57 protein-coding genes and 1 tRNA gene (2 of these 58 running past the window's edge) are annotated in these 55,490 nt (G+C 67.3%); 23 read left to right on the forward strand and 35 right to left on the reverse strand.

The annotated features are described in order from the left end of the window. From fliI to fliR, 10 genes are all read left to right on the forward strand, one after another. Positions 1-344, forward strand: partial view of a flagellar protein export ATPase FliI gene (gene fliI / locus BMY35_RS10445; protein WP_093197862.1) — the 3' end only. 1,141 nt of this gene lie to the left of the window's left edge; 344 of the gene's 1,485 nt are visible here — the last part of the coding sequence; its start codon lies off the left edge, out of view; it ends in the stop codon at positions 342-344. Then, entirely contained in the window at positions 341-796 is a 456-nt protein-coding gene (gene fliJ / locus BMY35_RS10450) for a flagellar export protein FliJ (RefSeq protein WP_093197864.1), read from the forward strand. The genes fliI and fliJ overlap by 4 nt, the downstream gene beginning before the upstream one ends. Positions 797-830: 34 nt before the next feature. Then, complete coding sequence (locus BMY35_RS10455) at positions 831-2,258, forward strand: flagellar hook-length control protein FliK (RefSeq protein WP_093197867.1); 1,428 nt, start codon at positions 831-833, stop codon at positions 2,256-2,258. Positions 2,259-2,417: 159 nt separating this feature from the next. Then, positions 2,418-2,921 (forward strand): flagellar basal body-associated protein FliL, encoded by a 504-nt coding sequence (gene fliL / locus BMY35_RS10460; protein WP_093197869.1) that lies wholly within the window; start codon positions 2,418-2,420, stop codon positions 2,919-2,921. 36 nt (positions 2,922-2,957) lie between these two features. Then, the gene (fliM, locus tag BMY35_RS10465; protein WP_093197872.1) at positions 2,958-3,956 is read left to right on the forward strand and encodes a flagellar motor switch protein FliM; all 999 of its coding nucleotides are present in this window, start codon (positions 2,958-2,960) and stop codon (positions 3,954-3,956) included. Further along, positions 3,949-4,401: a flagellar motor switch protein FliN gene (gene fliN, locus BMY35_RS10470; protein WP_093197875.1), complete on the forward strand. Its 453-nt coding sequence runs from the start codon at positions 3,949-3,951 to the stop codon at positions 4,399-4,401. The genes fliM and fliN overlap by 8 nt, the downstream gene beginning before the upstream one ends. Positions 4,402-4,456: 55 nt before the next feature. Further along, entirely contained in the window at positions 4,457-4,882 is a 426-nt protein-coding gene (gene fliO, locus BMY35_RS10475; protein WP_093197877.1) for a flagellar biosynthetic protein FliO, read from the forward strand. Then, a complete protein-coding gene (fliP, locus tag BMY35_RS10480; protein ID WP_093197880.1) occupies positions 4,879-5,637 on the forward strand; it encodes a flagellar type III secretion system pore protein FliP in 759 nt (252 codons plus the stop codon). The genes fliO and fliP overlap by 4 nt, the downstream gene beginning before the upstream one ends. Before the next feature lie 44 nt (positions 5,638-5,681). Further along, positions 5,682-5,951, forward strand: coding sequence for a flagellar biosynthesis protein FliQ (fliQ, locus tag BMY35_RS10485; protein WP_093197882.1), 270 nt, complete (start codon positions 5,682-5,684; stop codon positions 5,949-5,951). Between the two features lie 13 nt (positions 5,952-5,964). Next, positions 5,965-6,750: a flagellar biosynthetic protein FliR gene (gene fliR / locus BMY35_RS10490; RefSeq protein WP_177213617.1), complete on the forward strand. Its 786-nt coding sequence runs from the start codon at positions 5,965-5,967 to the stop codon at positions 6,748-6,750. Positions 6,751-6,773: 23 nt separating this feature from the next. On the opposite strand, the gene BMY35_RS10495 is transcribed toward fliR, so the two are convergent. Then, positions 6,774-7,685, reverse strand: a complete 912-nt coding sequence (locus BMY35_RS10495) for a DUF7832 domain-containing protein (RefSeq protein WP_093197884.1) — start codon at positions 7,683-7,685, stop codon at positions 6,774-6,776. A 357-nt stretch (positions 7,686-8,042) separates the two neighbouring features. Here BMY35_RS10495 and BMY35_RS38735 point away from each other — a divergent pair, with 357 nt between their 5' ends. Then, positions 8,043-8,357, forward strand: a complete 315-nt coding sequence (locus tag BMY35_RS38735; protein ID WP_256228296.1) for a hypothetical protein — start codon at positions 8,043-8,045, stop codon at positions 8,355-8,357. 122 nt (positions 8,358-8,479) lie between these two features. On the opposite strand, the gene BMY35_RS10505 is transcribed toward BMY35_RS38735, so the two are convergent. The 25 genes from BMY35_RS10505 to flgB form a co-directional block, all read right to left on the reverse strand. Continuing rightward, positions 8,480-9,517, reverse strand: a complete 1,038-nt coding sequence (locus BMY35_RS10505) for a GGDEF domain-containing protein (RefSeq protein WP_177213604.1) — start codon at positions 9,515-9,517, stop codon at positions 8,480-8,482. Between the two features lie 75 nt (positions 9,518-9,592). Beyond that, positions 9,593-11,581: an EAL domain-containing protein gene (locus BMY35_RS10510; RefSeq protein ID WP_093197887.1), complete on the reverse strand. Its 1,989-nt coding sequence runs from the start codon at positions 11,579-11,581 to the stop codon at positions 9,593-9,595. A gap of 319 nt (positions 11,582-11,900) precedes the next feature. After that, positions 11,901-13,112 carry a flagellar hook-associated protein FlgL gene (flgL, locus tag BMY35_RS10515; protein ID WP_093197890.1) on the reverse strand — a complete coding sequence of 404 codons (1,212 nt, stop codon included), beginning with the start codon at positions 13,110-13,112 and terminating at the stop codon, positions 11,901-11,903. Positions 13,113-13,155: 43 nt separating this feature from the next. After that, a complete protein-coding gene (gene flgK, locus BMY35_RS10520) occupies positions 13,156-15,120 on the reverse strand; it encodes a flagellar hook-associated protein FlgK (protein ID WP_093197893.1) in 1,965 nt (654 codons plus the stop codon). 119 nt (positions 15,121-15,239) lie between these two features. Beyond that, on the reverse strand, positions 15,240-16,955 hold the full coding sequence (locus BMY35_RS10525) for a methyl-accepting chemotaxis protein (RefSeq protein WP_093197895.1): 1,716 nt from the start codon (positions 16,953-16,955) through the stop codon (positions 15,240-15,242). A 20-nt stretch (positions 16,956-16,975) separates the two neighbouring features. Next, complete coding sequence (locus tag BMY35_RS10530; RefSeq protein WP_093197898.1) at positions 16,976-18,694, reverse strand: methyl-accepting chemotaxis protein; 1,719 nt, start codon at positions 18,692-18,694, stop codon at positions 16,976-16,978. 59 nt (positions 18,695-18,753) lie between these two features. Beyond that, positions 18,754-20,808 carry a methyl-accepting chemotaxis protein gene (locus BMY35_RS10535; RefSeq protein WP_093197899.1) on the reverse strand — a complete coding sequence of 685 codons (2,055 nt, stop codon included), beginning with the start codon at positions 20,806-20,808 and terminating at the stop codon, positions 18,754-18,756. A gap of 16 nt (positions 20,809-20,824) precedes the next feature. Further along, positions 20,825-22,525, reverse strand: a complete 1,701-nt coding sequence (locus BMY35_RS10540; protein ID WP_093197902.1) for a methyl-accepting chemotaxis protein — start codon at positions 22,523-22,525, stop codon at positions 20,825-20,827. A gap of 23 nt (positions 22,526-22,548) precedes the next feature. Continuing rightward, positions 22,549-24,150: a methyl-accepting chemotaxis protein gene (locus BMY35_RS10545; RefSeq protein WP_093197905.1), complete on the reverse strand. Its 1,602-nt coding sequence runs from the start codon at positions 24,148-24,150 to the stop codon at positions 22,549-22,551. Positions 24,151-24,214: 64 nt separating this feature from the next. Beyond that, on the reverse strand, positions 24,215-24,736 hold the full coding sequence (locus BMY35_RS10550) for a chemotaxis protein CheW (RefSeq protein ID WP_093197907.1): 522 nt from the start codon (positions 24,734-24,736) through the stop codon (positions 24,215-24,217). 54 nt (positions 24,737-24,790) lie between these two features. Then, entirely contained in the window at positions 24,791-26,407 is a 1,617-nt protein-coding gene (locus tag BMY35_RS10555; protein ID WP_093197909.1) for a methyl-accepting chemotaxis protein, read from the reverse strand. A 16-nt stretch (positions 26,408-26,423) separates the two neighbouring features. Beyond that, positions 26,424-27,989 carry a methyl-accepting chemotaxis protein gene (locus BMY35_RS10560; protein ID WP_093197911.1) on the reverse strand — a complete coding sequence of 522 codons (1,566 nt, stop codon included), beginning with the start codon at positions 27,987-27,989 and terminating at the stop codon, positions 26,424-26,426. Between the two features lie 77 nt (positions 27,990-28,066). Further along, positions 28,067-29,785, reverse strand: a complete 1,719-nt coding sequence (locus tag BMY35_RS10565; protein WP_093197913.1) for a methyl-accepting chemotaxis protein — start codon at positions 29,783-29,785, stop codon at positions 28,067-28,069. After that, the gene (locus BMY35_RS10570) at positions 29,782-30,087 is read right to left on the reverse strand and encodes a hypothetical protein (protein WP_093197916.1); all 306 of its coding nucleotides are present in this window, start codon (positions 30,085-30,087) and stop codon (positions 29,782-29,784) included. The genes BMY35_RS10565 and BMY35_RS10570 overlap by 4 nt, the downstream gene beginning before the upstream one ends. A 7-nt stretch (positions 30,088-30,094) precedes the next feature. Beyond that, positions 30,095-31,663 carry a methyl-accepting chemotaxis protein gene (locus BMY35_RS10575; protein WP_093197918.1) on the reverse strand — a complete coding sequence of 523 codons (1,569 nt, stop codon included), beginning with the start codon at positions 31,661-31,663 and terminating at the stop codon, positions 30,095-30,097. A 42-nt stretch (positions 31,664-31,705) separates the two neighbouring features. Continuing rightward, a complete protein-coding gene (locus BMY35_RS10580; RefSeq protein ID WP_093197921.1) occupies positions 31,706-32,218 on the reverse strand; it encodes a chemotaxis protein CheW in 513 nt (170 codons plus the stop codon). A gap of 34 nt (positions 32,219-32,252) precedes the next feature. Further along, complete coding sequence (gene flgJ, locus BMY35_RS10585; RefSeq protein ID WP_093197924.1) at positions 32,253-33,227, reverse strand: flagellar assembly peptidoglycan hydrolase FlgJ; 975 nt, start codon at positions 33,225-33,227, stop codon at positions 32,253-32,255. Positions 33,228-33,237: 10 nt separating this feature from the next. Beyond that, a complete protein-coding gene (locus tag BMY35_RS10590) occupies positions 33,238-34,308 on the reverse strand; it encodes a flagellar basal body P-ring protein FlgI (RefSeq protein WP_177213605.1) in 1,071 nt (356 codons plus the stop codon). Between the two features lie 138 nt (positions 34,309-34,446). Continuing rightward, the gene (locus tag BMY35_RS10595; RefSeq protein ID WP_371287156.1) at positions 34,447-35,166 is read right to left on the reverse strand and encodes a flagellar basal body L-ring protein FlgH; all 720 of its coding nucleotides are present in this window, start codon (positions 35,164-35,166) and stop codon (positions 34,447-34,449) included. Positions 35,167-35,186: 20 nt separating this feature from the next. Next, positions 35,187-35,969, reverse strand: coding sequence for a flagellar basal-body rod protein FlgG (gene flgG, locus BMY35_RS10600; RefSeq protein WP_093197930.1), 783 nt, complete (start codon positions 35,967-35,969; stop codon positions 35,187-35,189). A gap of 37 nt (positions 35,970-36,006) precedes the next feature. Further along, positions 36,007-36,753: a flagellar basal-body rod protein FlgF gene (gene flgF / locus BMY35_RS10605; protein ID WP_093197932.1), complete on the reverse strand. Its 747-nt coding sequence runs from the start codon at positions 36,751-36,753 to the stop codon at positions 36,007-36,009. A 40-nt stretch (positions 36,754-36,793) separates the two neighbouring features. Next, positions 36,794-38,014 carry a flagellar hook protein FlgE gene (gene flgE, locus BMY35_RS10610; RefSeq protein WP_093197935.1) on the reverse strand — a complete coding sequence of 407 codons (1,221 nt, stop codon included), beginning with the start codon at positions 38,012-38,014 and terminating at the stop codon, positions 36,794-36,796. Between the two features lie 74 nt (positions 38,015-38,088). Next, positions 38,089-38,775, reverse strand: coding sequence for a flagellar hook assembly protein FlgD (locus BMY35_RS10615; protein ID WP_093197936.1), 687 nt, complete (start codon positions 38,773-38,775; stop codon positions 38,089-38,091). A gap of 41 nt (positions 38,776-38,816) precedes the next feature. Next, complete coding sequence (gene flgC / locus BMY35_RS10620) at positions 38,817-39,239, reverse strand: flagellar basal body rod protein FlgC (protein ID WP_093197939.1); 423 nt, start codon at positions 39,237-39,239, stop codon at positions 38,817-38,819. A gap of 24 nt (positions 39,240-39,263) precedes the next feature. Beyond that, a complete protein-coding gene (gene flgB / locus BMY35_RS10625; protein WP_093197942.1) occupies positions 39,264-39,680 on the reverse strand; it encodes a flagellar basal body rod protein FlgB in 417 nt (138 codons plus the stop codon). A gap of 231 nt (positions 39,681-39,911) precedes the next feature. Between flgB and flgA the strand changes: the two genes are divergently transcribed. The 6 genes from flgA (at position 39,912) to BMY35_RS10655 (ending at position 43,771) form a co-directional block, all read left to right on the forward strand. Beyond that, positions 39,912-40,643, forward strand: a complete 732-nt coding sequence (gene flgA, locus BMY35_RS10630; protein ID WP_177213606.1) for a flagellar basal body P-ring formation chaperone FlgA — start codon at positions 39,912-39,914, stop codon at positions 40,641-40,643. 86 nt (positions 40,644-40,729) lie between these two features. Next, complete coding sequence (gene flgM, locus BMY35_RS10635; RefSeq protein ID WP_093197944.1) at positions 40,730-41,038, forward strand: flagellar biosynthesis anti-sigma factor FlgM; 309 nt, start codon at positions 40,730-40,732, stop codon at positions 41,036-41,038. After that, positions 41,035-41,493: a flagella synthesis protein FlgN gene (locus BMY35_RS10640; protein ID WP_176947472.1), complete on the forward strand. Its 459-nt coding sequence runs from the start codon at positions 41,035-41,037 to the stop codon at positions 41,491-41,493. Before flgM ends, BMY35_RS10640 begins: the two co-directional genes overlap by 4 nt. A gap of 4 nt (positions 41,494-41,497) precedes the next feature. Then, a complete protein-coding gene (locus BMY35_RS10645) occupies positions 41,498-41,923 on the forward strand; it encodes a YadA-like family protein (RefSeq protein ID WP_093197947.1) in 426 nt (141 codons plus the stop codon). A gap of 58 nt (positions 41,924-41,981) precedes the next feature. Then, positions 41,982-42,800, forward strand: a complete 819-nt coding sequence (locus tag BMY35_RS10650; protein WP_218152984.1) for a winged helix-turn-helix transcriptional regulator — start codon at positions 41,982-41,984, stop codon at positions 42,798-42,800. Between the two features lie 182 nt (positions 42,801-42,982). Then, positions 42,983-43,771, forward strand: coding sequence for a 4'-phosphopantetheinyl transferase family protein (locus tag BMY35_RS10655; RefSeq protein WP_093197951.1), 789 nt, complete (start codon positions 42,983-42,985; stop codon positions 43,769-43,771). Positions 43,772-43,785: 14 nt separating this feature from the next. On the opposite strand, the gene BMY35_RS10660 is transcribed toward BMY35_RS10655, so the two are convergent. The 3 genes from BMY35_RS10660 to serS form a co-directional block, all read right to left on the reverse strand. Further along, positions 43,786-44,577: a DUF7822 domain-containing protein gene (locus BMY35_RS10660; protein ID WP_093197955.1), complete on the reverse strand. Its 792-nt coding sequence runs from the start codon at positions 44,575-44,577 to the stop codon at positions 43,786-43,788. Positions 44,578-44,713: 136 nt separating this feature from the next. Then, positions 44,714-44,803 (reverse strand) — tRNA-Ser (locus tag BMY35_RS10665). Positions 44,804-44,862: 59 nt separating this feature from the next. Then, positions 44,863-46,194 (reverse strand): serine--tRNA ligase, encoded by a 1,332-nt coding sequence (gene serS / locus BMY35_RS10670; RefSeq protein ID WP_093197958.1) that lies wholly within the window; start codon positions 46,192-46,194, stop codon positions 44,863-44,865. Between the two features lie 60 nt (positions 46,195-46,254). Here serS and BMY35_RS10675 point away from each other — a divergent pair, with 60 nt between their 5' ends. Then, positions 46,255-46,656: a VOC family protein gene (locus tag BMY35_RS10675; protein WP_093197961.1), complete on the forward strand. Its 402-nt coding sequence runs from the start codon at positions 46,255-46,257 to the stop codon at positions 46,654-46,656. Between the two features lie 7 nt (positions 46,657-46,663). Here the strand turns inward: BMY35_RS10675 and BMY35_RS10680 are convergent, their stop codons facing one another. Genes BMY35_RS10680 through BMY35_RS10690 form a run of 3 tightly spaced genes read right to left on the reverse strand, consistent with a single transcriptional unit; the run spans position 46,664 to position 49,043 of the window. Further along, positions 46,664-47,638: a threonine/serine dehydratase gene (locus tag BMY35_RS10680; RefSeq protein ID WP_093197963.1), complete on the reverse strand. Its 975-nt coding sequence runs from the start codon at positions 47,636-47,638 to the stop codon at positions 46,664-46,666. Continuing rightward, positions 47,635-48,603, reverse strand: a complete 969-nt coding sequence (gene ispH / locus BMY35_RS10685) for a 4-hydroxy-3-methylbut-2-enyl diphosphate reductase (protein WP_093197966.1) — start codon at positions 48,601-48,603, stop codon at positions 47,635-47,637. The genes BMY35_RS10680 and ispH overlap by 4 nt, the downstream gene beginning before the upstream one ends. Next, on the reverse strand, positions 48,600-49,043 hold the full coding sequence (locus BMY35_RS10690) for an FKBP-type peptidyl-prolyl cis-trans isomerase (protein ID WP_019656687.1): 444 nt from the start codon (positions 49,041-49,043) through the stop codon (positions 48,600-48,602). The genes ispH and BMY35_RS10690 overlap by 4 nt, the downstream gene beginning before the upstream one ends. Before the next feature lie 107 nt (positions 49,044-49,150). On the opposite strand from BMY35_RS10690, the gene radC reads away from it, so the two are divergent. Both radC and BMY35_RS10700 read left to right on the forward strand, forming a co-directional pair. Further along, a complete protein-coding gene (radC, locus tag BMY35_RS10695; RefSeq protein ID WP_093197968.1) occupies positions 49,151-49,828 on the forward strand; it encodes a RadC family protein in 678 nt (225 codons plus the stop codon). Further along, positions 49,828-50,484, forward strand: a complete 657-nt coding sequence (locus BMY35_RS10700; RefSeq protein WP_093197971.1) for a Smr/MutS family protein — start codon at positions 49,828-49,830, stop codon at positions 50,482-50,484. Before radC ends, BMY35_RS10700 begins: the two co-directional genes overlap by 1 nt. Positions 50,485-50,498: 14 nt before the next feature. Here the strand turns inward: BMY35_RS10700 and BMY35_RS10705 are convergent, their stop codons facing one another. The 3 genes from BMY35_RS10705 to fabV all read right to left on the reverse strand — a co-directional run bounded on the left by BMY35_RS10705 (position 50,499) and on the right by fabV (position 53,520). Next, positions 50,499-51,722, reverse strand: coding sequence for an NAD(P)/FAD-dependent oxidoreductase (locus tag BMY35_RS10705; protein ID WP_093197973.1), 1,224 nt, complete (start codon positions 51,720-51,722; stop codon positions 50,499-50,501). 154 nt (positions 51,723-51,876) lie between these two features. Then, positions 51,877-52,296: a group II truncated hemoglobin gene (locus tag BMY35_RS10710; RefSeq protein WP_007839268.1), complete on the reverse strand. Its 420-nt coding sequence runs from the start codon at positions 52,294-52,296 to the stop codon at positions 51,877-51,879. Between the two features lie 27 nt (positions 52,297-52,323). Beyond that, positions 52,324-53,520, reverse strand: a complete 1,197-nt coding sequence (gene fabV / locus BMY35_RS10715; RefSeq protein ID WP_093197976.1) for an enoyl-ACP reductase FabV — start codon at positions 53,518-53,520, stop codon at positions 52,324-52,326. A 205-nt stretch (positions 53,521-53,725) separates the two neighbouring features. Between fabV and BMY35_RS10720 the strand changes: the two genes are divergently transcribed. The 3 genes from BMY35_RS10720 to BMY35_RS10730 form a co-directional block, all read left to right on the forward strand. Then, entirely contained in the window at positions 53,726-54,556 is an 831-nt protein-coding gene (locus BMY35_RS10720) for an ABC transporter substrate-binding protein (RefSeq protein WP_093197978.1), read from the forward strand. 169 nt (positions 54,557-54,725) lie between these two features. Beyond that, positions 54,726-55,421: an amino acid ABC transporter permease gene (locus BMY35_RS10725; protein WP_093197981.1), complete on the forward strand. Its 696-nt coding sequence runs from the start codon at positions 54,726-54,728 to the stop codon at positions 55,419-55,421. Positions 55,422-55,437: 16 nt separating this feature from the next. Then, positions 55,438-55,490, forward strand: partial view of an amino acid ABC transporter permease gene (locus BMY35_RS10730; RefSeq protein WP_093197983.1) — the start only. It continues 658 nt past the right edge of the window; 53 of the gene's 711 nt are visible here — the first part of the coding sequence; it begins with the start codon at positions 55,438-55,440; the stop codon falls past the right edge of the window.

Raw genomic sequence — 55,490 nt, forward strand, 5'->3', positions numbered from 1 at the left:
GCACGCTGGCCGAGGCCGGGCACTACCCCGCCATCGACATCGAGGCCTCCATCAGCCGCGCCATGACCGCGCTGATCCCGTCCTCGCAGTTCGACACCGTGCGCCGCTTCAAGCAGATGCTCTCGCGCTACCAGCGCAACCGCGACCTCATCAGCGTGGGCGCCTACGCGCCCGGCCACGACCTGCAGCTCGACCAGGCGATCGCGATGTACCCGCGCATCGAGGGGCTGCTGCAGCAGTCGATGGACGAGCGCGCGGGCTACGAGGAGTCGATCGCGCACCTCGAGAGCCTGTTCGCGCCCGACGCACGTGCATCCACACCACAAAAACTCCAGAAGACATGACACGCAAGCTCCCCCTCGGCATGCTGATCGACCTGGCGCACACGCAGACCGACGACGCCGCCCGGCGCCTGGGCGCGCTGCAGAACGCGCACCTCGACGCCCGCCAGAAGCTCGAACTGCTGCTGCAGTACCGGCAGGACTACCACGACCAGCTCGACGCGCTGATGCGCGACGGCCTGGCCTCCTCGCAGTGGCGCAACTACCGCAACTTCCTCGGCACGCTGGACGGCGCCATCGAGCAGCAGCGCGCCATCGCCACCCAGACCGAGAACCGGCTGGACCACGGCCGCACCGACTGGCAGCAGCAGAAGCGCCGGCTGAGCTCCTTCGACACGCTGGCCGAGCGCGTGCGCATGCAGGAAATGATGGCCGAGGCCAAGCGCGAGCAGCGCGACAGCGACGAGCGCGCCGCGCGCAAGTTCTTCGACCGCGCCTCGCATCCGACGCTTTGAGCCACGCCGACCGAATCTCCACGCAGGAACCGACATGACTTCCATGATCACGCCCCCCGTCATGACGAACGCCGCCGCCCAGTCGGCGGCGCAGGCCGGCGCGCGCAACCGCGCCGCCGACGACGACCAGGGCCGCAGCTTCGGCGCGGCGCTGGAGCGCTCGCGCGCGAACACCGGCGAGGCCGCGCAAGGCGGCACCCAGGATGCCGCCGCCCTCGACCGCAAGCCGGTGCGCAAGCCCGGCGCGGACGAGGAGACGAAGGACGAAGGCACGCTGCCCGCCGACCCGAACCTCGCCTTTCTCGCGCCGGCGAACACGGCGCTGCATGCGCTGACCCTCGCGGGACGCGCCGCCCGGAAACAGGGCGGCGACGGCGCAGCAGATGCCGCAGCGGCTGCGACCACGCCCGCCAAGACGGCAACGGACATTCCGCTGGACCCGGCCCTGCAGGCTCCCGCCGCGAAGACGCTCGCCGGCGACGCGGCCTCTACGGCCGCAGATGCCAAGGCCGTGCCCGAAGCCGCGGCGGCCGCGAAGGACTCCGCCGCTAAGCCCGCGACGCCGACGCTGCCCGGCACCGAGGCAGCCGCCGCGCAGCCCGACGCCGCCCAGGCCACTTCGCTGCACGAACTCGCCCGCGCAGCCATCGCCGCTCAGACCATGAGCACCGGCTTCGCGAAACCCGCATCCGCGCCCGCCGGCGCCCCCGTGGGCACCGCCGCGACCGGCCGCGGCGCCGGCTCGCGCGCGCCCATGAGCGCCACCACCGCCGAACAGCTCGCGAGCGCCGCGCAACCCGCGGCAGCCGGCGACGCACAGGCCGACAAGGCTGCCCCTGCCGTGGTGACGGCCGCGGCAGCCGGCAGCACCGACAGCCAGCCTGACCTGTCGCCCACCGCGCTCCAGCAGCCGGCCCCGGTGACGACGGCTCCTTCGGAACATGCGAACGAGGCGACCGCCGCTGCACGCGCTCCCGCGCACACCATCGCCCCCGAAGTCGGCAGCGACAAGTGGGCGCCAGCCCTTGGCCAGCACCTGGCGCGCATGAGCGCCAGCGGCAGCCACACGGCGGAACTCAACCTGAACCCCGCGGGCCTCGGTCCGCTCAAGGTCACGCTGTCGATGGGAGACAACCAGGCGCAGGCCATGTTCGTCTCGGCCCACGAGAGCGTGCGCAAGGCGGTCGAAGCCGCGCTGCCGCAGCTGCGCAACTCGCTGTCTGAGCAAGGCATCACGCTGGGCCAGACATCGGTCGGCACGGAGACGCGCCAGCCCTTCGGCAACGGCGCCGCGTTCGCGCAGCAGCAGGGCCAGCAACAACAGCAGAACGCCGCGCGGCAGCAGGCCGCATCGTCCTACCCCGGTGCGAGCCGCCCGGTCGGCAGTGCATCGGCGGCAACGGCAGCCGTGCGCCCCGCCGCGCCCGACCACGCACGCTCCGGCGTCGACACCTTCGCCTGAGGCCCAGCTCACGCCACACCTTCGCCCCGCGCGCACCAAGGCTCCGGCCCGCCCGGCGCCTCGCAATGAACGGATATGAAACGCCTTTGTGCGCTTGTTCGGCCGTTCGTCCGCGCGGGACTTCGCAAAGAATAGACCGGACAAGAAAACCGCTTCACCATGGCTCCCCCAACAACTGTCGCAACCGCCTCCCTGCCGGCCCCCGGCCGCTCATCGAAGCTGCTGATCTGGATCGTGGTCGCCGTCGGCCTCGCCGCCGCAGCCGGTGCCGCCGCGTATTTCCTTCTTCCCCGCTTCACGGGCGGCGCAGCTTCCGCCGCCGAGGCCCCCAAGCCGGCGGCGCCCGAGAAGCCCATCTTCGTGATGCTGGACCCGCTCACCGTCAACCTGCAGGCCGAGGGCCGCAGCCGCTTCCTGCAGATCGGCATGGCGCTGCGCGTGCGCGACGAGCACGCCAAGGCGCAGATCGTCGAGTTCATGCCCGAGCTGCGCAGCCGCCTGCTCGTGCTGCTTTCGAACCGCCCGCCCGAGTCGCTGGTCACGCCCGAAGACAAGGCCAAGCTGGCCGGCGAGATCCGCACCGCGCTGAACGCGCCGCTCACGCCCGAGACGCCCGAGCTGGGCATCTCCAGCGTCTCGTTCAACATCTTCGTCGTGCAGTGAGCACCACGTCATCTTTCTCCGGACGACAAGCGATCCATGGCGTATGAACAGGTGCTCTCGCAGGACGAGGTCGATGCGCTTCTGCAGGGCGTCACCGGCGACGTCGACCAGGCGGCCCCCCCTCCCCCGCCGAAGGACGGCCTGCCCGCCTACGACCTCGGCGCCCCCGACCGCGTGGTGCGCAACCGCATGCACACGCTGGAGGTCATCAACGACCGCTTCGCGCGCGGCCTGCGCAGCGCGCTGCTGAACTTCATGCGGCGCAGCCCCGACATCTCGGTGGGGCCGGTGCAGATCCAGCAGTTCGGCGAGTTCGTGCGGCACCTGCCGGTGCCCGCGAACATCAACATGATCCACATGAAGCCGCTGCGCGGCACCGCCCTCTTCGTGTTCGACCCGAAGCTGGTGTTCCTCGTGGTGGACAACCTCTTCGGCAGCGACGGGCGCTACCACGTGCGCGTGGAAGGCCGCGACTTCACGCGTACCGAGCAGCGAATCATCAAGCGCCTGCTCGACCTGTCGCTGCAGTGCTACGGCGAGGCCTGGCAGCCGGTGTTCCCGCTCGACTTCGACTACGTGCGCGCCGAGATGCACGGCAAGCTCGCCAACATCGTCGCGCCCAACGAGGTGGTGATCAACACCACGCTGCAGATCGAGTTCGGCCCCGTGGGCGGCTTCCTGCACGTGTGCCTGCCCTACTCGATGATCGAGCCGATCCGCGACCTGCTCTCGAACCCGATCCAGGACGAGGTCGAGGTCGACAAGCGCTGGGTGACGCAGATGTCGCGCCAGATGCAGTCGGCCGACGTCGAGCTGGTGGCCGACTTCGTCTCCATGCCTTCGACCATCGGCGAGGTGATGAAGCTGCAGGTCGGCGACGTGATTCCCATCGAGCTGCCCGAGACCGTCGTCGCCAAGGTCGGCGGCGTGCCGGTGATGGAGTGCGGCTACGGCACCTCCAACGAGCGCTATGCGCTGCGCGTGCAACACATGATCTCCCATCAAGACAGCGACCTGAAGAACGAACATGACTGACAACACCTCTTCCGCAGGCAGCGACGCGGACGACTGGGCCGCGGCCCTGGCCGAACAGACCGCCGCGTCGGCAGCCCCGGCCCCGGCACCCGCGGTGGCACCGGCCACGGCGCAGGTCTTCCAGCAGATCCAGGACACGTCGGCTGCTGCCGCAGCAGCCGCGGCGGCGGCAACCACGCCGGTGGACATCGCGCGCGTGCTCGACGTGCCGGTGCAGCTCACCGCGGAGATCGGCCGCACGCGCATCACCATCAAGAACCTGCTTCAGCTGTCGCAGGGCTCGGTGGTGGAGCTCGACGGCCTGGCCGGCCAGCCGCTGGACGTGCTCATCAACGGCTACCTCATCGCCCAGGGCGAAGTGGTGGTGGTGAACGAGAAGTACGGCATTCGCCTGACCGACATCGTCACGCCCTCCGAGCGCATGCAGAAGCTCGCGCGCGCATGAGCCGCCGGGCCGCTCCCAAGGCGAATGCCGCAGCGCGCAGCGCGGAGACCATGCAATGAGTCTCCCGACTGTGCCCACGCCCGTCCACGAGGTGGCCCCGGCCGCCGTCGGCGCCTCGGGCCTGCTGCAGGCCGGCCTCGGCATGGCGGTGGTGGTCGGCCTGATCTTCCTGTGCGCGTGGGCCGCGCGGCGCTTCGGCCTGCAACGCCTCGGCGGCGGGCAACTCGTGAAGGTGGTGTCGAGCGCCGCCGTCGGCCAGCGCGAGCGCGTGGTCGTGGTGGAAGTGGCCGACACCTGGCTGGTGCTGGGCGTCACGCCGAGCCAGGTCAACACGCTGCACACGCTGCCGGCGCAGGTACAGCCCCACGCCGCGCCGACGGCATTCGCCTCGACTGCAACCTCCGCCGCGCCCCGCGCGGTGGAGCTCTTCGCGCGCAAGCTGCGCGAATCCATCTCCGGCAAGGCCAGTCCCGCTCCATGAAGCATCCCGCATTGCGCCGCGGCCTGCGCGCCGCGCTGCTGCTGCTCGCCGCCACGCTGCCGGCGGCGGCCTGGACGCAGGGCCTGCCCGGCATCACCAGCACGCCCGGCCCCGGCGGCAGCCAGACCTGGTCGCTGAGCGTGCAGACCATGGTGCTGCTGACCTCGCTCACCTTCCTGCCCGCGCTGCTGCTGTCGATGACCAGCTTCACGCGCATCCTCATCGTGCTGGGCCTGCTGCGCACCGCCATCGGCACGCAGACCTCGCCGCCCAACCAGATCCTGGTGGGGCTGTCGCTCTTCCTCACCTTCTTCGTGATGGCCCCGGTGCTCGACAAGGCCTACAACGACGCCTACAAGCCCTTCTCGGAGAACAAGATCAGCGCCGAGGCGGCGATGGAGCGCGGCATCGCGCCCTTCAAGACCTTCATGCTCAAGCAGACCCGCGAGAGCGACCTGGCGCTGTTCGCGCGGCTGGCCAGGGTGCCCGAGATGCAGGGCCCCGAGGACGTGCCGCTGCGCATACTGCTGCCCTCCTTCGTCATCAGCGAGCTGAAGACGGCGTTCCAGATCGGCTTCACCATCTTCATACCCTTTCTCATCATCGACCTGGTGGTGGCCAGCGTGCTGATGTCCATGGGCATGATGATGGTGCCGCCGGCTTCCATCGCGCTGCCCTTCAAGCTCATGCTGTTCGTGCTGGCCGACGGCTGGCAACTGCTCATCGGCGCGCTGGCGCAGAGCTTCTATCTCTAGGTTCCATCCCCAGGGCACAGGCACAGGTACAGGTACAGGCAGAGATGACCCCCGAATCCGTCATGACCATGGGCCACCGGGCCATGGAAATATCGCTGCTCATCGGCGCACCGCTGCTGCTGGTGGCGCTCGTCATCGGCCTGATTGTGAGCATCTTCCAGGCGGCCACGCAGATCAACGAGGCCACGCTGTCCTTCATTCCCAAGCTGCTCGCGGTGTTCGCCACGCTCGTGATCGCGGGGCCGTGGATGCTCGACCGCATGCTCGACTACATGCGCGCGCTGTTCTCCGGCATTCCGCTGCTGCTGAACTGATGTGACACCGTCGATCATCTCGGTCACCTCGGCGCAGCTCGAGGGCTGGATGGTGGCCTTTCTCTGGCCTTTCGTGCGCATGCTCGCGCTGGTGAGCACCGCGCCCATCTTCGGCGAGGCATGGGTGCCGCGGCCCGTGAAGGTGCTCATCGCCGCCATGCTGGCCTTCGTGGTCTCGCCCACCATCGGGCCGCTGCCGGCCGTGCCGGTGGTGTCGGCGGGCGGCGTGTGGATCATCGTGCAGCAGGTGCTGATCGGCGTGGCCATGGGCTTCACCGTGCGGCTCGTGTTCACCGCCGTGCTGGCCGCGGGGGAATACATCGGCCTGCAGATGGGCTTGTCTTTTGCATCGTTCTTCGACCCGATGAGCCACGGCAGCACCATGGTCGTGTCGCGCCTGCTGAACATGCTGGCGATGCTGATCTTCCTGGCGCTCGACGGGCACCTGCTGATGGTGAACGCGCTGGCCCAGAGCTTTCACACGCTGCCGATCGCCGATGCACCGCTGGCGGCCGGCGGGTGGATGTTCCTGGTGCTGGCCGGCGCCGAGATCTTCGCGAGCGGGCTGTTGCTGTCGCTGCCGCTCGTCACCGCGCTGCTCACGCTGAACCTGGCGATGGGCATCCTGAACCGCGCATCGCCGCAGTTCAGCATCTTCGCCGTGGGGTTCCCGCTGACGCTGCTGGCGGGCATCTTCATGCTGCAGCTGCTGATGCCGAACCTCGGGGCGTTCCTGGAGCCGAGGTTCGCGGAAGGCATCGCCAGCATGCTGCGCTTCACGCAGGGCCTGCGGCCCTGACTCCGGAAGGGCCCCGGCGCGAACTAGGGCTGCTCGGGCCAGTCGACCATGGAATGGATCTCTCGCCTGTTCCATTGCTCCAGGCGTTGCGCATAGCGCGGCGCGATCCGGTCGAAGTTCTCCCAGCCGTCCTGCGTCATCGCGTCGCCCGGCTTGCGCCAGTTGTTGCTGTCGCCGAACGTTTCCTGCGTGTCGAAGAGCGCCGATGCCTTTTCCGGTTCCATCAGGCGGTTCATGTAGGCGTGGCAGAACGCCGCATGCTCGGGGCGCACGTCGTTCTGCCACAGCAGTCCGCCCAGGCTGGAAGACAGGAAAGCCAGCGGCGACAGTTCCCGCTTACGCAGGGCGTCGAGCTGCCCGGCGGCGAGCCGGTCTTGCCGCAGGATGCCGTTCAGCGCACACCAGCTCGCGAAGAAGCCGTCTTCCACCGAATGCTCCGGCTTGCTGTCGGGGTAGATCGTGGCGTAGGTCTCCTCTTCGTCGACGCTCACCAGCATGTGCTTCGGCAGGCCCGCCGAGTTGATCGACACCTTCGCCCGCAGCCCTTCGGCCGGAGGCGGCAGCGTGAAGCGCACTTCTTCCACCGCGCCTTCGACGCGCCGCTTGAAGCGCGCGGTGAGCGCCGCGTCGTCCATCTGCCAGTCGAAGCCCGCCGGCAGCGAACCGCGATAGTTCGGATAGATGAAGGCAGCGGACACCCAGGTCACCCATTTGCGCCCGTCCTTGCGGGGAGGGAAGTGCGAGCGCGTGGCAAGGTTCATTTCGGCGATGACTTCGATGCCGAGCTTGCGGTTGCCGATGTCGCAACGATTGCCCGGCGTCGCGTTCTTGAAGGGCTTCTTGCCGAGGGCTTCCGCCAGCCGGACAGCGGCGGGGTCGTCGATGCGCTTGCCGAGTGCGTCGAGGAGCAGAGGGGTCAGGTCTTCGGTGGTCATCAGGTCCTGCAGGTTCGATGTTGGAGTCTCGCGCCGGCGGATCTCGCCATTCGCGCGGACCGGGGGATTGTTCCAGCGTCGCGGATACCTGCGTAGATATACTGGTCGCCGTCACGTCGAAAACAGGCGTGATCGGGATTGGCGTCCCGTGCAATCACTGCGACGTAAGCCGCAGTCACCCCGCAGGGTCTGCGGCTTTGTCGTCCGTGCCTCCAGTTTTGGCGGCTCGACGGGAGGGCTCGCGCCCTGCCGGTTTCACGCAAGTGGTTGCCCGGTACGCCAACCCGTCGAGCTGCCGCCCCCAATTGGCGTTGGGTGCGGCGGTTTCAGCAAACCGCAATCACTTGGAGGCCATTCATGGCTGCATCTGCTCGCGCGTCCGCGCACGTCTCTTTTTTTCCCGAATCGTCCCAAACCGCCAGCATCGAATCGCTTGCGCTGCAGGCAAGCGATGAGATCGACAACCTGCACGAGCTGCAACGTGCATATGCAGGCCTGGAAAAGCTCATCGTTTCACAGAGCGTGAACGATACGGAAGAGATCCATCCGACTCGCACCGAACTCGGAGCGCTGGTGCGAGTGGTCAATGAGGAGCTGAAGCGGCGGATCGAAACGGCCGACTCTGCGCTTCAGTCGTTGCGTGCCGCCTTGAGCGAGAGCAGTACGCGATGAAGGCCCTTTCCTTGCGGCTCACCTTTTTTTTGGGGCCGATGAGACTTCGAGCAGCGCCTCCCGCAGCACCGTCAGTTCCATCTCCGAAAGGTCAGGGCCTGCGGCCCTGACGAACCGCGAACTCAATCCACGGCACCGTGCTGGACGAACCTGTTCTTGCCCATGCGCTTTGCCTCATAGAGCGCGACATCGGCTTCTCGCATCAGCTCCGGCGGGATGCGATGGCGGGCCACGCCGGAGATGCCCACGCTGACCGTGATGGGCCGGCCCTCGATGCGGACGCCGTGCACCTGATCCAGGATCCGCGCCGCCATCGACCGCGCCTGCGTCGTGCCGCCGCCCGCCAGCATGATGCCGAACTCCTCGCCGCCGAGCCTGCCGAAGGCATTGCCGACCCCGATCTCCCTGAGCACGGCCGCGACCCGCTGCAGCGCCAGGTCGCCAGCCGCGTGTCCGAAGTCGTCGTTGATCTTCTTGAAGTCGTCCACGTCGATCATCAGGAAGCATCCTTCGCCAAGCCGTCCCTGCTCGTGAAGGTTCTGGACGTCGGCCAGGAACTTGCGCCGGTTGCTCATGCCCGTGAGCACGTCCTTGTACGCGAGCTGTTCGAGCTCCTGCCGCAGTTTCAGGCTCTCGCGGTGCAGCGTCGCGAAGATGACGTTCATGATCAGCCCCATCGTGATGGTTCCGCAGGGCATCAGCAAGCTCCAGCCGGCATCCAGGCCATGGGGAGTGCCCAGCCACTCGCCACCTCCCAAGATGAGCCATGCACCCGAACTCGCCAGCGCCGAGACACTCAACCGGGAGAAGAGCGGCGCGCCCATGATGGAGACGATCACGCTCATGGACACCGCCCACACTTCGCGATCGGGGCTCTGCGACATGAGAATGGAGAACCCCAGGCACAGCAGCCATACGGTGATGATCGAGAAGAACGAAAGGAACCTGGTCGCGCAGCTTCCGGCGATGGACAACGCGATGCAGCATGCGAGCAGCACCAGGTGCCAGGTCACGTACTGGTAACCCGGGTCCGCGAGCCACCACGCAGCGCCCCAGAACATGAATCCGATCGCCTGGGTAGCCACGGAGATCGGCTTGATGAGCCGGAAGAAGTCTCGCAGCCGTGCCTGCTCGTCGATGGATGGAGAAAAAGCGATCATGATCCGAAACCTGCAACCTGGTGCTACGCGCATGGGCGCTCCGGTGGGGCATGGAGTGGTGACAGCCTTTTCTTCTCAGATCCGATCCGGCCTCGGGCTCTTCAGTGCCCCGTCCACGCGGAACGCAGCTCTGCGACGAGCCATCCGGATCAGGTCGTCCATCGGCACCGCTCTCGAGAAAAGATACCCCTGGCCGAAGAGCACGCCCATCTCCAGCAGAAGCGTCGACTGGTCTTCGGTCTCCACGCCCTCGGCCACCAGCGTGGCGTTGTAGCGCGTGGCGCTCTCGAGCGCGAGCGACACGGCTTCGCGCATGCGCGGCTGGTCGATCCTGGAGATCATGCTGTGGTCGATCTTCACCTCGGTGAACGGGATGGTCGCCAGGGTCGTCAGCGCCGAGTAGCCGGTGCCGAAGTCGTCGAGCGAAAGGCCGACGCCGGCGCCTTGCAGCACGGCGATGTTGGTGCGCACCGTTTCCACGTCCGGCACATGGCCGCTTTCGGTGATCTCGACGTACAGCAGCCGCGGCGGCACGTGCAGCAGTTCGAGGAACGACAGCACGCGGTCGCCGAAGAGAGGAAGCGTCAGCGTGGTGGCGGAGATGTTGACGGAAAGAGGTATGGGGCAGCCGGCGGCCAGGCACCTCTGGATGTCGCGCCCGACGACCTCCAGGGTGCACCACTCGAACTGCGACAGGAGCTGATGGCGGGTCGCGATCTCGATCACATAGGGGGGAGGCAGCAGGTTCCCGTTCACCGGATGCGCCCGCAGCAGGGCCTCCGCCCCGCAGACATGGCGCGTCAGGAGATGGAACTTGGGCTGGTACTGCATCGGCGGGCTCGCGGTGCGGATCCAGTCGATCAGCAGGCGCCGCACATCCTCGTCCTTGTCCGCCTGCTCGGCGAACGACTCGTGAAAGTAGCGCACCATCTGCTCGTTGCTCTGCAAGGCGAAGTTCAGGTCGCGCAGGATCGAGGCGGCGTTCGCCTGCGAATTCATCCGCACGTTGGAAACACCGATGCGCAGCTGCAGCGACACATAGGCCGCATGTGTGGCCCGCAGCGCAGCCACCGCTTCCGCCTGCACCTTCGACGCCAGCTGCTGCTGCTCCATCCATTCCAGTGAAGTGTCCTGCAGCACGACGGTCAGCGACAGGTCGTTGAGCTGAAAGCACAGGGGGTGGAATGCCTCGACCAGCTGGCTCGCCTGCCCCTGGGTCAGGGCAACGGAAAGCTGCGCCCAGAGGTGGTCCGTCCAGTCATGTCCGAGCGCACGGGCCATCTCGGCGAGGTTCGCGACCTGGAAGGTCATCAGCACGTGCTGCCTGCCGTCGGCGGCCAGCAGCCTTTCGAGGAGCTCCCCGAGCGCGCGCCGGTTGGGAAGCCCGGTCAGCAGGTTCGTGTGCGACGCGGCGAATGCGCGGGCGCGGGACTCCCGTTCCCTGGCATCGCTGCGCAACAGGGCCAGCACGCAGGCGATGATCATCAGCGACAGCCCGCTGCTCAAGGCGTGCAGCACCAGCACCCTGGCGTTGACCATGGGAGGAACAAGCTGGAATGCATAGATGAGGCTTATCGAGAGCATGGTGAACGCGACACGTACGAGCCAGGCGCTGCCGATGTCACGCCAGCCGAAGGACGTGATCGGCCTGCGGCCCAGGCGGTAGTGCATGAAGATGCCCCCGCCGACCATCAGCGTCATGTCCAGCAGGAACGCGGCTGCCTGGTGGGTTCCGCCGAACAGGAGCCTGGCGCCCACGATCAGCGTCCAGCCGATGGCCCCGCCGCGCAGGCCGCCCAGCATTCCGGACAGGAAGAGCAGGTCGGACCCGAGGTACGGCTTCGACGGCAGGTTCATCAGCTGGAACGCCATCCCCAGCAGGACGAACCCGGTCAACCCCACCGTCCAACCGTAGAAGGTTGCCCGGGAATGCAGCATTGCTTCGGACGACTTCGACACCATGAGCACCAGACTGAAGACACCCAGCAGCGCTGCGGCCTGCATCAGGAGGATGGGGTAGTTGGCCACCTCCACCTTCCACACGGAAAGAACGAATTCCCACACGCTCGTACTCCCAGGTTCTCGCGTCGCGCTGCCGGCACCTACGCGAACATCTACAGGCTTTCAGGCTGTCGTGGCGAATCTCGCCCGACTTCCTTTCATCCGGCATCCGGCGGCAGGGCATCGCGCAGCGGCCTGCAAGCGGCATCGACGATCTGGGAGTAGTAGTTGTCTCGTCGCCCCTGGAACCGCCGGCCTTGCGCGAATGCCGTGTCCGGAATCGGAAAGGAGATTCACGGTCCATCGGGAAGCCCTGGGCGATCAGAGGTGGATTCCGCCCGCCGCGGAAACCGGCGGCCCCTCGGGCCACCGCGTCCTTCCTCTAGAGGTAGTTGAACAACGAAATGCTGTTGAGTCTCGCGAAGGTCATCTGCGTGGCCTGCAGCGAGGACTGGCGCTGATAGAACTCCGAGATCGCGGTGTACGGGTCGAGGTCTTCGATGGAAGACAGGTACGACTCTTCCTGCAGCTTGCGGTCCGCTCCGCCCGAATCCAGCGAATCGATCTCGGCCTGCCGCGATCCGACCGACGACAGCACCGTCAGCACGTTGTCGTGCGCGTTCGTCACCTTCACGTTGGCCGTGCTCAGCGCGTTCTGCAGCTTCGCCTGGGCGGCCGCGCCGCCGCCGGTCAGCGGCGTGCGCAGCGCGCTCACCAGCTCGCCGATGGCCGCGAACACGTCGGTGCCCGCGTTCTTCGCGGTCGACACGTCGAAGCTGTCGCCCGCCGCCGGCTTTCCCGTGATCTTGACCTGCACGCCGCCGAAGCTGATGGGCGTGTCGGGCGAGAAGGTGCCCGTGGCCGCGACCACCGGGGGGGTGTCCTTGGTCATCACCGTGTAGTCGGTGGCGGTGAAGGAGATGGTGAAGTCCTTGCCATAGTTCGGCGCGGTGGCGTCGGTCACGCTGACGGAGCCGAACACGCCGGTGCCGGTGTTGGCGGGCGCGCCGGACGCCACGTAGCCTGCGCTGCCCTGCACCGACTGGAAGACGGTGCGGCCGTCGTCCGAGGTGGGCATCTGCCGCGCCACGTCGACCTGCATCAGCCGCTGGCCCTGGTCGCCCACGTACTGCAGGCTGCCGCCGGCCGCGGCCACGAAGGGCGGCGTGCCGCTCTTGAAGCCCGCGAACAGGTACTGGCCGTTGCTGTCGGTGGAGTTGGCGATGCCCACGAGCTGGTCGTAGCTGCTCTGGATGGCGGTGGCGATCGACGCGCGGTCGGCGTCCGACAGCGCGGCGCCGCCGGCCTGCACGGTCAGGGTCTTGATGTTCTGCAGGATCGAGGTCACCGAGTCGAGGGCGTTCTCCTCGTTGGACAGCGACAGCGAGGCGCGCTGGCGGCTGGTGGCGTACTGCGAGATCTCCGAGAGCGTCTGGCTCACGCCGAGCGCGCGGGCCGCGCCCACCGGGTCGTCGCCGGCCGACAGGAACTTGGAGTTGGTGGCCAGCTGCTGCTGGACCTTGAACAGCTTCTGCTGCTGCTGGCCCATGGCCAGCACGTTCTGATCGTAGAAGGATTGGGTGCTGATGCGCATCGCTTTGCCTTGACTTTGTGGATCTTCCGGACGAACTCCGGGCTCAGCGGCCGATGCCGAGGATGGTGTCGAAGATGGTCGAGGCGGTCTGGATCACCTTCGCGTTGGCCTGGTACATCTGCTGGAACATCAGCAGGTTGGCGGTTTCCTCGTCCTGCACCACGCCCGAGATGGAGTCGCGGCTGGCCTTGATCTGGCTGGTGACGCTGTCCTGCGTGGTGGCGGCCACCTTGATGGCCATGGAGCGGTTGCCGACTTCGCTGACGATCTGCGAGTAGGCGCCGTTGAAGGTGGCCGTGCCGTTGGCCATCAGGGTCTTGCGCTGCAGCGCGCCCAGCAGCAGCGCGTTGCTGCCGTCCGACACGCCGGAGGTGTTCTTGCCGATGGTGAAGGTGTCGCCATTCGAGGGCGCGCCGGTCATGGTGACGCTGACGCCGTCGAAGCTCATCTTCGCGCCGGCGGTGTAGGGCACGGGCGCGCCGGCCGCATAGGTGGTGCTGGTGCCGTTGGCCAGGGTGACGGTCACGGCCGAGGTCGCGGGAAAGCCCGTCAGGCTGCCGGTGGCGGCGTCGTAGCTCAGCGTGAGGTTCGCGGCCAGCGGCGTCGCGGGGTAGCTCGCGTCCACGGTGGCCGCGCCCAGCGCGCCGGTTCCCTTGTTGCCCGCGGTGTTGCCGGTGACGATGGGCGATGCCGCCGCCACCTTGGAGGGGTCGAGCGTGACCACGTCAAGGTCGCGCGCGCCGGTGCGCGTGGGCTGGATCAGGAACGAATCGCCGGCCTGCGCGGTGCCGCTGGCGGCCGCGAGGCTCACGCCGTCGAAGGTGATCGGGAAGGTGGTGAACGCGCCCATCGACTGCTTGTCCGACAGGCGGGTGACGTTGTAGGTGAGCGTGCCGGCCACGTTGGTGACTTCCACGCTGTAGTCGCTGGTCGTGAGCTGCGAGGCGTTGGAGATCGAGGCGCCGATCTCGAGGTTGCCCGTGTTCTTCGCGTTCGAGAGCGCCGCCGGCGTGGCCTGCGTGAAGAAGTCCTTGCCCAGCGCGCCGCTCAGGTCCACGCCCAGCTTGTGCTGGGCGTTCACCGCGTCGGCCACCGACATGGCGAGCCGGCCGATGGCGTTCTGCGTGGGGATGAGCGTGTCGCGACGGAAGGACAGCAGGCCGCCCAGCACGCCGCCGGTGATGACGCCGTCACCCAGCTCTGCGGTGCTGCCCGCGAAGCCCTGCAGCGCCACGACCTTGCGCGACGGATCGGCCGCGGAACTCACGGCCGCCATGGTGGACGCGTAGTCGCCCACCACCAGCGACTGGCCGGAGGCGATGAACACGTTGTACTTGCCGTTGTCCTGCTGCAGCACCTTCACGTCGACGATCTGGCTCAGGTCGCTCACGAGCTGGTCGCGCTGGTCGAGCAGGTCGTTGGGCGGCTGGCCGCCGGCCATGGCGCTGATCTGGCTGATCTGCTGGTTGAGGCTGGCGATCTTGCCGGCGTAGGTGTTGATCTGGTCCACGCTGCCGACGATCTGGTCGTTGATCGAGGAGTTCAGGTCGGACAGGTACTGGTCGGTCGAGCGGAACTTGCCGGCCAGCGCCTGCGCCGAGCTGATCATCTGCTGGCGCGCGGCCGGGTCGGCCGGCGTGTTGGCCACGCCCTGGATGCTGGTGAAGAAGCTCTGCATCAGCGGGGCGATGCCCGAGGTCTTGTCGGCCAGCAGCGTGTCGATGCGGCTGACTTGCGTGCCGTTGGTGGCGAGCGCGGCCGAGGCCGACTGCGCCATGGACAGCTGCGCCGTCAGGTAGCGGTCATAGCTGCGCGAGACGGTCGTGACGTTGGCGCCCGAGCCGATGAAGCCCGAGCCGCTCGAGATGGCGCCGCCGGTGGCGATCTCGGCCACCTGGCGGCTGTAGCCGGTGGTGTAGGCGTTGGCGGTGTTGTGGGCGGTGGTCATCAGCGCCGTGCGCGCGACGCCGAGGCCGCTCAGACCCGTGTAGAACAAACTTCCGGACATATGGCTTTACCTGTCGATGAGGTGTGTGAGTTGCAGTGGCATCCATCGCTCGATCATCTCGATCACATCGATCCGATGCCTTGATGTCTATATCGGCAGGTGCCGCCGAAAGTTGAGTGTCAGAACTCGGTCCAGTCGCCCTTTGCGTCTCCGGCCATGGCGAGCTGCGGCGCTGCCTTGGACTGCTGCCGCGTGGGCAGGGCCTTGGCGGGGCGCTTGGGCGCAGGCTTGGCGGGCTTCGGGATCGGGGTGATGCGCGTGAAGCCGGGGCGCGTGGTGGCAACGGCGTTGGCGTCGAGCTTGAAGACGCTGACCGCGCGCACGAGGCTGCTGGCCTGTTCCTGCAGCGACTGGGCTGCGGCCGAGGCTTCTTCCACGAGGGCAGCGTTCTGCTGCGTCACCTGGTCCATCTGCGTGATGGCCTGGTTGATCTGCTCGATGCCCGAGGTCTGTTCCTGGCTGGCTGCCGTGATCTCGCCCATGATGTCCGTCACGCGCTTGACGCTGCCCACGATCTCTTCCATCGTGCGGCCGGCTTCTTCGACCTGCTTGCTGCCCTCTTCGACCTTCTCCACCGAGTCGCCGATCAGCGTCTTGATTTCCTTGGCTGCTGCAGCGGAGCGTTGGGCAAGGCTGCGGACTTCCGAAGCCACCACCGCAAAGCCGCGACCTTGCTCACCTGCACGTGCAGCTTCAACTGCCGCGTTCAGTGCGAGGATGTTGGTCTGGAAAGCGATGCCGTCGATCACGCCGATGATGTCGACGATCTTCTTGGACGAAGCATTGATGGAGCCCATCGTGTCCACCACCTGGGACACGACGTTGCCGCCCTTCACGGCCACTTCGGAAGCCGAGACCGCAAGCTGGTTCGCCTGCCGTGCGTTGTCCGCGTTCTGCTTGACCGTCGAGGTCAACTCTTCCATCGAAGCAGCGGTCTGCTCCAGCGAGCTCGCCTGCTCTTCCGTACGCGACGACAGATCCTGATTTCCCGCCGCAATCTGCCCCGATGCCGTGGCAATCGTGTCGGTGCCCATGCGTACTTCGCCAACCACCTTCGCCAGGCTGGCATTCATCTCGCGCAGCGCATGCATCAGCTGCCCGGTCTCGTCGCGGCTCTGCACCACGATGTTCGCGCTCAGGTCGCCGGCGGCCACGGTCTCGGCCACCTCCACCGCATGCCCCAGCGGGCGCACGATGCCCCGCGTCAGGCGCCACGCGAACAGGGTGCCCAGCACCAGCGCGATGGCCGACAGCACCAGCAGCGTGGTCTCGCCGTTGGAGTGCTCGGCCTCGATGTCGCGCGCCAGCTCGTCGATGCGGTCGCGCTGGTACGACGCGATCTTGGCGACGGCTTCCTCGTAGACGGCGAGCGCGGCCGCGAACTGGGTGTCGGCCAACTCCATGGCCTCTTCGTTCTTCCCTTCGGCCTTGAGCTTGTTGATCTTGCCGATGATGGACAGCACGAGCCCGCGCGGCTCGGCCACGCCGGCATACAGCTTCTTCTCTTCCGGTGAGCTCAGCAGTTCCTCGAGCTTCTTCTGCACCGGGTTGATCAGCGCCGACTTGTCGGCCCGGGCCTTCTCGAAGTAGGCGACGACCTTGGGGTCGGTGGCCTTGACCATCGCGAAGGAGTTGGAGATCGCCGGTCCGAGCAGCACGGACCACTGGTTCGCCAGGCGCTCCTTGACCAGGGCGTGCTGCATCACTTCTTCGGTGGCCTTGCCCACGCTCGCCAGGCGCAGCACGCCGGTGGCGGCGATGACCGCCATCAGGAGCAGCACCAGCGCGAAGCCGAGGCCCAGTCGGGTGCCGATTTTCAGGTTGCTCAAGTTCATTTGACTTCCTTCTCCGGTTTTCAGAATTCCGTCCAGTCGCCCTTGGCGTCTCCAGCCATGGCGAGCTGCGGTGCAGCTTTCGGCTCCTGGCGCTTCGGCAAGGCCTTGGCCGGGCGTTTCGGGGTGGGCTTTGCAGCCTTGGGGATCGGCGTGATGCGCGTGAAGCCCGGACGCGTGGTCGCCATGGCGTTGGCATCGAGCTTGAAGATGCTCACGGACTGGACGAGGGTGCTGGCCTGTTCCTGCATGGATTGGGCTGCTGCCGAGGCTTCTTCCACGAGGGCGGCGTTCTGCTGCGTGACCTGGTCCATCTGCGTGATCGCCTGGTTGATCTGTTCGATGCCAGAGGTCTGCTCCTGGCTTGCCGCGGTGATCTCGCCCATGATGTCGGTCACGCGCTTCACGCTGCCCACGATCTCTTCCATCGTGCGGCCGGCTTCTTCGACCTGCTTGCTGCCCTCTTCGACCTTTTCGACCGAGTCGCCGATCAGCGTCTTGATTTCCTTGGCTGCAGCTGCGGAGCGTTGAGCAAGGCTGCGAACTTCCGAAGCCACCACGGCAAAGCCGCGACCTTGCTCGCCTGCGCGCGCCGCCTCGACCGCTGCATTCAGGGCCAGGATGTTGGTCTGGAAGGCGATGCCATCGATCACGCCGATGATGTCGACGATCTTCTTGGACGAGGTGTTGATAGCGCCCATCGTGTCGACCACTTGCGAGACGACACTGCCGCCCTTCACTGCGACTTCCGAGGCAGACACAGCCAGCTGATTGGCTTGCCGCGCGTTGTCCGCGTTCTGCTTGACCGTCGAGGTCAGCTCTTCCATCGACGCGGCGGTCTGCTCCAGCGAACTGGCCTGCTCTTCCGTACGCGACGAAAGATCCTGATTCCCCGAGGCAATCTGCGCCGATGCCGTGGCAATCGTGTCGGTGCCCGTGCGCACCTCGCCGACGATCTTCACGAGGCTGTCGTTCATGCCCTTCAATGCATCGAGCAGCTGCCCGGTCTCGTCCGTCGTGTGCGCCTCGATGCGGCTGGTCAGGTCGCCCGAAGCGACGGACTGGGCTACCTTCACGGCTTCTTCCAGCGGCCGGGCGACGATGCGCGCGATCCACAGCGCCAGCCCGAGGCCGAGCACCACGGCGCCCAGCAGCAGGCCGATCACCCACAGCCTGGCCTGCGCATGCACGGCGTCGGCTGTCTGGCCCGCGCGGACGGCGCCCGCCAGGTTCACCTGCGTGAGCTTGTCCAGCGCGGCGTTCATTTCGCGGCTGAGCTGCAGCGACTTGCCGCGGATCATGTTGCTCACCTGGTCCGTGTCCTGCGTGTGGGAAACGGCAACGATCTTCTTGTGCTCCAGCTCGTACTGCGACAGCAGCTTCGCGAACACCGGGTAGACCTCGCGCTCCTCGGGCTCCGAGATGAGCGCCTCGTATTCGGCGCGCTTCTTCTGCAGCGCCGCCCACGAGGCGTCCATCGCCTTCTCGTACTCGGCCATCTCGTTGAACGAGCCCGACAGCGCGTGCGCCATCTCCTGCGTGCGGAAGCCCGACACCATGCCCTTGAGCTCGAGCAGCGAGCGCGTGGCCGGCAGCCAGTTGGTCGAGAGGTCGGTGGACATCTCGTGGACCTTGCCCAGCTGCATCACGGAAATCACGCCCAGGCAGGCCGTGAGCACGAGGACCGCGACGAACGACACAAGAAGCTTGGTCGCGATCTTGAGGTTGTAGAAGGTTTTGATGATCTTTCCTTGGGGGGCCGCAGCCCGATAGCGTGTGTTGTTCGGTTCCTTGCCGGGGTTCAGAACTCGCGCCAGTCGCCGGCACCGGCACTGGAGACGGCCAGCCGCGGTGCCGCGGCCAACGATGGTTCGGCGCGCGCGGGTTTCCGCGGTTCTTCGTCCAGCTTGAAAATGCTGACGGCCTGCACGAGGCCGCTGGCCTGCTCGCGCAGCGATCGGGCGGCCGCCGAGGCCTCCTCGACGAGCGAAGCGTTCTGCTGCGTCGCCTCGTCCATCTGCGCGATGGCCTGGTTGATCTGTTCAATGCCGGAGGTCTGCTCCTGGCTCGCGGCGCTGATCTCTCCGATGATGTCGGTCACGCGCCGGACGCTGCCCACGATCTCTTCCATGGTCCGTCCGGCCTCGCCCACCAGGGCGGTGCCCGCGTCGACCTTGCCGACGGAGTCGTCGATCAGGCCCTTGATTTCCCTGGCAGCGGCGGCCGAGCGCTGGGCGAGGCTTCGCACCTCGGATGCGACGACAGCGAAGCCCTTGCCCTGCTCGCCGGCACGCGCGGCCTCCACAGCCGCGTTCAGCGCGAGGATGTTGGTCTGGAAGGCGATGCCGTCGATCACGCCGGTGATGTCCACGATCTTCTTCGACGAGGCATGGATCGAGGCCATGGTGTCCACCACCTGGCCGACCACTTCGCCGCCCCTGAGCGCCACCCCGGAGGCCGACAGCGCCAGCTGGTTGGCCTGCCGCGCGTTGTCTGCGTTCTGCTTCACCGTGCCGGTGAGCTCTTCCATCGACGCCGCGGTCTGCTGCAGCGAACTGGCCTGCTCTTCCGTGCGCACCGAGAGGTCCTGGTTGCCGGCCGAGATCTGGCCCGAGGCGGTGGCGATGGCATCGGTGCCGGCGCGCACGCCGCTCACCACGCCGGCCAGGCTCCGGCGCATGCTTTCCACGGCGCGGGTGATCACGCCCATCTCGTCGCGGCGGTCGGAGGCCAGCTGCCGCGACAGGTCGCCGCGGCCGAGTGCCTGCACGTGCTCGCTCAGCAGGCCGAGCGGCCGCACCGTGCGGCGGATGAAGACGATCAGCGCGACGCCCAGCACCAGGGCCGCCAGCACGATGCAGGCGCCGATCCAGGCCATCTGGCGATAGAGCACGGCCAGCACTTCCGAAGCGGGAAATTCCGCCACCGCCAGCCAGCCCGCCGCCTCGCTCCTGGCCACCGAGGCATAGCGCCGGTTGCCGTCGGCCGGGGCGAGCACCGGGCGCGCGTCGTCGATCCATGTCGCGTCGGCGGCCGAGATCCGCGAGAGCCAGGCTGCCGATGCGCCTTCGGGCATGAACTCGGCCAGCTTCCTGCCGGCCGCCGTCGGATGGAAGACCAGCGTTGCCGCGCCGGCGGCGCCCGCGGGGTCGACGATGTAGAGCCCGCCGGTTTCGAAGATCCGCGTTCCGCTCACGGCTTCGCCGAAGGAGGCCTGCTGCCGGGAAATGTCCAGGCCGATGTAGAGCACCGCCACGACGCGGCCCGCCGCGTCGCGCACCGGCTCGTAGACGGTCATGTAGGGACGCCCGAAGAGCGTGATGCGCCCCACGAAGCGCTTGCCCTCGCGCAGCACGGGGTAGGCCCCGCTCTTGCGGTCCAGCAGCGTGCCGACGGCGCGCTCGCCGTTCTCCTTCTTCACCGAGGTGGTGACGCGGCGGAAATCGTCGCCCTGCGCGATGAACACGGTCGCATTGGCGCCGGGGAAGTCGCGCGCGAAGGCATCCACCTCGGCGATGCGCGCTGCGTCGATGGGCGTGCCGTCGCTGCTCAGGGTTCCCTGCCCCGCGCTGTCGAGCACGAAGCTGGACGCGAACTGGCGCCGGAAGACGCCAAAGGCGTTCTCCGCCGTGAGACGCATGGTCTGGTCGAAGATGTCCAGCGAACGGGCGATGGCCTCGGCCTTCGCATTGGCGTACTGGGCGGCGCTGCGCTTCTGCTGCGCGGAAGCCATTGCGTAGAAGACCGCCAGCACCAGTGTCGCCACCAGCAGCATGCCGCCGGCCGCGGCCAGGGTCATGGTGCGGGCCAGCGGAACGAAGGCGTGTTCGCGCTTCGCGGGGTTCGCGGTATTCATGAAGAAGGCTCCCGGCTCAGAACTCGCGCCAGTCGCCGGCACCTGCACCGGCGACCGCCAGTTGCGGCGTCGCGGGCAGCGATGGAGTGGCGCGCGGGAGGGCTGGCGCCTCGACCTGCGCACGGGACGCGGCTTGCTGGTCTTCGCTCAGCCTGAAGATGCTGACTGCGCGCACGAGGATGCCGGCCTGCTCCTGCAGCGACTGGGCTGCAGCCGAGGCTTCTTCCACGAGGGCCGCGTTCTGTTGCGTCACCTGGTCCATCTGCGTGATGGCCTGGTTGATCTGCTCGATGCCCGAGGTCTGTTCCTGGCTCGCAGCAGTGATCTCTCCCATGATGTCCGTCACGCGCTTGACGCTGCCGACGATCTCTTCCATCGTGCGGCCTGCTTCTTCGACCTGCTTGCTGCCCTCTTCGACCTTCTCCACCGAGTCGCCGATGAGGGTCTTGATTTCCTTGGCTGCTGCAGCGGAGCGTTGAGCGAGGCTGCGGACTTCCGAGGCCACCACCGCAAAGCCGCGACCTTGCTCGCCTGCGCGTGCGGCTTCGACCGCCGCATTCAGCGCGAGGATGTTGGTCTGGAAAGCGATGCCGTCGATCACGCCGATGATGTCGACGATCTTCTTGGACGAAGCATTGATGGAGCCCATCGTGTCCACCACCTGGGACACGACGTTGCCGCCCTTCACGGCCACTTCGGAAGCCGAGACCGCAAGCTGGTTCGCCTGCCGTGCGTTGTCGGCGTTCTGCTTGACCGTCGAGGTCAACTCTTCCATCGAAGCAGCGGTCTGCTCCAGCGAACTCGCCTGCTCTTCGGTTCTGGAAGACAGGTCCTGATTCCCCGAGGCGATCTGGCTCGACGCCGTGGCGATGGTTTCGCTCGAATCCTTGATCTCCACGACGATCGACGTCAGCTGCGACTGCATCTTCTGGATGGAGCGCAGCAGGCTGCCGTCGTGCGCGGCGTCGGCCTCGACAGCCAGCGACAGGTCGCCGCCGGCGATGCGGCCGACCACGTCGGCGGCGTACTGAGGCTCGCCTCCGAGCTGCCGCCCCATCAGGCGCGCCACCAGCACGCCCAGCCCGACGCTGACCACGATGCCGGCCAGCGCCAGCCCGAGCATCGTCAGCCTGGAGGTCTTGTAGGTTCCGTCGGCCTGCGCGGCGCGTTCGCGTGCAAGGTCCTTGCTGTAGGCGACCATGCGCTGGAGCACTTCCTCCAGCCCGCGCGATTCCTTCAGCAGGCGCGCGCTGTCCTCGGTCACCTGGTTGTCGAACTGGGAGCTGTCCAGCGGCTGCTTGTTCAGCAGCGCCACGAAGTCATTCATGTGTGCCGTCAGCGGCCCGATCAGTCCTTCGAACTGGCCGAACAGCTTCGTGCCGTCCTCAGTCTCGCCGAAGAAGGACTTGACCTCGGCGGCGCGCGCCGAAAGGCTCTCGATGGATGCCTTGACCTCGTTCGCGCCCGCGTTGCGCTCTCCGCGCGTGCCGGCCGACAGCAGCGTCATCTGCGCGCGGCTGGCGTACAGCAGGCGGATGTTGGCGTCCTGTACGGCCTGCAGGGCGCGAAGCTCGTTGGCATAGAGCGCCTCGGTCGATGCGCTGATGCGCCCCATGTGAAAGATGCCGAGCGCGCTCACGGCAGCGCCGATGGCCGCGACCACGAGAAAGCTGATGATCAGCCGGACGGTGACGCGAAGATTCTGGAACCACTGCATTGTGTTGCCTTCCGTTTCTTCGCTCATGCCGCCGACGCTGCGAAGGTCAGTCGATGCGACTGATCTTCGGCATGGCCGATTCCGAGGCGGAACACGCCGACCACCTGCGAGAGGCTTCCGGCCTGCTCACGCAGCGACTGGGCTGCGGCCGAGGCTTCCTCCACGAGAGCCGCGTTCTGTTGGGTGACCTGGTCCATCTGCGTGATGGCCTGGTTGATCTGCTCGATGCCCGAGGTCTGTTCCTGGCTCGCGGCGGTGATCTCGCCCATGATGTCCGTCACGCGCTTGACGCTGCCCACGATCTCTTCCATCGTGCGGCCGGCTTCTTCCACCTGCTTGCTGCCCTCCTCGACCTTCTCCACCGAGTCGCCGATCAGCGTCTTGATTTCCTTGGCTGCTGCAGCCGAACGTTGAGCCAGGCTGCGGACTTCGGAAGCCACAACGGCGAAGCCACGGCCTTGCTCACCTGCACGCGCGGCTTCAACAGCAGCGTTCAGCGCGAGGATGTTGGTCTGGAAAGCGATGCCATCGATCACGCCGATGATGTCCACGATCTTCCTGGACGAGGTGTTGATCGCCCCCATGGTGTCGACCACCTGGGACACGACGTTGCCGCCCTTCACGGCCACCTCGGAAGCCGAGACCGCGAGCTGGTTGGCCTGCCGCGCGTTGTCGGCGTTCTGCTTGACCGTCGAGGTCAGCTCCTCCATCGATGCAGCCGTCTGCTCCAGAGAACTCGCCTGCTGCTCCGTACGCGAAGACAGGTCCTGATTGCCCGAGGCGATCTGCCCCGAAGCCGTCGCGATGGTCTCGGTGCCCGTGCGCACCTCGCCAACCACTTTCGCCAGATTCGTGTTCATGTTCTTCAGCGCCTGCATCAGCTGGCCTGCCTCGTCGCGGCTGCGCACCTCGATGTTCGCGCTCAGGTCGCCCGCCGCAACCGTCTCCGCCACCTGCACGGCCTGTGCCAGCGGGCGCACGATGCTGCGCGAGATGAAGAACGCGAAGACGCCGCCGCTGACAACGACCAGCACGGTCAGCAGAAGCTGCAGGTTGAAACTGCGCGTATTGGCCGCGTCGATGGCCTCGCTCATGTCGTCGATGGCCTTGCGCTCCAGCGACAGCAGGTCCAGCACGCGGGTTTCATAGGCCTTGGCGGCCGGCTGGAAGACTTCCTTGAAGACCCGCGCGGTAGCCACCGTATCGCCACCCGCCTTGGCCTTGCCCACGTCGTCCTTCGCGGCCTGGTACTTCGCGCGCAGCTCGATGATGGACTTGAGGATCGCCTTCTCCTCGTCGGTCACCAGCAGCTTCTCGACCTTGGCGATGGTCTCGCTGCCCTTCTTCACGCTGTCGGAGATGACGTCGGCGAAGACCACCGGCAGGCTCTCGTCGGTGGTGCGGGCGATCATCGACGTGCGGGCGATGGCCGAGTAGGTCAGCACGTACCAGTCGGAGATCAGCCGCTCCTTCGCGAGCGGGCTGCGCATCATGACCCGCGTGGCCTCCGCGTTGCTGCGCGCGGAGACCAGCGCGATGGCGGTCGAGACCACGGTGAGGCCCAGGACGATGGCGAAGGCCAGCGCCAGCCGGTTGCCGATGCGAAGGTTGGAGAGGAAGTTCATGGTGCAGGCGTTCAGGGGTGGAAGGTTGGGAGCCGGGCCAGGCCTATCGGCCGTGGTGCCGGTCTCAGGCGGTGGCGGCGGCTTCGACCAGGCCCATCTCCTCGCTGGACATGAGCCGGTCGATGTCCACCAGGATCAGCATCCGCTCCTCCAGCGTGCCCAGCCCGATCAGGTAGTCCGCGTCCAGCACGGAACCCATCTCCGGCGCGGGCTTGATCTGCTCCGCCGTCAGCGTGATCACGTCCGACACGCTGTCCACCACCATCCCCACCACGCGCCCTCCGATGTTCAGCACGATCACCACCGTGAACTGGTCGTACGTCGGCTCGCCCAGCCTGAACTTGATGCGCATGTCGATGATCGGAACGATGATCCCGCGCAGGTTCACCACCCCCTTGATGTACTCCGGCGCGTTCGCGATCCGCGTCACCGCGTCGTACCCGCGCAGCTCCTGCACCTTCTGGATGTCTATGCCGTACTCTTCCTCGCCCAGCTTGAAGGTCACGACCTCCAGGCGGGTCGCGCCACCGGCCGCTGCCGACGTGGATGCGGCTTGTTGCAGGGGATCTTTTGCCTTGTTCAGCATCTTTTCTTCTCCGGGTTGAATGGGGTTGGTGTGTTCGCGTGGCTTCAAGCGCACTCAGGCAGCCTCGGCGACGGCCTCGGCGGTCTCTGCCCTGAACACGCGCACGGCCTTCACGAGGCCGTCGGCCTGCTCCTGCAGCAGCTGAGCGGTGGCCGAGGCTTCCTCGACCAGCGCCGCGTTCTGCTGGGTGACCTGGTCCATCTGCGTGATGGCCTGGTTGATCTGCTCGATGCCTTGGGTCTGCTCCCGGCTGGCGGCGGTGATCTCGCCCATGATGTCGGTCACGCGCCTCACGCTGCCCACGATCTCTTCCATCGTGCGGCCTGCTTCTTCCACCTGCTTGCTGCCCTCTTCGACTTTCTCCACCGAGTCGCCGATCAGCGTCTTGATTTCCTTGGCTGCTGCCGCCGAACGCTGGGCGAGGCTTCGCACCTCGGATGCGACGACGGCGAAGCCCTTGCCTTGCTCGCCAGCACGCGCAGCTTCGACCGCCGCGTTGAGCGCCAGGATGTTGGTCTGGAACGCGATGCCGTCGATCACGCCGATGATGTCGACGACCTTCTTCGACGAAGCATTGATGGAGCCCATCGTGTCGACCACCTGCGAGACCACGCTGCCGCCCTTCACCGCGACTTCCGAGGCGGATACGGCCAGCTGGTTGGCCTGCAGGGCGTTGTCCGCGTTCTGCTTGACCGTCGAGGTCAGTTCTTCCATCGACGCGGCGGTCTGCTCCAGCGAGCTCGCCTGCTGCTCAGTGCGCGACGAAAGATCCTGATTGCCCGAAGCGATCTGGCTCGAGGCCGACATCACGCCCGCCACGTTGGCCCCGACGTCCGCGACGATCGCGAACAGGTTCGCGCTCATCTGGTTCAGGGCGCGCAGCAGGCCGGTGATCTCGTCGCCGCGCCGCACCTCGAAGCGCGCGAGGTCGCCGCCGGCGATGGCGCGCGCGACGTGCACCGCCTCGTCCAGCGGGCGGAACACCGTGCGAGCCAGGAACTGGCCCAGCCCCAGCCATGCGAGGGCAAAGCCCGCGCCGCCGACGGCCACGGCACCCGGCAGCCAGCTGCGTGCGCCCGCGGATGCGACCAGCCGCGACGCCTCCATCCAGCCAGCGATGCCCAGCCCCAGCGACAGCAGCGCCGCCGCGGAGGTCACAGCGAACACACGGCGGCGCACCGGAATGCGGCGCAGCCGGGCCAGCGGGCTGGTCCAGCCGCGCGAGACCACTTCGCCCTGCTGCAGTTCGATGTCCTTTGCCTGCCCTTCGCGGATGCGGGCGTACAGCGCCTCGGCCTCTGCGACCTCGATGCGGCCGGGCTTGCTGCGCACGGACATGTAGCCCTGCGTGCGGCCGTTGCGGCGAATGGGCGTGACGTTGGCCAGCACCCAGTAGAAGTCGCCGTTCTTGCGACGGTTCTTGATGAGTCCGGTCCAGGGCAGGCCCTGGGCCAGCGTCTGCCACAGGTCGGCGAAAGCCTCGGGCGGCACGTCGGGGTGGCGCACGATGTTGTGCGCCTTGCCCATGAGCTCGGCCATCGAGAAGCCGCTGGCCTCGATGAAGGCCGGATTGGCGTAGGTGATGCGGCCCTTCAGGTCCGTGCGGGACACGAGGGCGGCGTCGGACGACAGTTCGTATTCGATGCCCGTGACGGGGAGGTTGACGCGCATGGTCTTGCCTCCTTCTTCAGGCCAGGGCCAATCGGCTGCCGCCGAGACGGAACACGCCTACGACGCTGGAAAGGCTGCTGGCCTGTTCGCGCAGCGACTGGGCTGCGGCCGAGGCTTCCTCCACGAGAGCCGCGTTCTGTTGCGTGACCTGGTCCATCTGCGTGATGGCCTGGTTGATCTGCTCGATGCCAGAGGTCTGCTCCTGGCTCGCCGCGGTGATCTCGCCCATGATGTCCGTCACGCGCTTGACGCTGCCCACGATCTCTTCCATCGTGCGGCCCGCTTCTTCCACCTGCTTGCTTCCCTCTTCGACCTTCTCCACCGAGTCGCCGATCAGCGTCTTGATTTCCTTGGCTGCTGCAGCCGAACGTTGAGCCAGGCTGCGGACTTCGGAAGCCACAACGGCGAAGCCACGGCCTTGCTCACCTGCACGCGCGGCTTCGACCGCTGCGTTCAAGGCCAGGATGTTTGTCTGGAAGGCGATGCCGTCGATCACCCCGATGATGTCGACGATCTTCCTGGACGAGGCATTGATCGACCCCATCGTGTCGACCACCTGCGAGACGACGTTGCCGCCCTTCACCGCCACTTCCGAAGCGGACACCGCCAGCTGGTTTGCCTGCCGCGCGTTGTCCGCGTTCTGCTTGACCGTCGAGGTCAGCTCTTCCATCGAAGCCGCTGTCTGCTGCAGCGAACTCGCCTGCTGCTCGGTGCGCGAGGAAAGATCCTGGTTCCCCGAGGCGATCTGGCTCGAGGCCGTGGCGATGGTGTCCGTTCCCTCGCGCACTTCGCCCACCACCTTGGCCAGGCTCTGGTTCATGTTCTTCAGCGCCTGCAGGAGCTGCCCTGCCTCGTCGCGGCTTTCCACATCGATGCGCGCGCTCAGGTCGCCGGCGGCCACCGTCTCGGCGACCTCCACCGCGTGCCCCAGCGGGCGCACGATGCCCAGCGTCAGGCGCCAGGAGAACAATGCGCCCAGCACCAGCGCAACGGCGGACAGCACCAGCAGCGTGGTGCGGCCCGCGGTGAAGTCGGTACCGATGCCCTTGGCGGCTTCGTCGATCTTCTCCCGCTGGTGGTTGGCCAGCGCCTCGACGGCACCGCCGTACACGGCCAGGGCTTCGGAGAACCTGGTGTCCACGAGCTTGTTGGCCTCCGCGAGCTGGCCCGAGTCCTTCAGCTTGTTGAGAACGCCCACGGTCTCCAGCACCACCGCGCGGGAGGACGAGATCCGGGCGTAGAGCTCCTTCTCTTCCGGCGTGCTCAGCATCGACTCGAGCTTCTTCTGCGCCGGGCTGATGCGGGCCGAGCCCGCCGTCTGGATCTTCGAGAAGTAGGCGGCGATTTCCGGATCCGTGGTCTTGACCATGGCGAAATTGGCCACGGTGTTGGAGCGCAGGTTGCTGAGCCATTCGCTCGCGAGCCGCTCCTTGACCATCGCCTGCGACACCATCTCGTCGGTCGCGTTGCCCACGTTCGTGAGCCGCAACACGCCCGTGCCTGCGATGAGCGCCATCAGCAGCAGCATCGCCGCGAAGCCGAGACCCAGGCGGGTGCCGATTTTCAGATCCTTCAGACTCATTGCTCTCTTTCTTCAACAACAGGGGACTGGTTCATCCTGTTATCGGCATCGGAGCGCAGGACTTGAGTCCTTTTTTCTCAAAACTCGGTCCAGTCGCCCTTTGCGTCGCCGGCCATGGCGAGCCGGGGGGCGGTTGCGGGCTCCCTGCGCACGGGCAAGGCCTTGGCCGGACGCTTGGGCACGGGCCTGGCGGGCTTCGGGATCGGGGTGATGCGCGTGAAGCTGGGGCGCGTGGCGGCCACGGCGTTGGCGTCGAGCTTGAAGATGCTGACTGCACGCACGAGGCTGCCGGCCTGTTCCTGCAGCGACTGGGCTGCGGCCGAGGCTTCTTCCACGAGAGCCGCGTTCTGCTGCGTCACCTGGTCCATCTGCGTGATGGCCTGGTTGATCTGTTCGATGCCCGAGGTCTGTTCCTGGCTGGCTGCCGTGATCTCGCCCATGATGTCCGTCACGCGCTTGACGCTGCCCACGATCTCTTCCATCGTGCGACCGGCTTCTTCGACCTGCTTGCTGCCCTCTTCGACCTTTTCGACCGAGTCGCCGATCAGCGTCTTGATCTCTTTGGCTGCTGCAGCGGAGCGTTGAGCCAGGCTGCGAACTTCCGAAGCCACCACCGCAAAGCCGCGACCTTGCTCGCCTGCGCGTGCAGCTTCGACAGCCGCGTTCAGCGCCAGGATGTTTGTCTGGAAGGCGATGCCATCGATCACGCCGATGATGTCGACGATCTTCTTGGACGAAGCATTGATGGAGCCCATCGTGTCCACCACCTGGGACACGACGTTGCCGCCCTTCACTGCGACTTCCGAGGCAGACACGGCCAGCTGGTTCGCCTGCCGTGCGTTGTCCGCGTTCTGCTTGACCGTCGAGGTCAGCTCTTCCATCGACGCGGCGGTCTGCTCCAGCGAACTCGCCTGCTCTTCCGTGCGCGACGAAAGATCCTGATTCCCCGAAGCAATCTGCGCCGATGCCGTGGCAATCGTGTCGGTACCCGTACGCACCTCGCCGACGATTTTCACGAGACTCTCGTTCATCTCCTTGAGCGCGAGCATCAGCCGGCCGGTCTCGTCCTTCGAGCGCACCTCGATGCGCGCGCTGATGTCGCCGCCGGCGACCTTCTCAGCCACCTGCACCGCCGCGCCGATCGGCCTGGTGATCGAGCGGGTGATGCCCCATGCGATGGCCACACCGAGCAGGACGGCCAGGCTGCCCAATGCCAGCATCAGGTTGCGCGACCACATGTAGCCGGCGCCGGCCTCCTCGTTGGCCTTCAGCGAGCGCCGTTCCTCGTGCCCGCCCATCGCGTCGAGTTCGGTGAGCGCGGCCCGCACGGCCGGCTGGAACTTCGAGATGAAGATCGCGGTGGCCTCCTCGTTCCTGTTCTGCAGGGCGAGTTCGCTGAGCTGGGTGTTCAGCGGCACGAGCACGGCCACCTTCTCGTCGATGCGCCCGAGCAGCGCCTTGCCTTCCGGCGTGATGACTATCTTGGCAAGCGCGGCGCGGCTCTCGGTGAAGCGCTCGCGCGCGGCGGCGATCTTCTTCGACTCCTCCTTCATGGCGGCGTCGTCGGACAGGAGGATCAGGTTGCCGTCGAGGATGGCGATGTCGCGGATCGCGTCCACCATCTTGTTGACCAGGGCCACCTTGGTGTTGTTGTCGGTGACGATGCTGTTGAGGCGCGTCTGGATGTCGGACATCGCACGGAGCCCGAGGCCCGCGATACCGATCAGCAGCAGGAGAACGATGGCGAAGCCCGATCCGAGGCGGGTGCCGATCTTGAGATTGAGAAACGATTTCATGGGGTAGCTGGTTCTTCTTTTCTGGAATCCGGGGCGTTGACGTGCTGCAGGACCCGGTCGAGCCGCTCGGAGACCTTCGCGGCGTCGTGGGTCGAACGGGTGACCGAGCGCATGACGATCCACACGATGGCGACGGCGGTGAGCAATGCGGCCACGGACAGCGCGCAGACCGTCAGGCGTGCCCATTCGTAGCCGGCGCCGGCCTTGAAGCCGAGGCTCAGGGCCACGGCCAGCATGATCAGGAGAACGGCGAAGCTCGCGCCGATGCGCAGGGCGCGCCGGGGACTGAGACGTGTGCGCATGGGTGCTTCAGACCGCCTCTGCTTCTTCGACGTCGGCGTCGAGCTTGAAGGTGCTGACTGCGCGCACGAGGTTCTCGGCCTGCTCCTGCAGCGACTGGGCTGCTGCCGAGGCTTCTTCGACCAATGCTGCGTTCTGCTGCGTGACCTGATCCATCTGCGTGATGGCCTGGTTGATCTGCTCGATGCCCGAGGTCTGCTCCTGGCTGGCTGCCGTGATCTCGCCCATGATGTCGGTCACGCGCCTCACGCTGCCCACGATCTCTTCCATCGTGCGGCCTGCTTCTTCCACCTGCTTGCTGCCCTCTTCGACCTTCTCCACCGAGTCGCCGATCAGCGTCTTGATTTCCTTGGCTGCTGCAGCCGAGCGCTGGGCGAGGCTTCGCACCTCGGAAGCGACGACGGCGAAGCCCTTGCCTTGCTCGCCAGCACGCGCGGCCTCCACCGCCGCGTTGAGCGCCAGGATGTTGGTCTGGAACGCAATGCCATCGATCACGCCGATGATGTCCACAATCTTCTTGGAGGACGCGTTGATCGAGCCCATCGTGCCGACCACTTGCGAGACGACACTGCCGCCCTTCACCGCCACTTCCGAAGCGGACACCGCCAGCTGGTTCGCCTGCCGCGCGTTGTCCGCGTTCTGCTTGACCGTCGAGGTCAGTTCTTCCATCGAAGCAGCCGTCTGCTCCAGCGAGCTCGCCTGCTCTTCCGTACGCGACGAGAGATCCTGATTGCCCGCCGCGATCTGCCGCGAAGCCACCGCGATCGAATCGGTGGATGCCTTGATGCGTGTCACGAGATCAGTGAGCGTGTCTTCCATCTCGCCCATGCCGCGCAGCAGCCGGCCGAAGTCGCCGCCGCGCTCGGTTTCGAATTCCTTGCTCAGGTCGCCCGCGGCCACGGTCTCCGCGATGAGCAGCGCCTCGCCGATGGGCTGCACGATGCTGCGCGTCAGCAGCCATGCGATGGCGGAACCCGCCACGATCGCGAGCGCGGCCAGCCCGACGATCCATCTGCGGCCCGAGCGGTACTGGGCGCCGATGCCGGCGGCGGACTTGTCGATTTCCTGCTGCTGGTGGCTCACCATGGCGCGGATGCTCGCATCGTAGGCGTCGAGCGCGGGCAGCAGGCGCGTGTCGGTCAGCTTCGCCGCCTCGTCCTTGCTGCCGTCGGCCTTGAGCTTGAGGATCTGGTTGCGCAGCTCGACGTAGTCGCCGCGCTTCTTCTTGATGTCCGCGCTCAGCGCCAGTTCTTCGGGCGAGGCCAGCATGGCCTCGAGCTTCTTCTGCGTCTCTGTGATGAGGGCGCTGGTGGCCGAGATGTTCTTCTGCAGGTATTCCTGCACGGCCGGGTCGTCGCTCTTGAGCAGCGAGAAAGTGCGGATGCTGTTGGTGTTGGTGCCCAGCTGCCAGGCGGCCGCCAGCCGCTCCTTGGCGAGCGAATCACCGGCCATGCCCTCGGTCGCGTCGCCCACGGCCTGCAGGCGCAGCACGCCGATGCCGGCGATGAGCACCAGCAGCGCCAGCATGCATGCGAATACGGCGCCCATGCGCCGTCCCACTGTCCAGTTCTTCATCATGCGGAACCTCTTCTTGTCTCTTCGTTGTACGGGTTCGGGCGCTCAGGCAGCGATCTTCTCGACCAGGCCCATTTCCTCGCTGGACATGAGCCTGTCGATGTCCACCAGGATCAGCATCCGCTCCTCCAGAGTGCCCAGCCCGATCAGGTAATCCGCGTCCAGCACGGAACCCATCTCCGGCGCAGGCTTGATCTGCTCCGCCGTCAGCGTGATCACGTCCGATACGCTGTCCACAACCATCCCTACCACTCGGCCCCCGATGTTCAGCACGATCACCACCGTGAACTGGTCGTACGTCGGCTCGCCCAGCCTGAACTTGATGCGCATGTCGATGATCGGAACGATGATCCCGCGCAGGTTCACCACCCCCTTGATGTACTCCGGTGCATTCGCGATGCGCGTCACCGCGTCGTACCCGCGCAGCTCCTGCACCTTCTGGATGTCTATGCCGTATTCCTCTTCGCCCAGCTTGAAGGTCACGACCTCCAGGCGGGCGCCTGCGCCCTGGTGCTGGGGCGCCTGCGCGCGTGCGGTTCCTGCTGCGATCTCTGCCATGGGTCTTCCTTGATGCGGTGAGCGCGCTCGCGGCTCAACCGAATTTCTGCATGATGCGAACCAGCTTCTCGCCGTAGCGCGGATCGGTCGCGTAGCCGGCGCGCTGCAGGCCGTGGGCGGCCTCGGTCGGGTCGTCGGTGGCCAGCACGTTCGCGTAGCGCGGGTTGCGGGTGATGAAGCGCGCGTAGTCGGTGAAGGCTTCTTCGTACGAGCCGTAGGCGCGGAACTTCGCGCGAACCTTCTGCGGTTCGCCGTCGATGTACTCGGTGGTGGTGGTCTCGACCGTCGCGCCCTTCCAGCTGCGGTCGGCCTTGATGCCGAACAGATTGAAGCTCTGCGTGCCGTCGTCGGCGCGGATCTCGCGCTTGCCCCAGCCGGACTCGAGCGCGGCCTGCGCGAGGATCAGCGGCGCGGGCACGCCGCTCGCGGTGCTCGCCGCCTGCGCGGATGCTCCCATGCGGCCGACGAACTCGTCGGCCTGCGCCTGCAGCGAGGAATTCGCGCCGGCGCCGGGTGCGCGCCGCTCGCTGTTGAATTGATAGATGCCGAGGTCGGCACCCGTGCGAGCCGTCGGCGCCGAGCCGATGGGAATGCCGGCGCGCGGCCCGTACGGCAGGCCGCCGCGCGGTTCGAGCGACATGGGCTTCGTTCCGATCTCCGCATCGGCTTCCGCGTCGGGCGGACCCGAGGGCATGCTGCGGCGCAGCTGCGCGAGCATCGCTTCGGCCAGCCCCACGCCGCGCCCCGAGAGGTTCTGCGTGAGCTGCTGGTCGAACATCGAGAGATAGACCTTCTGGTCCTGGTTGTCGAAGAGTCCGCTCGAAGGCGTCGCCTCGCGCATGCTCTTGAGCACCATGTTCATGAACAGCGCCTCGAACTGCCGCGAGACCTGCTGCAGGCCTTCTTCCGGCGAGCTGCGCACGGTGCGCCGCAGGGCGTCCACGCCCTGCACGTCGAGCGCGAAACGCTGGTCGAGCGCGCCGCTGCGGTCGGTGGCGGATACGGTCATCGCATCGGCCTCAGATGATTTCCAGCTCGGCGCTCAGCGCGCCGGCCGACTTCATGGCCTGGAGGATGGACACCAGGTCCTGCGGATTCGCGCCCAGGCTGTTGAGCCCCTTGACCACGTCCGACAGCGAGGCTCCGCCGCGCACCATCTGGATCGCGCCGCCGCCCTGGTTCACCGAGATCTGCGAGGTCTGCGCCGCCACCGTGCTGCCGCCCGAGAACGCGCCCGGCTGGCTGATGACCGGCTCGGTGTTGATGACCACCGACAGGTTGCCGTGCGCGATGGCGCAGTCCTTCACGCGAACGGCCTGGTTCATCACCACGGAGCCCGTGCGCGCATTCACCACCACGCGGGCGCCTGCCTGCGTGGGCGTCACTTCAAGATCCTCGAGCCGCGCGAGAAAGCCCACGCGCTGCTGCGGTTCGGGTGCGCGCACGCGGATCGAACGCGCATCGATGGCCTCGGCCGTGCCCGAACCGAACTGCCGGTTGATCGCATCCACCGCGCGCTGCGTGGTGCCGAAATCGGAGCGGTTGAGCTCGATCGAGAAAGTGCCCTCGGCACCCACAGGCGACTCCACCGTGCGCTCCACCAGCGCCCCGCCCGGAATGCGCCCCGAGCTGAGCTGGTTGACCTGCACCTTGCTCCCGTTGGCCGAGGCGCCCGCGCCGCCGACCACCATGTTCCCCTGCGCCACCGCGTACGTCTGTCCGTCCACGCCCTTGAGCGGCGTCATCAGCAGCGTGCCGCCGCGCAGGCTCTTCGCATTGCCCATCGAGGACACCGTCACGTCGATGTTCTGCCCCGGCCGCGCGAACGAAGGCAGCGTGGCCGTGACCATCACCGCCGCCACGTTCTTCAGCTGCATGTTCACGCCCTGCGGAATCGTGATGCCCAGCTGCTGCAGCATGTTGTTCAGGCTCTGCGTGGTGAACGGCGTCTGCATCGTCTGGTCGCCCGTGCCGTCGAGCCCCACCATCAGCCCGTAGCCGATCAACGGGTTGTCGCGCACGCCCTGGATGCTTGCCAGCTCCTTCAACCGCTCGGCATATGCGGGACCAAAAAACAAAGATACGACCATCGCGGCCGCCGCGAAGCGCAAGCGAGCCCGACCGTTCGCGGGATGCCGCGGAACCGGCTTTGCCGGGCCGCAGGCATCGCCCCCTGCAAGGGGGTTGGAGAAGCGACACGAAGTGCGCGAAGCCTGGGGGTTTTTCATTTAAAACGGCATGACGTTTAGGAAGAAGCGCTGCATCCAGCCCATGTGCTGCGCCTCGTCGATATAGCCCTTGGCCGAGTACTCGATGCGTGCATCGGCCACCAATGTGGAGGGCACCGTGTTGTTGCCCGAGACGGTGCGCGGATTCACCACGCCCGAGAAGCGGATGTATTCCGTGCCCTGGTTGATGCCCATCTGCTTCTCGCCGCTCACCAGCAGGTTGCCGTTGGGCATCACGTCCGTGACCGTGACCGTGATCACGCCGTTGAAGGTGTTGTTGGCGTTGGCCCCGCCCTTGGCGTTGAGCGTGTTGGTGCCCGAGAGCTTGGCGTCCTGCCCGTCGAGCAGCCCGCCGATGAGCTTGGGAATGGCGGCGAACACGCTGGCCGTGCTGCCGGTGCGGCTGGCATTCGCACCCGAATTCTTGGTGGCGTTGACCTTCTCGCTGATGACGATGGTCAGGATGTCGCCGACGTTGCGCGGCCTGCGGTCCTCGAAGAGCGCATTGGCGCCGGGGCCGTCCTGGAAGATCGCGCCGGGCGAGCGCCGGCTCTGCACCGCCGCGTAGCTGTCGGCGCGCGCGGTCATCGGCTGGTGCACCAGCGGCTCGCGCGGAACCTGCGCGCAGCCGGTGGCGAGCACCGCAACCGTGACCGCGAGCAGCGACAGCAGCCGTGCCCTCGCATCGGCCGCGCCGCGGCGAGGAAGAAGACGCAACAGAAGACGCAACGCCTGAAGCATCACAGCTGGGCCAGTCGCTGAAGCATCTGGTCCGAGGTCTGGACCGCCTTGCTGTTGATCTCGTACGAGCGCTGGGTGGCGATCATGTTGACCAGCTCTTCCACCACGTTCACGTTCGAGGCCTCGACGTATCCCTGGCTCAGCGTGCCGGCGCCGTCGACGCCGGGGTTCACCTGGTTGGGCGCGCCCGAGGCGTCGGTCTCGGCATAGAGGTTCTCGCCCAGGCTCTGCAGGCCGGTCGGGTTGACGAAGGTGGCGAGCTGCAGCTGGCCGATCTGCACGGTGTTCGTGCTGCCCGCCTGCACCACCGAGACGATGCCGTCGCGGCCCACGGTGATGCTGGTGGCGTTGGCCGGCACCGTGATGGCGGGCTGCACGGGGAAGCCGCTGGCCGTGACCAGCTGGCCGTCGCGGTCGGTCTGGAACGAGCCGTCGCGCGTGTACGAGGTGGTGCCGTCGGGCATCAGCACCTGGAAGAAGCCGCCGCCGCTGATGGCCACGTCGGTCGGCTTGTCGGTCTTGGTGAGGTTGCCCTGCGAGTGGATGCGCTCGGTGGCGACCACGTGCACGCCGGTGCCGACCTGCAGGCCCGAGGGCAGGCGCGTCTGGTCCGACGACTGGCCGCCGACCTGGCGCAGGTTCTGGTAGACCAGGTCCTCGAACACGGCGCGGCTGCGCTTGAAGCCGGTGGTGCCGACGTTGGCGAGGTTGTTGGAGACCACGTCGAGCTGCGTCTGCTGCGCGTCGAGGCCGGTCTTGGCGATGTAGAGGGAGCGGATCATTTTCTGGAGAGTCCTGCGGAGGAAGTTGCGGATCGCGTCAGCCGTAAGCCAGCAGCTTGTTGGCGGACTGCGCGTTGGTGTCGGCCGTCTGCAGCGACTTCATCTGCATCTCGAAGCTGCGTGCGTTGGCGATCATTGCCACCATGGTCTCGACCGGGTTCACGTTGCTGCCTTCGACCACGCCGCTGACCAGCGTGACGGCCTCGTCGGCCTCGGCCGGAGGCTGGCCGGCGCGCATGCGGAACAGGCCGTCGTCGCCGCGCTCGAGCTCGGTGGCCTGCGGGTTGACCAGCTTGAGGCGGCCGACTTCCGCAATGCCCGTGAGCACGTTGGAAGCCGCGTCGCGCGCGCTCACCAGGCCGTTGGAAGCGATGCTGACCGTGGAGCCCGGAGGCACCGTGAGCGCGCCGTTGTCGCCCATCAGCGGGCGGCCGCCCATGGTGGTGAGCTGGCCGTCCGCTCCGATCTGGAGGTTGCCCACGCGGGTGTAGGCCTCGCCGCCGTCGGGCGTCTGCACCACCAGCCAGCCCGAGCCGCTCACGGCCACGTCGAGCGCGCGGCCGGTTTCGGTGAGCGGGCCGTGGGTGAAGTCGGCGCCCGGCGTGGTGGCGGCCACGAAGGCGCGCGTGGGCGCTTCCTGGCCGACCACGGGCACGGCGCGGAAGTTGGCGATCTGCGCGCGGAAGCCCGGCGTCGAGACGTTCGCCATGTTGTTGGCGACGGCGGCCTGCTGTTCCATGACCTGCTTGGCGCCGCTCATGGCGACGTACAACATGCGATCCACTGGGTGCTCCTGCTTCTGTCGGTCTGTCGGTAGCGCCGCGTCAGCGGATGTTCATCAGCGTCTGCATGACCTGGTCCTGCGTCTTCACGGTCTGCGCGTTGGCCTGGTAGTTGCGCTGCGCGACGATGAGGTTGACCAGCTCGGAGGTGAGGTCGACGTTGGATGCCTCGAGCGCGCCCGACTGCAGCGAGCCGAGCTTCGTGCCTTCGCCCGGCGTGCCGGTGAGCGGGTTGCCCGAGGCCTGCGTCTCGGCCCACACGTTGTTGCCCTTGGGCTCCAGGCCGTTCGGGTTGGCGAACGAAGACAGCACGACCTGGCCCAGCAGCTTGGTCTGTTCGTTGGAGAACTTGCCGGTGATGGTGCCGTCGGCGTTGATCGAGAACGAGGTGAGTTCGCCCGAGCGGTAGCCGTCCTGCGCGAGCTTGCTCATGGCGTTGGCGGCGCCGAACTGCGTGGTGCCCGAAATGTCGAGTGTGGGAGTGAGTGCCGCGGCGCCGTTGGTGAGGGTGAGCGTGCCAAGGCTCAGCTGGCCGCTGGCAGGCGCGGTCATCTTGCCGGCGGAGTCGAAGGTCAGGGTGCCGAGCGCGGCGCCGGCGTTGAGTGCCGCACCGTCGGCCGTGCCGTACACGCTCCAGGTGTTGGCGGGCGTCGCGCTCTTCACGAAGTAGACGGATACGTCATGCGGGTTGCCCAGCGAGTCGTAGATGGGGCCGACGGCGTTCGAGTAGTTGAAGGTGTCGGAATCGGTCGCGTTGAAGGGCACCTTGGTGGGCGTGGTCTTGCGCGCGTCGAGGTTGAACTCGGCGTCGATGCCGGTCGTGGCCTTGGGCGTCATGGGCGTGGTCGGGATCTGGATGGCCGCCGGCGTGCCGCCGCTGATGCCGCCGTTCGCGTTCGCGCCGAAGCCGGTGAGGCGCAGGCCCGAGGCGTTGACGATGTAGCCGTCCTTGTCGCGCGTGAACTGGCCGTTGCGCGAGTACATGACTTCGCCGGTGGCGCTGGTCAGGCGGAAGAAGCCGTCGCCGTTGAGGATGGCCACGTCCAGCGGACGGCTGCTCGACTGGGTCACGCCCTGCGAGAAGTTCTGCGTCACGCCCGAGACCGAGGCGCCCAGGCCGACGCGCGAACCCGCGTACACGTCCTGGAAGGTGGCGGCGGCCGACTTGAAGCCGACGGTGCCCGAGTTGGCGATGTTGTTGCCGATGACGTCGAGGTTGGCGGCGGCCACGCCGAGCCCGCTGATGCCCTGGGAAAAAGCCATGATCTATGGTTCCTTGCTTGTTGGTTTCGGTGCGATGGATGCGTTGGATGCGATGGGGGAAGAAGCCCTGCGGCTCAGAGGAACAGGCGCACGTCGGACAGGCCGATGTTGTTGCCCGTCATCAGCTCGAGCGTGACGCCGTTGGCGCCCTGCTTGACCGCCGCCACCTGCGAGAAGGTGAGCGCGGTGGCCTTCACGGTCGTGCCGTTGTTGGTCGCGTTCACGCTGAAGCTGTAGGCGCCCGCGGGCACCACGTTGCCCGTGTCGTCCTTGCCGTCCCAGGTGACGGCGTTGACGCCTTCGGTCATGGAGCCGGCATCGATGGTGCGAACGACCTTGCCGGTGGCGTCGACGATCTTGATCTCGACGTCGGAGGCGGTGCCCGGGAGCTCCACGGCGAAGGCCTGCGCCGCTGGCTCCTTGCCAGCCTCGGGGTCCTTGGTGGTGAGCGTGCTGCCCGGCGACAGCACGTTGTAGCCGATGAGCGAGGTGGCCTGCAGCAGCTGGTTGGAGCTGGTCTGGTTGACCAGGCCCGAGAGCGTGCTGTTGAGCTTCTCGATGCCGCTGACGGTGCTCATCTGCGCGAGCTGCGAGGTGAGCTCGGCGTTCTGCATCGGGTTGAGCGGGTCCTGGTTGTTCAGTTGCGTGACCAGCAGCTTCAGGAAGCGCTGCTCGCTGTCGACGTTGGAAGTGCTGCTGTTGCTGCTCACCGCGGAGGTGGCGTTCTGTCCGGTGATGGACGAGGTGTCGGAAATGGCCATGGCGCGTGCGTGCCTGTTCTCTCTGTTGTTTCTCTTGGGGGTTACTGGCCGAGGGTCAGCGTCTTGACCATCAGCGTCTTGGCCGTGTTGAGCACCTCGACGTTGGCCTGGTAGCTGCGCGAGGCGGAGATCATGTTTGTCATCTCCTCGACCACGTTGACGTTGGGCATCGCCACGTAGCCTTCGGCGTTGGCGTGCGGGCTCTTCGGGTCGAACACGAGGCGCGGCGGCGAAGGGTCCTCGACCACGCCCGCAACCGCGACGCCGCCGATGTCCCCGGCGCCGTATGCGGAAGGCGCGACCTGGAACACCACCTGCTTCGCGCGGTAGGGCATGCCGTCGGGACCGGCCACGCTCTCGGCGTTGGCCATGTTGCTCGCGGTCACGTTCATGCGCTGCGATTGCGCAGTCATGGCCGAACCCGCCACGTTGAAGATGTTCATGGAAGTGCTGTTGAAGGGCATGGTGATGGGCGCTCGCCGGCCTGCTTACTGCTGGATCGCAGAGAGCATCGACTTGATCTTCGAGTTGATGACGGTGAGGTTGGACTCGTAGCGCAGCGCGTTGTCCGCGAAGGCGATGCGCTCGACGTCCATCTCGACGGTGTTGCCGTCGAGGCTGGACTGGTTGGGCATGCGGTAGAGCAGGTCCTTGTCGGACACGGCCTGCGAGCCGGCCTGCCCCGCCAGGTGGCGCGACGAGGTGGTGGCGAGCGACACCGACTGCGACGACGCGCGGCCGCGCTCCACGGCTTCGCTCAGGCGTGCGCTGAAATCGAAGTCGCGCGCCTTGTAGTTGGGCGTGTCCGCATGGGCGATGTTGGCCGCCAGCACCTCCTGGCGCTCCGCGCGGAGATTGAGGGCTTCGCGGTTGAAACGAAGCGCCGCATCCAGCTTGTCGATCATGTCTTTTCCATCCGTTGAGGCGTCGCCGGCGCACGAAGGCGCGGCGACAGATGGAAAGCGAGTCTATGCACGGGGCGCGTTTGCAATCGTCCGAACAAAGGGGGTTTTCGCCTGCTGCTCGCACCTTCGCCCGGCCGATGGATTCCTAGAATTTCCGTGCGGCGCCGTGCCTTCCTCCCGCGTGGCGCACCGCGATCCAGGCCCTCTCTTCCACACATATCCGACGACCCGATGACCTCTTGCGAGCTTCGCGATCACGCCCTGCGCACCGTGCTGCCGGTGCTTGCGGCCATGGCGTGCGCGGCATCCGCGTCGGCGTTCGCCGCCGGCACCGCCCACGGCGCCGACCGCGCCGACAACGCCGGCGCGGTCATCGAGAAATACCTGCAGCAGCAGACGAACGGACTGCCGGGCAAGGTGACGATCAGCCTCGAGGGACGCGGCACTTCCGCGCTGCCTGGGTGCGAAGCGCCCGAAGCCTTCCTGCCGTCCGGCGCGAAGCCCTGGGGGCGGGTGTCGGTGGGCGTTCGCTGCCAGTCGGAGCGGCCGTGGACGCGCTTCGTGCAGGCGCACGTGGCGGTGGAAGGCAGCTATTTCGTGGCCGCGCGCGCGATCGACGCGGGCCGGCCGCTGGGCGCGGGCGATGTCGCCGAGCGCACCGGCGATCTCACGCGGCTGCCGCGCTCGGTCATCACCAGCTCGGCCGAGCTGGCCGGCGTGGTCACGGTCAACCGCGTGGCGCCCGGGGCGCCGCTGCGCAAGGAGCTGGTGCGCGGCGTCACCGTGATCCAGCAGGGGCAGGCGGTGAAGGTCGTGGCCCAGGGCCAGGGCTTCGTCGTCAGCACCGAGGCCAAGGCCATGACCGGGGCGACCGTGGGGGCCGTCGTGCAGGCCAAGACCCGCGACGGGCGGCTGGTCAGCGGCGTGGCGGACGAAGAGGGACAGATCCAGCTGGCGCAGTGAAGCCAGGCACCCGTACATGCCCGCCATTCATTCCTAAAGTTCTTGCGCCGGCTGCCGATATACGGGTCAGCCCCTGAGGAATCACCTTGAAAATCGATCCCCCCGCCCCTTCGGCCAAGCCCATTACCCGAGCGCCCGCGGCCAACTCGGCCCAGGTGAGCGGCGCCGACGCCGCCCAGCGCGCCAAGGAAGCTGCGCCGGCCTCCGCGCAGGTTCACTCGCTGCCCGGCGCCACCGGTGCCGCCGCCGCGGACTTCGACGCGGCCCGCGTGGCGGCGATCCGCGAGGACATCCGTGCCGGGCGCTACCAGGTCCGCCCCGAGCGCATCGCCGACGGCCTGCTGGCGAGCGTGCGCGACCTGCTCGGCCCGAACCGCGAGGGCGGCAACGAATGAAACCGAGCCTGCTGGGCCATCTGCGCACCGAAACCGCCTGCATCGAGGAATTCCTGTCGGTGCTGGACCAGGAGGCGCTGGCGATGTCCGACCGCGCATTCACCGACCTGGCGTCAATTGCCACCCGGAAGACCGTGCTGCTGGAACGCATGGCCGAGCTGGACGCGCAGCGCGAGGCCCTGCAGGCGACGCTGGGCTTCGGCCCCGGCCGCGCGGGTGCCGATGCGGCCGCCGCGGCCGGCGGCGCGGAGGTCGAACGGGTCTGGCAGACGCTGCTGCAGGTCGCCGGACAGGCAAGGGAGCACAACCTGCGCAACGGCTCGATGGTCTACGCGCACCTCGATTTCACCCAGCAGGCGCTGCATTTCCTGCAGGCCAGCGCGCAGCTGTTCTACGGACCGGACGGCGTGCGCAAGACACAGGCGGGCTCAGGCAACCGCCTCGCGGCGGGCTGATCGCGTGCGGGCCGGGCTGCTGGTCGCGCTGTGGCTGTGCGCCACCGCCCTGCACGGCGTGGCGGGCGCGGCCGACGGCGTGCTGGTCGCGAACGTGGCGCCGGGCGCGCTGCCGGGCGACGCGATCAACCTCGGACAACTCGACCAGACCAGGGCCGCGCTGCGCGACGTGGAGCGCGTCGCGTACTCGGGCACCGCAATGGCCGCAGCCATGACGGCTGCGTATGTGCCTGCGCTGCAGCCGGGCGAAAAGGCCATCGGCCTGGCCGTCGGCAGCTACAAGGGCTACGCCGCGGCGAGCCTGGGCTTCAGGACCATGTCGGACGACGGGCAGATGGCCTGGGGCATGACCGTCGCCAATGCGGGGCGGGACTGGGGCTTCAACGCCGGCATCGGCTGGAAGCTCCCCCGCTCCCGGGACGAGCGCTGAGGCAGCCAGCCGGAATCGCAAACACCATCACGATCACCCACACATGGAAGCTCCCGACATGGACAACGATGCTCACGGCGACTCGCGACAGGTGGCCATGGTGGGCTGCGACGACGCCCAGGGCCGGGCATGGGGCCAGAAGCTGCGGCTGATGGGCTGCACGCCGGTCCCGTTCGACAGCAGCGCCGACTTCCTTCGCGCCGCGACGCGGGGCCACCACTTCGACCTGCTGCTGGTCGTGCTGAAGGACGAAGGCGCGTGGCCGGTGCTCACGGCCATGTGCAAGGCGCTGCGCATGCCGATCTTCCTGGTCGCCAACGCCATGCAGCGCGACCTGCTGGCCGAGGTGCTGTCGACCACCGATCCCGAGTCGCGGGGCGCCGGCATCGACTTCGCGGTGCTGCCGGTCGACGACTTCGAGGTGGGGCTTCGCGTGCGCGAGGCGCTGCGGCGCAACGAGACCGTGCTGAACACGCAGGCGGTGAGCGCGATGTTCGGCGACTACCGCTTCATCGGCAGCCGCAAGGTGGTGGCGCGCAAGGGCGAGGAAGTGCGCCTGAAGCCGCGCGAGTTCGAGCTGGCGCTGCTGCTGTTCCGCAACGCCGACCGGCTGCTGGAGCGCGAATGGCTGCTGGGCTCGCTGTGGACGGATTCGCGCATCGAGCGCAAGAGCCGCGTGCTCGACTGCTGCGTGGCGAACGTGCGCCGCAAGCTGTCGCTGCACAAGGGGAATGAATTCGTCCTGCACTCGGTGTACGGGCGCGGCTACGAGCTTCGCCATGTGACGGCAGCGGCGCTGGCTGGGCCGGTGGACGACTCCGGTTTTCCGGACACGTCGAACGAGCCGCTCTGGCTGGGGGAAGCTGCCCGCGCATGACTTGATTCGATGCGGGGCAGGAGAAAACGTGACGATCGCCGGCCTCGAGGAACCGCCAACATCGAAGGGGCGGGTGCCTGGGTCAGGCCACCTCTACCAACGCCGGCGGACCGTCCCCTCCAGTATCGGCGGCCAAACTTAAGCCGGGCTGAATATCGCCGGGGCAGGCCAGAATCCGGTGCATGCAACTGCAGATCGACCCGCACCAGGTGCACCTCTGGCACCTGTACGTTCCGGAACAGGACGACGCCGCCTGCGAGGAGGCCACCATGGCCCTGCTGACGCCCGAGGAACGCGGGAAGCACGGACGCTTTCACTTCGCCCGGGACCGGCGCAGATACCTGATGACGCGAGGGCTGATCCGCACGCTTCTCTCGCGCTACGCGCCCATTGCGCCCCGGGACTGGGAATTCGAGAACAACGCCTACGGCCGGCCGGCCATCGCCAATGCGCTGCCGCAGGCGCAGCGCCTGCGTTTCAACATCTCGCACAGCGCCTCGCTGGTGGTGGCGGCGCTGACGGTGGAGCGCGAGGTGGGCGTGGATGTCGAGCACACGGGGAGAAACGCGCCGCTGGAGATCGCCGAGCATTTCTTCTCCGCCAAGGAAGCGGAAGCCCTGAGGCAGCTCCCCGCCGGGCTGCAGCCGGCGCGCTTCTGGGATCTGTGGACACTCAAGGAAAGCTATATCAAGGCGCGCGGCATGGGCCTGTCGATTCCGCTGGACCGCTTCTCCTTCGGCCTCGACGAGGGCGACGGCACCGCCATCGCCTTCAGGCACGACCTGGCTGACGATTCCACGGGGCGCTGGCGGTTCTGGCGCATGCAGCCGGACGAGGCGCATGCCGTGGCCCTGTGCCTCGAACGGACGGCAGTCGAAGACGTGCGGTTCGTGTGCTTCAGGGCGACGCCGCTGCTTGCGTCGGTCGAGGAATTCGAAGGCACGGTGACGCGGCAGTCACCAGGCAGCTGACGAGCGCCTGCGGCTCAGCGCTCGTCGCGATGCGCCTCGAATTCGGCGCGATTCCACAAGTCGAAATACAGCACATCCGACCACTGAAGGCCGAGCGGGTGCTTCGTGGCGCCGTTGCGGGTGCTGTCGCAGTCGTCGTCGAGGCGAAGTCCGAAGAAGGCGTCGAGCGGGGCCGGGCACTTCTGCGCGATCGCCTTTTTCAGCTGCCGGCCCGCTTCGGCAATGTCGGCCGGCAGGGCGTCGAGGGCGGCGCCCACATGGCGGCACCGCGCGATCTCCGCCTCCACGCAGGCGAGCAACGCGTCTTCCGTCTCCTCGGACATGGTGTCGAGCTCGACCGTCTCCAGCAGCAGGTAGCGGTCGCGGTGGGCTTCGAGGAACGCGATCGTCTCGTCCAGCCAGACCGGGAGTTGGACCGGGGCCGCCGGCGGCGCGGCCAGTGTGGCTGCCTTCCTGCCGGGCGAGATCAGTTCCTTGAAGCGGCCCAGGAGGGACTGCGGCTGCCTGCCGGTCTCCGGGGCCTCCAGAAGCAGCGGCCGAACGATGTCGATGAAGCGCCGCACACGCTCGAAGCCGGGATCGAAGGAACTGCTGATCGCGTGCAGCCTGGTCTTGCTCCCCGGCTCGTCGCTGTCGAAGCCGTCCGACACCAGCGAGGCACACGGCTGCGGATCGCCCGACATGAGCAGCCGGAACATGAACGGCACGTCGTATGGCCATTCGGACAGGCCCGAGATGGTTTCCGGGCGGTCGGCATAGGAAACAGGCCTGTTGCCGAGGCTGTAGAGGTAGGAACGGTTGGCCAACTGGAACTCCCCTTTTTTGTACGCCCGCCCTCGACCGGGCGAGGCGCGGTGCATTCTAGGAGGCCGGCTGGCGGCCTCCGGGAGGCTGCCGTGGGTGAGCTGCGGGCAAAAAAATAGCCCCTTGCGGGGCCATTCTTGGAGGAGAGGGAGGGATTCGAACCCTCGGTACTATCGCTAGTACGCCTGATTTCGAGTCAGGTACATTCGACCACTCTGCCACCTCTCCGGTGCTGTCGAGCCTACGATTCTAGCAGACAAAAAGCCGGGTTTTGAAGCCCCGGCCGATCAGACCTTCAAAACTTCGAGGCCGCCGAGGTACGGACGCAACGCGGCGGGCACGTTGATCGAGCCGTCTTCGTTCTGGTGGTTCTCGAGCACGGCCACGAGCGTACGGCCCACCGCCAGGCCGGAGCCGTTGAGGGTGTGCACGAGTTCGTTCTTGCCCTGCGCGTTCTTGAAACGGGCCTGCAGGCGGCGCGCCTGGAAGGCTTCGCAGTTCGAGACCGAGCTGATCTCGCGGTAGGTGTCCTGCGCCGGCAGCCAGACTTCGAGGTCGTAGGTCTTGGTGGAGCCGAAGCCCATGTCGCCGGTACACAGCAGCACGACACGGTAAGGCAACTCCAGTGCCTGCAGCACGACCTCGGCGTGGCCGGTCATCTGCTCGAGCGCGTCGTAGCTCTTCTCGGGGTGAACGATCTGCACCATCTCGACCTTGTCGAACTGGTGCTGGCGGATCATGCCGCGCGTGTCGCGGCCCGCGCTGCCGGCTTCGGAACGGAAGCACGGCGTGTGGGCGGTGAGCCTGATCGGCAGCTGCGCCTCGGGCACCACCTCGTCGCGCACGAAATTCGTCAGCGGCACTTCGCTGGTCGGGATGAGGTACAGCGCCGAATGGTCGGGCGCGGGTTCGCCGTCCTGGCCGCCCTTCTTCGCGGCGAACAGGTCGCCTTCGAACTTGGGCAGCTGGCCGGTGCCGCTCAGGGTGGCGGCGTTGACGATGTAGGGCACGTAGCACTCGCTGTAGCCGTGCTTCTCGGTCTGGATGTCGAGCATGAACTGCGCGAGCGCGCGGTGCAGGCGGGCGATGGGGCCCTTCATGACGGTGAAGCGCGAGCCCGCGAGCTTGGCGCCCGTCTCGAAATCGAGGCCCAGCGGCGCGCCGAGGTCGACGTGGTCCTTGGGCGCGAAGCCCAGCGGCGTGGCGCTGGCGCCTGCACCGCCCTTGGGAGCCCAGCGGCGCATCTCGACGTTGCCGGTCTCGTCCTCGCCGACCGGCACGCTGGCGTGCGGCAGGTTGGGCACGGCGAGCAGCAGCGCGTGCAGCTCGGGCTGGATCTCCTCGAGCCGCTTCGATTGCGATTCCTGCTCGGCCTTCAGCGCGTTGACCTCGGCCATCAGCGCGTCGGTCGATTCGCCCTTGGCCTTGAGCGGGCCGATCTGCTTGTTCAGCGAGTTGCGGCGCGCCTGGATTTCCTCGGTGCGGGTCTGCAGCGTCTTGCGTTCGGCTTCGAGCGAGGTGAATGCCGAAACGTCGAGGTACGGCTGGTTCTTCTTGCGTTTTTCGAGGCTGGCCACTGCGGAGGCCAAGTCTTTGCGGAGCAGGGTGATGTCAAGCATGGGGGGATTTTAGGTGGGCGTAGCATCGTCGCCCCGCCAACCCACCTCGAAGGGAAAACGATGGAAGCCTATCTGACATTCAACGGCAATGCCGCCGAAGCGCTTGCCTTCTACGCCAAGGCGCTGGGAGGCAAGGTCGCCTTCAGCATGACCTTCGGCGAAAGCCCCGCCGGCGCCCAGACGCCGCCCGCCTACAAGGACAAGATCATGCACGCCACACTCGAGGCCCGCGGCCACAAGCTGATGGCCTCCGATGCACCGCCCGAGTGGCCCTTCGAGGGCTACAAGGGCTTTTCCCTCTCGGTGCAGGCCGACAACGTGGACGAAGGCAGGAAGCTGTTCGACGCGCTGGCCGAAGGCGGCAAGGTGACGATGCCCTATGGCCCGCAGTTCTGGGCAACCGGCTTCGGCATGCTCACCGACAAGTTCGGCGTCGCGTGGATGGTGAACTGCGAGAAGTAAGGGGTTTTCAGGCGACCGTCGCGGGATCGACGTTCGCCCCGCAGACGATCAGGCACACCTTCTCTCCCGCGCGCGGCACGTAGGCGCCGGTCTGCAGCGCCGCCAGCGGCAGCGCGGCGGCCGGCTCCACCGCCAGCTTCAGTTCCTTCCAGAGCCATTGCCGGGCTGCGCGGATGGCGTCGTCGGACAGCAGCAGCGCATCCTGCACCTGCTGCTGCGTGATCTCCCAGGCGATGGCGCCGATGCGGCGCGCGCCGAGCGAATCGGCGGCGATGCCGCCCACTTCCACATCGACCGGCTCGCCGGCCTCGCGGGCGCGGAACAGCGTGGGCGCCTTCTCGGGCTCCAGCGCCACGACGCGGGCGCGCTTCTCGAACCAGCCGGCGAGGCCGCCGATCAGGCCGCCGCCGCCCACGCTCACCAGCACGGCATCGGGCAGGCCGCCCTGCTTTTCGATCTCGCGGCCCAGCGTGCCGGCGCCGGCCACCACTTCGGGCTGGTCGTAGGCGTGGGTGAGCAAGGCGCCCGATTCCTTCTGGCGCGCAAGGCAGGCGGCCAGCGCATCGGGGTAAAGCTCGCCGACCACGACCACCTCGGCGCCCAGTGCACGCAGCCGTGCGCGCTTGGCTTCGGGGGACACGCCCGGCAGGAACACCTGGCAGGGCACGCCCAGCGCCTGCGCCGCGGCAGCCGTCGCAATGCCCGCATTGCCGCCCGAGGCCACGACCACGCCGCTCGGCGGGATCTCGTTGGCCAGCAGGCGGTTCATCATGCCGCGCGCCTTGAAGCTGCCGCTGACCTGCATGTGCTCGAGCTTGAGCCAGATCTCGGCGCCCGGCGCATCGACGCCGAAGGCCGCCGCCGGCAGCTTCCACAGCGGGGTTTCGCGCAGGAAGTGGCGGGCGCGCTCGCCCAGCCTTTGCGATGCGCTATCTATTTCGGAGCGCCAATCGACGGCGGGGGCGGTTTGCGTATTGCTCAAGAGATGTGTCCAGGAGGCGGAATGTCGTCGAGTTTGAGGCCCTTGGGCAGCGGGAATTTGATGGTTTCCTCGATGCCGTCCATCTTGCGGACCGACACGGCGCCGAATGCGCGCACCTGGTCGATCACGTCACGCACCAGCACCTCGGGCGCCGAGGCGCCCGCGGTGATGCCGATGCGCGTCTTGCCCTCGAACCACGCGGGCTGGAGTTCGGCGGCCGAATCGACCATGTAGCTCTCGGTGCCCAGGCGCTGCGCCAATTCGCGCAGCCGGTTGCTGTTGGAGCTGGTGGGGCTGCCGACCACGATCACGAGATCGACCTGCGGGCTCATGATCTTCACCGCGTCCTGGCGGTTCTGGGTGGCGTAGCAGATGTCCTGCTGCTTGGGCTCGCGCACCTTGGGAAAGCGCATGCGCACGGCCGCGGCGATGTCGGCGGCGTCGTCCACGCTCAGCGTGGTCTGCGTGACCACGGCGAGCTTGTCGGTCTGCGCCGGGGCGACCTTTGCAACGTCTTCCACGTCTTCCACCAGGTGGATGCCGCTGGAGAGCTGGCCCATCGTGCCCTCGACCTCGGGGTGCCCCTTGTGGCCGATCATGATGAACTCGTAGCCTTCCTTCGCGAGCTTGGCGACCTCGACGTGCACCTTGGTCACCAGCGGGCAGGTGGCGTCGAAGATCGAGAAGCCGCGGTCGCGCGCCTCCTGCTCCACCGCCTTGCTCACGCCGTGCGCGCTGAACACCAGCGTGGCGCCGGGCGGCACGTCGGAGAGTTCCTCGATGAAGATCGCGCCCTTGGCCTTGAGCTCGTTCACCACGTAGGTGTTGTGCACGATCTCGTGGCGCACGTAGATGGGTGCGCCGAACTTGGCGATGGCGCGCTCGACGATCTCGATGGCGCGGTCCACGCCCGCGCAGAAGCCGCGCGGCTCGGCCAGGATGACTTCGGAGATTCCAGGGTTCATAGCACGCCGATGAGCTTCACTTCGAAGGTCACGGGCTGGCCCGCGAGCGGGTGGTTGAAGTCGAAGCGCACCGCGGTGTCGTTCGATTCGATGACCGCGCCCGCGTAGCTGCCCGTGCCGTCGGGCGTGGGGAACTGCACCACGTCGCCCACGGCGTACTGCTCGTCGGGGTCGCCCATCTGCGCGAGCAGCTTCCTGGCCACCCACTGCTGCATGTCGGGATTGCGCTCGCCGAAGGCCTCGCCGGCGGGCAGCTCGAAGGTGGCGTGCGTGCCCTCCTCCAGGCCCATCAGGCGCTGCTCCATGGCGGGAGAAAGCTCGCCGGTGCCCAGCGACAGGGTCGCAGGCTTGTCGGCGAAAGTGTTGATGATGTCGCCCGCCGGCCCGGCCAGCCGGTAGTGCAGGGTGAGAAAGGAGCCGGAATTCACGACTTGGGACATGGAGCAGCGGAGGTGGGCAAAGACAGGGAGGTGTCCCGATAAACTGAGCCTCATTTTAAGGACCGGGGCTTCCACCCGGCTCCGCCAAGGTTTCACCCCGGGGTTTCATGTCTTTCAAGGATCTCCCTCTCGACGCCCGCCCGCGCGAAAAACTCATCTCGCGCGGCGCCTCCGCGCTGGCAGACGCCGAGCTGCTGGCCCTGCTGCTGCGCACCGGCGTGGCGGGCAAGAACGTGCTGCAGCTCGCGCAGCAGCTGCTCGAGCGCTTCGGCGGCCTTTCGGGGTTGCTGCACACCGGCGCCGAAGACCTCAAGTCGGTCAAGGGCATGGGCGGCAGCGCCAAGCGCTCCGAACTCATCGCGGTGCTCGAGCTGGCGCGCCGCGCCATGGGCGAGAAGCTGCGCGAGCGCGCGGTGTTCGATTCGCCCGACGCGGTCAAGCAATACCTTCAGCTGCACATCGGCACGCGCCCCTACGAGGTGTTCGCGGTGGTGTTCCTCGACGTGCGGCACCGCATGATCGCGCTGGAGGAAATGTTCCGCGGCACGCTCACGCAGACCAGCGTCTATCCGCGGGAAGTGGTCACGCGCGCCATCCACCACCAGGCTGCGGCCGTGGTGCTGGCGCACAACCACCCGAGCGGCAGCATCGAGCCCTCGCGCGCCGACGAGTCGCTCACGCAGACGCTGCGCGCCGCGCTGGCCCTGGTTGACGTGCGCGTGCTCGACCACATCATCGTGAGCACCGGGCAGAGCTTCTCGATGGCCGAGAGGGGGCTGCTCTGATGGCCGTGCGCGCTCCCTCCATCAAGAATCTCGCCGACCTCAAGCAGGTGCAGCGCGTGCTCGCCGAAACCCGCGAGCGCGAGGCCGCGGAGGCGGCGGCCAAGGCGCAGGCCGAACGCAAACGCGCGGCCGAGAAAGACCTGTTCGCCCGCGCCATCGGTGCCACCGAGCCGCTGCGCCGCAAGGCCGTGGTGCCGCTCGCGCCGGAGCCGCCCGCGCCCATCCCGGTGCAGCACCAGCTCGACGAGCAGCGCGTGCTGCGCGAATCGCTTTCCGACGAGTTCGACGTGACCACGCTGCTCGACGTGGACGACGCCATGAGCTTCCGCCGCCCCGGCATCGGAACCGACGTCACCGCGCGGTTGCGCAAGGGCGACTGGGCGATCCAGGCGCAGGTCGACCTGCACGGGCTGCGCAGCGACGAGGCGCGCGAGACCCTGGGCGGCTTCATCCGCAACGCCTACAAGCAGGGCCTGCGCTGCGTGCGCGTGGTGCACGGCAAGGGACTGGGTTCGCCCGGCAAGCAGCCGGTGCTGAAGACCAAGACCCAGCGCTGGCTGATCCAGAAGAACGAGGTGATCGCCTTCGTGCAGGCCAAGCCGGCCGAGGGCGGAGCCGGGGCGCTGGTGGTGCTGCTGGCGCCCGCGCGGCGCTGAGCAGCTTCGTCAGCTCAGGCCAGCAGGTTCTTCAGCGGAACGGACGCATCCGCCACCGCCGCCGCATCGGGGCTGCGGCCCGCTTCGAGCAGCTTGCGGCTCATCATGTGGTCGACCGGTGCGTTCACCGATTCCACGCACACGAGCTGGCCGTCGACGTAGTGGAACAGCGAGAACGCTTCGGGCTTCGGACCCGCGCGTCGCACGCTGCTCAGACCCGGTGTTCCTTCGGCGGGCATCAGGCCCACCATCTGCAGGCGCATGCTGCCCTGGTCGGACCAGAACCACGCGACCGCGTCGTGTGCGCGTGCCTCGCCGGTCAGCGTGGCGACCGCCGTGCGCGCCTGGTCGTTGGCGTTCTGCACCGATTCGAGCCGCAGCGCGCGGCCCGCGCGGCGATCGGGAAAGCGCGTGCAGTCGCCCACCGCAAGCACGCCGGCCGCGCTGGTCTGCATGTGGCCATCGACCACGATGCCGTCCGCGCACTCGATGCCCGCGGCTTGCGCGAGCGCGGTCTCGGGCACAGCGCCGATGCCCAGCAGCAGCAGGTCGACCGGCTGCTTCTCGCCGTTGACCTGCAGCGACACCAGCCGGTCGCCTTCGACCTCGAACGCGCCGGTCTGCGCGCCGAGCACGATGTCGATGCCCGCCGCGCGATGCGTGGCCAGCACGTGCGCCGACAGCTCGGGCGACACGGCGCGCCCCAGCAGGCGCGGCGCGCTCTCGATGACCTGCACCGTCTTGCCGAGCGCCTTGGCGGTGGCCGCCACTTCGAGCCCGATGAAGCCGCCGCCGAGCACCGTGACCTTCTCCGCCGCCGCGAGCCGCGTGCGCAGGCGATGCGCCTCGTCGGCCGCACGCAGGCTGGCGACGTTCTCCAGGCCGGGCTTCAGGTCGGGCATCTGGCGCGCGCGCGTACCGGTGGCCAGCACCAGCTGCTCCCACGGCAGGATCGCGCCGGAACGCAGCGTGACGGTGTGCGCCTCGCGGTCGATGGCCACGGCCGCATCGCCCAGGTGCAGCGTGATGCCCGCCTCGCGATACCAGTCGGCGGCCTTGTGCGGCTGCGTCGTTTCCTCGGCGCTCTTCAGGAAGGCCTTGGACAGCGGGGGGCGGTGATACGGCTCGCAGGCCTCCTCGCAGACCAGGTGCACGCGCGCGCCCTGCCCGGCTTCAGCGAGGCCGGCGCAAAGCTGGGCCGCGGCGTGGCCGCCGCCGATGATGACGATGGAATTCATGGAAAGGTCCTTCGAGTCAATGTCTATTCAGTTCGCTGACGGTCCCGCCCTGTTCGCGGAACACCGCGGAACCGGCTTTGCCGAGCCGCAGGTGTTGCCCCCCGGCAGGGGGTTGGCGCGGCGACACGAAGTGCGCGCAGCCTGGGGGCGAGCCTTATTCACCGCGGTTGCGCATCCAGTCGGCGGTCTTGAAGAAGGAGTCGCGAAGGCGTGCGCGCAGGTCTTCCGGCACGCCCGTCTCGCCCATCGCCTGGTCCATGCAGGCCAGCCACTGGTCGCGTTCCTTGATGCCGATGGTGTGGCCGCCGATGCTCTGCGGCAGGTGGCGCGCGCGCAGCATCGGGTGGCCGAAGCGATCGGTGTAGTGCTGCGGCCCGCCCAGCCAGCCGCAGAGGAACCAGAACAGGCGCTGGCGTGCATTGTCGAGGCTGGTGCCGTGCACCGCGCGCAGTTGCGCGTAGGCGGGCTCGAGGTCCATCAGGTCGTAGAAGCGCTCGACCAGCGCCTCCACTTTCGGCTCGCCGCCGATCCAGTCGAAGGGCGTGCCGGCGGGCGGCTTTTCTTGAATCTGCATGGGCGGAAGTATCCCCTCAGGCGCCTGCTAGAGCTGCACGAGGCCGGGAATGCCCACATCGGGGTTCACGTCGGCCTCGTAGTCCACGCCCTCCACGGCGAAGCCGAAGAGCCGCAGGAACTCGGCCTTGTAGCCGGCGAAATCGGTGAGCTCGCCGAGGTTGGCGTCGGTCACCTGCGGCCAGAGTTCCAGCACCCGCGACTGCACCTGCGGCGCCAGCTCCTTGTAGTCGGCGCGCAGGCGGCCTTCCTCGTCGATGTGCGGCGTGCCGCCGTAGAGGCTCTCAGCGTAGAGCCCGTGCACCTGCTCGATGCAGCCCTCGTGCGTGCCCTCTTCCTTCATCACCTTGAAGAGCAGCGACAGGTACAGAGGCATCATCGGAATCGCCGAGCTGGCCTGCGTGACCACCGCTTTCAGCACCGACACGCGCGCGTCGCCGCCCTTGGGCGCGAGCTGCGCGCGGATGCCCAGCACCTTCTGGTCGAGGTCCTTCTTGGCCTCGCCGATGGAGCCGTTCCAGTAGATGTCGTGCGTGATCTTCTCGCCCAGGTAGGTGAAGGCCGTGGTCTTGGCGCCATCGGCCAGCACGCCGGCCTGCTGCAGCGCGTCGATCCACATCTGCCAGTCTTCGCCGCCCATCACGGCCACGGTGTTGTCGATTTCCTCCTGCGTGGCGGGCTCGAGCACCGATTCCTTCACGGTCCCGCTGTCGGTGTCGAGGCCGCGCAAGGTCACCGCCTTGCCCACGGGCTTGAGCACCGAGTTGAAGACCTGGCCGCTCTTCGGATGCGTGCGCCGCGGCGCGGCCAGGCTGTAGACGACGAGGTCGACCTGCCCCAGGTCGGCGCGGATGGTGTCGATGACCTGCTGCTTCATCGCGTCGGAGAAACCGTCGCCGTTGATGCTCTTCGCATAGCGGCCTTCGGCGTGTGCTGCGCGCTCGAAGGCGGCGGTGTTGTACCAGCCGGGCGAGCCGGGCTTGGTCTCGGTGCCGGCGCGCTCCATGAACACGCCCAGCGTGTCGGCGCCGCAGCCGAAGGCGGCCGTGATGCGTGCCGCGAGGCCGTAGCCTGTCGATGCGCCGATCACCAGCACCTTCTTCGGGCCGCCTTCGATGGCAGGCTTTGCCTTGACGTATTCGATCTGCTGGCGGACGTTGGCTTCGCAGCCGGCGGGATGGGTGGTGACGCAGATGAAGCCGCGCACGCGGGGTTTGATGATCATGAGGATCTCGCTCGAAGAGATGCTGGAGGGAGGCGGGAAGGACCGGGAGAAAGGCGCTCGAAGCGCGTTTTTTGCGCCGCGAATTTAACCCAGCCCGAAAAAGCGGCCTTCAGCTTAACCATATGCATATGTCGATTGACGATTTAATAATCAGGGGTTTTATTGATATGGTCTCGCCCCTCTGCTTTCCACCAAGGAGAAGAACATGCGCATGAACCTGATTGCAGCCGCGGCCCTCGCCGCCTCCACTTTCCTGCTCGGCACCGCCGCACACGCGGACCAGCTGGCCGACATCAAGAAGAAGGGCGAACTGGTCGTCGGCGTGCTCGGCACGGACGAGCCCGCGACCTTCGTCGACCCCAAGACCCGCCAGATCGTCGGCTACGAGGTGGACCTGGTGAACGCCATCGCGAAGAAGATCGGCGTGAAGCCGGTGCTCAAGCAGATCGCCGTGGCCGCGCGCATTCCCGAGCTGCAGCAGGGCCACGTGGACCTGGTGGCCGCCGGCCTCACGCACAACAAGGAGCGCGAGGCGCAGATCGATTTCTCGCTCACCACCTTCGTGACGGGCCAGAAGGCCATCGTGAAGAAGGACAGCGGCATCTCCGAAGTGCCGCAGCTCGCCGGCAAGAAGGTGCTGACCATCCGCGGCGGCACGCAGGAGCCGAACATCCGCAAGGCCGTGCCCAACGTCGAGGTCGTGACCTTCGACACGAGCCAGCAGGCCTTCCAGGCCCTGCAGCAGGGCAAGGGCGTGGGCTACGTGGACGACGAGGCGGCGCTGCTGCGCAGCTACGCCAAGCTGGGCCCGCAGAAGGCGCAGTACGTGGTGCTCAAGCAGAACCTGAGCACCGAGGCACTGGCCATCGGCATCAAGAAAGGCGAGAGCGGCCTGAAGGCCGTGGTGGACGACACGCTGCGCGATCTCGAGAAGTCGGGCGAAGCGCAGAAGATCTTCATCAAGTGGTACGGCCCCGACACGGCATCAGGCTTCCAGTCGCGCGACTTCAAGCTCGAGAGCGACAAGATCGACTGAGCCAGGTCTCGAGCCTTTCTCCTTCCCCCGCTGGGGGAAGGCCGGGATGGGGGCAAGCGGCCTTCGCATGAGCGCCGCGTCTTTCCAGGCGCCGCCGTGCCCCTACCCCAACCCTCCCCAGCGGGGGAGGGAGCCAAGCCCTCTCGCGGCGGTGATACTGTCGCCCCCCATGCCCCTGTTCGACTATTCCTTGCTGCTGACCGGCAAGTACCACGACATGCTTGTCGCGGGCCTGCTGCTGTCGCTGCAGCTGCTCGCGGCCTCGCTGGTGCTGGCGCTGCCCATCGCGCTGGTGGTGGCGCTGCTGCGGCTGTCGCCCTTCGCCCCGCTGCGCTGGCTCGGCTTTGCTTACGTGGAGTCGATCCGCAACATCCCGCTGCTCGCGCACATGCTCTTCTGGTATTTCGGCGCGCCCGAGCTGCTGCCTGAGGACATCAAGCAGTGGCTCTACGCGGGGCACATCGAGGCCTACAGCGCCATCATCGCGCTCGCGCTGTACACGGCGGCCTTCATGGCGGAAGACATCCGAAGCGGCATCCGCGCGATTCCCACCGTGCAGTTCGAGGCCGGCCGCGCGATGGGCTTCAGCTACCTCGCCACCATGCGCCGCGTGGTGCTGCCGCAGGCGCTGCGCGTGACCATCCCGCCGCTCATCTCGCAGACGCTGAGCCTGTGGAAGAACACCTCCATCGCCACCGTGATCGGCGTGGCCGAGCTGATGTACCAGGCCGGCCAGGTCGAGAGCGCGACCTTCCGCAGCTTCGAGTCCTTCGCGTTCGCGAGCGCGGCCTACCTCACGGTGTCGCTGGCGATCACGGGGCTGGCGAGTTGGTATCACCACCGGTATCCGGTGCGGACGATCTGAGGAAGGCGACGGCGCGATGCTTCAGATCATCAACGACTACTGGGTCTACTTTCTCATCGGGCAGTACCC

Origin of the sequence: Variovorax sp. YR750 (assembly GCF_900109805.1) — a bacterium.
In the GTDB taxonomy this organism is placed as follows: Bacteria; Pseudomonadota; Gammaproteobacteria; order Burkholderiales; family Burkholderiaceae_C; genus Variovorax; species Variovorax gossypii.

Excerpts from the sequence above, each read along its gene's own strand:
- BMY35_RS10575 (WP_093197918.1), bottom strand. The coding sequence starts at position 31,663 with ATGATGAAGAACTGGACAGTGGGACGGCGCATGGGCGCCGTATTCGCA.
- flgL (WP_093197890.1), bottom strand. The coding sequence starts at position 13,112 with ATGCGCATCAGCACCCAATCCTTCTACGATCAGAACGTGCTGGCCATG.
- BMY35_RS10495 (WP_093197884.1), bottom strand. The coding sequence starts at position 7,685 with ATGACCACCGAAGACCTGACCCCTCTGCTCCTCGACGCACTCGGCAAG.
- flgE (WP_093197935.1), bottom strand. The coding sequence starts at position 38,014 with ATGGCTTTTTCCCAGGGCATCAGCGGGCTCGGCGTGGCCGCCGCCAAC.
- BMY35_RS10535 (WP_093197899.1), bottom strand. The coding sequence starts at position 20,808 with ATGAATACCGCGAACCCCGCGAAGCGCGAACACGCCTTCGTTCCGCTG.
- fliL (WP_093197869.1), top strand. The coding sequence starts at position 2,418 with ATGGCTCCCCCAACAACTGTCGCAACCGCCTCCCTGCCGGCCCCCGGC.
- BMY35_RS10540 (WP_093197902.1), bottom strand. The coding sequence starts at position 22,525 with ATGCAGTGGTTCCAGAATCTTCGCGTCACCGTCCGGCTGATCATCAGC.
- flgC (WP_093197939.1), bottom strand. The coding sequence starts at position 39,239 with ATGCCCTTCAACAGCACTTCCATGAACATCTTCAACGTGGCGGGTTCG.
- flgK (WP_093197893.1), bottom strand. The coding sequence starts at position 15,120 with ATGTCCGGAAGTTTGTTCTACACGGGTCTGAGCGGCCTCGGCGTCGCG.
- BMY35_RS10525 (WP_093197895.1), bottom strand. The coding sequence starts at position 16,955 with ATGAACTTGAGCAACCTGAAAATCGGCACCCGACTGGGCCTCGGCTTC.
- BMY35_RS10545 (WP_093197905.1), bottom strand. The coding sequence starts at position 24,150 with ATGAACTTCCTCTCCAACCTTCGCATCGGCAACCGGCTGGCGCTGGCC.
- BMY35_RS10690 (WP_019656687.1), bottom strand. The coding sequence starts at position 49,043 with ATGTCCCAAGTCGTGAATTCCGGCTCCTTTCTCACCCTGCACTACCGG.
- BMY35_RS10550 (WP_093197907.1), bottom strand. The coding sequence starts at position 24,736 with ATGCTGAACAAGGCAAAAGATCCCCTGCAACAAGCCGCATCCACGTCG.
- BMY35_RS10650 (WP_218152984.1), top strand. The coding sequence starts at position 41,982 with ATGGACAACGATGCTCACGGCGACTCGCGACAGGTGGCCATGGTGGGC.
- flgJ (WP_093197924.1), bottom strand. The coding sequence starts at position 33,227 with ATGACCGTATCCGCCACCGACCGCAGCGGCGCGCTCGACCAGCGTTTC.
- BMY35_RS10705 (WP_093197973.1), bottom strand. The coding sequence starts at position 51,722 with ATGAATTCCATCGTCATCATCGGCGGCGGCCACGCCGCGGCCCAGCTT.
- fliP (WP_093197880.1), top strand. The coding sequence starts at position 4,879 with ATGAAGCATCCCGCATTGCGCCGCGGCCTGCGCGCCGCGCTGCTGCTG.
- BMY35_RS38735 (WP_256228296.1), top strand. The coding sequence starts at position 8,043 with ATGGCTGCATCTGCTCGCGCGTCCGCGCACGTCTCTTTTTTTCCCGAA.
- ispH (WP_093197966.1), bottom strand. The coding sequence starts at position 48,603 with ATGAACCCTGGAATCTCCGAAGTCATCCTGGCCGAGCCGCGCGGCTTC.
- BMY35_RS10505 (WP_177213604.1), bottom strand. The coding sequence starts at position 9,517 with ATGATCGCTTTTTCTCCATCCATCGACGAGCAGGCACGGCTGCGAGAC.
- fliO (WP_093197877.1), top strand. The coding sequence starts at position 4,457 with ATGAGTCTCCCGACTGTGCCCACGCCCGTCCACGAGGTGGCCCCGGCC.
- radC (WP_093197968.1), top strand. The coding sequence starts at position 49,151 with ATGTCTTTCAAGGATCTCCCTCTCGACGCCCGCCCGCGCGAAAAACTC.
- BMY35_RS10675 (WP_093197961.1), top strand. The coding sequence starts at position 46,255 with ATGGAAGCCTATCTGACATTCAACGGCAATGCCGCCGAAGCGCTTGCC.
- fliJ (WP_093197864.1), top strand. The coding sequence starts at position 341 with ATGACACGCAAGCTCCCCCTCGGCATGCTGATCGACCTGGCGCACACG.
- fliQ (WP_093197882.1), top strand. The coding sequence starts at position 5,682 with ATGACCCCCGAATCCGTCATGACCATGGGCCACCGGGCCATGGAAATA.
- BMY35_RS10720 (WP_093197978.1), top strand. The coding sequence starts at position 53,726 with ATGCGCATGAACCTGATTGCAGCCGCGGCCCTCGCCGCCTCCACTTTC.
- BMY35_RS10725 (WP_093197981.1), top strand. The coding sequence starts at position 54,726 with ATGCCCCTGTTCGACTATTCCTTGCTGCTGACCGGCAAGTACCACGAC.
- BMY35_RS10590 (WP_177213605.1), bottom strand. The coding sequence starts at position 34,308 with ATGGTCGTATCTTTGTTTTTTGGTCCCGCATATGCCGAGCGGTTGAAG.
- BMY35_RS10700 (WP_093197971.1), top strand. The coding sequence starts at position 49,828 with ATGGCCGTGCGCGCTCCCTCCATCAAGAATCTCGCCGACCTCAAGCAG.
- flgG (WP_093197930.1), bottom strand. The coding sequence starts at position 35,969 with ATGATCCGCTCCCTCTACATCGCCAAGACCGGCCTCGACGCGCAGCAG.
- flgB (WP_093197942.1), bottom strand. The coding sequence starts at position 39,680 with ATGATCGACAAGCTGGATGCGGCGCTTCGTTTCAACCGCGAAGCCCTC.
- fliM (WP_093197872.1), top strand. The coding sequence starts at position 2,958 with ATGGCGTATGAACAGGTGCTCTCGCAGGACGAGGTCGATGCGCTTCTG.
- fliN (WP_093197875.1), top strand. The coding sequence starts at position 3,949 with ATGACTGACAACACCTCTTCCGCAGGCAGCGACGCGGACGACTGGGCC.
- BMY35_RS10615 (WP_093197936.1), bottom strand. The coding sequence starts at position 38,775 with ATGGCCATTTCCGACACCTCGTCCATCACCGGACAGAACGCCACCTCC.
- BMY35_RS10455 (WP_093197867.1), top strand. The coding sequence starts at position 831 with ATGACTTCCATGATCACGCCCCCCGTCATGACGAACGCCGCCGCCCAG.
- BMY35_RS10555 (WP_093197909.1), bottom strand. The coding sequence starts at position 26,407 with ATGCGCGTCAACCTCCCCGTCACGGGCATCGAATACGAACTGTCGTCC.
- flgA (WP_177213606.1), top strand. The coding sequence starts at position 39,912 with ATGACCTCTTGCGAGCTTCGCGATCACGCCCTGCGCACCGTGCTGCCG.
- BMY35_RS10655 (WP_093197951.1), top strand. The coding sequence starts at position 42,983 with ATGCAACTGCAGATCGACCCGCACCAGGTGCACCTCTGGCACCTGTAC.
- BMY35_RS10710 (WP_007839268.1), bottom strand. The coding sequence starts at position 52,296 with ATGCAGATTCAAGAAAAGCCGCCCGCCGGCACGCCCTTCGACTGGATC.
- BMY35_RS10580 (WP_093197921.1), bottom strand. The coding sequence starts at position 32,218 with ATGGCAGAGATCGCAGCAGGAACCGCACGCGCGCAGGCGCCCCAGCAC.
- BMY35_RS10570 (WP_093197916.1), bottom strand. The coding sequence starts at position 30,087 with ATGCGCACACGTCTCAGTCCCCGGCGCGCCCTGCGCATCGGCGCGAGC.
- BMY35_RS10560 (WP_093197911.1), bottom strand. The coding sequence starts at position 27,989 with ATGAGTCTGAAGGATCTGAAAATCGGCACCCGCCTGGGTCTCGGCTTC.
- serS (WP_093197958.1), bottom strand. The coding sequence starts at position 46,194 with ATGCTTGACATCACCCTGCTCCGCAAAGACTTGGCCTCCGCAGTGGCC.
- BMY35_RS10565 (WP_093197913.1), bottom strand. The coding sequence starts at position 29,785 with ATGAAATCGTTTCTCAATCTCAAGATCGGCACCCGCCTCGGATCGGGC.
- fabV (WP_093197976.1), bottom strand. The coding sequence starts at position 53,520 with ATGATCATCAAACCCCGCGTGCGCGGCTTCATCTGCGTCACCACCCAT.
- BMY35_RS10640 (WP_176947472.1), top strand. The coding sequence starts at position 41,035 with ATGAAACCGAGCCTGCTGGGCCATCTGCGCACCGAAACCGCCTGCATC.